Here is a 48,442-nt window from a genome sequence, read left to right on the forward strand (position 1 = left end):
CTGCACCCGGTGTCGGTGGCCCGCAAAGTGATGGAGAACAGCCCGCACGTGTTGCTGGTGGGTGAAGGGGCGCAGCAGTTCGCCGTGCAGCAGGGCTTCGAGCGCAGGCGTCTGCTGACGCCGCAGGCCGAAGCGGCCTGGCGCGAGTGGTTGAAGACCGAGAAGTACCAGCCCCAGATCAACGCCGAGCGACGTGGCCTTCCCGGCAACAGCGACAACCACGACACCATCGGCATGCTGGCACTGGATGCCCGGGGCCATCTTGCCGGTGCGTGTACCACCAGCGGCATGGCCTGGAAACTGCACGGCCGGGTCGGCGACAGTCCGATCATCGGCGCCGGCCTGTACGTCGACAACGAGGTCGGTGCCGCCACCGCATCGGGCGTGGGCGAAGAGATGATCCGCAATGCGGCCTCGTTCCTGGTGGTCGAGCTGATGCGCCAGGGTCGAACGCCCGCCCAGGCCTGCCGTGAGGCGATCGACCGCGTGGTACGCAAGCGTCCCGAGGCAAGCAGGACCCTGCAGGTGTGCTTCCTGGCCATGAACAAGCAGGGCGAGGTGGGCGCCTATGCGCTGCATCGCGGTTTCGTCTATGCCGTCTGCGATGCGCAGCGCCAGGACGACCTGCGCGATTCACCGTCGATCTACACGAGCACGCAGGCGTGAGCACGCGGCTCACCCTGGAGATCGCCAGCAACTCGCTGGCTTCGGCGTTGGCCGCGCAGGCCGGTGGTGCCGACCGCATCGAACTGTTCGACAACCTTGCCGAGGGCGGCACCACACCGTCGTTCGCCAGCATCGCCATGGCCCGCGAACGCCTGTCGATTCCGCTGTTCGTGCTGGTGCGGCCGCGGCCGGGTGATTTCCACTACGACGCCCTGGAGGCCGAGCTGATGCTGCGCGATATCGCACAGTGCCGTGCGCTGGGCTGCGATGGCGTGGTGATCGGTGCGTTGGACCGGCAGGGCGATATCGATCTGCCCCTGTGCCGCGCGCTCATCCAGGCGGCGGGTCCGCTGCAGGTGACGTTCCACCGTGCCTTCGACGCCGCGCGTGACCTTCCGGCGGCGTTGGAGCAGGTGATCGCTCTGGGGTGCAGCCGTGTATTGACGTCCGGGGGACAGGCCAGCGCGGCTGCCGGTGTCGACGTGCTGGAAGGCCTGGTCGCCCGGGCGGCGGGGCGCATCAGCGTGATGGCGGGTGCTGGCCTGGACCCGGCCAACATCGCTGCGGTGGCGCGGCACAGCGGCTGTGTTGAGCTGCACGCGTCGGCCAAGAGCCGCCGGCACTCGGCCATGCAGTTCCACAACCCGGCACTGCGCGGGCTGGACCCGCACTGGGATCAGACCGATGCCGCAATCGTGGCGGGGCTGCGGCGGGCGCTGGACGGCGATCTGTCCTGATACCGGGCGAAGTCGGTTCCGCGCGGGTCTGCCGCTCGCGTGTCCTCAGTTCATCTCCGGCCTGCGGCGGCCAACCTGCGCAAGCCACTGATTCATCTACTTTTCAAGCGGGGACGGCAGCGGATCCGCAGCGGCGTGTTGCGCCGCGGAATGCTCTCTCCGGTTCAGCCGTGCTTTAGTTTGGATCGATCCACAGGGGGGCGCCGGAACCGGCTTGAACCGACCCGGCACCTGGATCTTCCGTAGTGCCGCGCCACCACCCATCCGTGCGACCACACCCTCCGAGAGCGACCACATGGCTCAGTTCGTCCGCAATCGTCGTCACCTGCTGTCCCAGGCCCTGGTCCTGGCCCTGCTTCCGCTGGCTGCCAATGCACAGGAAGTCTCAGGTTCGTCCACCAAGGATCTCGACACGGTCACCGTCACTGGCTCGCGCATCAAGCGCGCCAGCGTCGAAGGCCCAGCTCCCGTCAACGTGATCACCGCGCAGCAGATCCAGAAGGAAGGCTTTGTCAGCGTGTACGATGCGCTGAAGACATTGACCGAAGCCACCGGCACCGTGGAGGCGGCTTCGCAGTGGGGCTCGCACACGCCCAACGCCAGCGGCCTGAATCTGCGCGGGATGGGCCCCAACCGCTCACTGCTGCTGGTCAATGGCCGTCGCGTGGCCGACTACCCGTTGCCCTATGGCGGGGAGACCAATTTCTCCAACTACGGCAACATTCCCGCCGCTGCGGTGGAGCGCATCGAGGTCCTGACCGGCGGCGCCTCTGCGATCTACGGCTCGGATGCCATTGCAGGCGTGGTCAACGTCATCCTGAAGACCCACTACGACGGCGACGAAGTGCGCGTGCGCGGCGGCACCTCCACTGAAGGTGGTCGCGATACCTGGGATCTGTCGTGGGCGGGTGGCAGGACCGGAGACAACTGGAGCGTGACCTACGCGCTGCAGTACACCAAGCGCGATCCGCTGTTCGGCCGTGACCGGCCGCAGATGGATGATGCCGATGATGCGCCGCGCCCCTCCTGGAACATGGAACAGCGCAAGGTCGGTTTCCGTCCTACCGCCGGCCTGGCCCTGATCGACCCGGGTACCGGCCAGCGACTGGCGCCGCCGACCGGCACCTGCGAGAAGTTCGACGGCGAGTACTACACCGCCGATCGACTGGTCTACAACTACAACACCGATACGATCACCAATACCGGGCAGTTGTGTGGCATGACGGCCGACTATGCCAACTGGCTGCTGACCGGTGGTGCCGAGAATGTGTCCGGCAATCTGTATGCCACGTTCGATTTCGACAGCGACCTGCAGGGCTGGACCAACCTGGCGGTGTACCGGTCGGAGGCGATCTGGGGGACCAATCCGCCCAGCGTGACGCTCATCGATGATGACAACGGCTACTACTGGGATGCCAACCGCAACCGCGCGATCCTGGGCGTGCGCCAGTTCACGCCCAACGAAGTGGGCGGCCTGGACACCCTTCGCAACACCAACCGGGAGCTGTCCTGGGACTGGAGTGCAGGCCTGCGCGGGCGCCTGGCGGACCGCTTCGACTGGAGTGCCACCATCGGCCGTTCCTACTACCGCGTGGAAGAGCGGCAGAATGTAGTGGACGAGCAGAAGTCCTATGACTTCTTCCTCGGCCCGCGCCTGGGTACGACGGCGGATGGTGAAGCGATCTACGCACTGGACGAAGCACGCTGGTGGAACCCGCTCACGCCGGACCAGTACTGGCAGATGGGTACGGTGGCGAAGAACCGTGCGTCTTCCTGGGTCAACCAGGCGTCGGCGGACATCACCGGTGAGTTGTTCCAGGGCTGGGCGGGGCCTGTTTCGTTCGCGGCGGTGGCCGAGGTGGCGCAACAGGGATATCACCTCGCTCCCGACCCTCGCGCCGGCATCGATTTCGACCTGCAGAACGTTGATCGCGGTGGCGGCGAGCGCACGCGCTACTCGGCGGGCGTGGAGTTCAAGATTCCACTGCTGGACAGCGTGATCGCCACCGCGGCGGCACGCTATGACCGTTACGGCAGTTACAAGGCCGACGCCAATGTAGAGGCGCTGGACATCGGCAGCCAGAAGGAGACCACCTGGAATGTCGGTCTGGAATGGCGGCCGGTGGAGTCGCTGCTGGTACGCGGTTCCTACGCCACCAGCTTCCACGCGCCTGACATGCACTACCTGCTGGGGCAGCCCAGCAGTTCCGAGGTGCAGACCTATGACCGCCTGCGTTGCATCGAAAGCGGTGCCTATCTGGTCAACAACTGTGGAGTGGGCAATACCGATGTCTGGTACACGTTCGACGTGAATCGTCGCGGTACTCCGCTGCTGCGCTCGGAAACGGGGGATTCATGGACGGTCGGATTCGTCTGGGATGTGATGTCCAATCTTTCGATCAGTGCCGACTACTGGGCGATCAAGCTGGAGGACATGATCGTCGATGTCGGCGCCGACGAGGTGCTGGCCAGCGAAGCGGGCTGCCGCACGGGACTGAACATCGACGGCACGCCGTGGGCCAATCCGGCCGGTGCCGACTACTGCGCCGGCATCCTCGCGCGCGTGAACCGCGACAGCAATGGCCGCCTGGTGTCGATCGAGCGGGGGCCGTTCAACCTGGCCAGCCGGGAGGTCCGCGGTATCGACCTGACCGCGCGTTACCGGTGGGACAGCGCAGCATGGGGAAGCTTCCAGTTCGGCGTGAACTACACCAACCAGCTGTCGACCAAGGAGCAGCGCTATGCCGCGGATCCGAATCCGCAGCGCCGTGACCGCGACCTGCGCAGCAAGCTGCGAGCGAGCCTGGCCTGGCAGCGTGGTCACTGGAACGCGAATGTGTACGCCGACCGCATCGGCTCGGTGCCGGGCGTGCGTTACCACTGGGGCACCGACCGCCTGGACAATCCCGGCGGCTGCCTGCCGTTCGCCGATGGCTACGTACCCAGCGACAGTCCTTCGCTGGACTGCCTGGAACCTGCCACGCGTCCCGATGGTTCGCCGAATCCGAATCCGAACGCCGGCCAGCGCACGGCGCGCTACTACGGCCGGGTCGGACCGTTCATCACCTGGAACGTCAATGTGGGCTATCAGGTGACTGAACGTGCCAAGGTCAATGTGTACGTCAACAACGTCTTCAACTCGGCCAGCTGGAACCACAAGGATCCCTACAAGCTGGACTACGATTTCGCGCCGACCCGGTTGCTCGGTGCGGTCGGCCGCGAGTTCGCGCTGGAATACGTGTTCACGTTCTGAGCCCGCGCCATGGATCCACCCTCGACCGGTGGATCCATGCCCCGCGGATGAAGTGACCGCTGGGCCGCCGGACAGGACAGGCTGGATTTGACCTTCCCACGATGGCAAGGTTTAGCCTGTTCCGGTCCAGAAGGAACCCGGGAATCCAGTCATGAGCCTGTCGCACGCCACCACCGCCGCTTCCGTGCCTGATCCGATCAGCCTGCCCATCGAAGGCATGACCTGCGCGAGCTGCGTAGGCCGGGTCGAGGCCGCGCTGGCCAAGGTGGAGGGGGTCGGCAGCGTCTCGGTGAACCTGGCCACGGAACGTGCCGATATCCGTCCGTCGGGGCCGGTGGACCGCGCCGCCTTGATCCAGGCGGTGCACAAGGTCGGCTATGAGGTTGCGGCCACGACCGTGGAGCTGGCCGTGGAGGGCATGACCTGCGCGTCCTGCGTGGGCCGGGTCGAACGCGCACTGCTGGCCGTGCCGGGCGTGAGCGCGGCGAGCGTCAACCTGGCCACCGAGCGTGCCACCGTTCGCGGCGCAGCAGACGTGGAGGCGCTGCTGGCGGCGATCGACAGGGCGGGCTACGGCGCTCGTCTTCTTGATGGCAGCGCGCAGGCCGATGACGGCGGGGAGAAGAAGGACGCCGAGCGTGCTGAACTCAAACACGCGCTGATACTGGCCAGCGTGCTGGCCCTGCCGGTGTTCGTACTGGAAATGGGATCGCATCTGATCCCGGGCATGCACCACTGGGTGATGTCGACCATCGGGTTGCAGGCCAGCTGGTATGTGCAGTTCGTGCTGACCACGCTGGTTCTGGTGATTCCCGGCCGGCGCTTCTACCAGAAGGGCATTCCGGCACTGCTGCGTTTGGCACCGGACATGAACTCGCTGGTCGCGGTGGGCACCGCGGCGGCGTTCGGCTACTCGGTGATCGCGACCTTCGCACCGCGGCTGCTGCCGCCCGGCACGGTGAACGTCTATTACGAAGCTGCGGCGGTGATCGTCGCGCTGATCCTGCTGGGCCGCTTTCTCGAGGCGCGTGCCAAGGGCCGTACGTCGGAAGCCATCAAGCGGCTGGTCAAGCTCCAGGCCAAGGTCGCCCACGTAGTACGCGACGGTCGGGTGGTCGACGTCCCGGTGGGCGAGGTGGTCAGTGGCGACCTCGTGGAAATACGTCCTGGCGAACGCGTCCCGGTGGATGGCGAGGTGGTCGAGGGGCGCAGCTTCGTCGATGAGTCGATGATCAGCGGTGAGCCGGTTCCGGTTGAAAAGGCATCGGGCGCGGCCGTGGTCGGTGGTACGGTCAACCAGCAGGGAGCACTGACCGTGCGTGCCACGGCGGTAGGTGCGCAGACCGTGCTTGCGCAGATCATCCGCTTGGTTGAACAGGCACAGGGGTCGAAACTGCCGATCCAGGCCGTGGTCGACAGGGTCACGCTGTGGTTCGTGCCTGCGGTGATGCTGGCCGCGTTGGCCACCTTCGTGGCGTGGCTGCTGCTCGGGCCGTCCCCGGCGCTTACCTTCGCCCTGGTCAATGCCGTGGCCGTGCTGATCATTGCGTGCCCCTGTGCGATGGGGCTGGCAACGCCGACCTCGATCATGGTCGGCACCGGGCGGGGCGCGGAGATGGGCGTGCTGTTCCGCAAGGGCGAGGCACTGCAGCTGCTGAAGGATGCGCGGGTGGTGGCGGTGGACAAGACGGGAACCCTGACCGAGGGCCGCCCGCGATTGACCGATCTGGAACTGAGCCACGGTTTTGCGCGAGCGGCGGTGCTGGGCGCGGTCGCGGCCGTTGAATCGCGCTCGGAGCATCCGATCGCGCGCGCGATCGTGATGGCCGCCGAGGAGGAGGGCATCTCCGTGCCGGCCCTGCAGGCGTTCGAATCGGTCACCGGCATGGGGGTGCGTGCGATCGTGCAGGGAAGCCGCATTGAAGTCGGGGCCGACCGGTTCATGCGAACGCAGGGCGTTGATATCGATGGCGTTGCCGCGCTGGTGCAGCGTCTGGGAGGTGAAGGAAAGTCGCCGCTGTACGCCGCCTTCGATGGCCGGCTGGCAGCGGTGATCGCAGTGTCCGACCCGATCAGGACGAGCACGCCGGCCGCCGTCACCGCACTGCATGCGCTGGGACTGAAGGTGGCGATGATCACCGGCGACAATGCCCGCACCGCACAGGCGATCGCGCGCCAGCTGGGCATCGACGAGGTCGTGGCCGAAGTGCTGCCCGAAGGCAAGGTGGAGGCGGTGCGACGCCTCAAGGCTGCGCATGGTCACGTCGCCTTCGTCGGCGACGGCATCAACGATGCGCCGGCGCTGGCGGAGGCGGATGTGGGCTTGGCCATCGGCACCGGTACCGATGTGGCGGTGGAATCGGCCGATGTAGTGCTGATGTCCGGCAGTCTGCTGGGCGTGCCCAATGCCATCGCGCTGTCCAGGGCCACCCTTGGCAACATCCGGCAGAATCTGTTCTGGGCCTTCGCCTACAACACCGCTCTGATTCCGGTGGCCGCCGGCGTGCTGTATCCGGCTTTCGGCATCCTGCTGTCGCCGGTATTCGCCGCCGGTGCGATGGCACTGTCCAGCGTGTTCGTGCTGGGCAATGCACTGCGCCTGCGTCGCTTCCGGGCGCCGATGGCCGACGCCGCCAGCCACTGAAAAGGAGACTGTCTTGAACATCGGTGAGGCCGCGAAGGCATCGAGCGTTTCGGCGAAGATGATCCGCTACTACGAGCAGATCGGGCTGATTCCTGCTGCCGACCGTACGGCATCCGGCTACCGGGCCTATTCGCACGCCGACGTGCATCGACTGCGGTTCATACGCCGCGCGCGGGACCTGGGATTCTCGGTCGCGGAGATCACGGATCTGCTGGGCCTGTGGAACGATACCTCGCGCCACAGCGCCGACGTCAAGCGCCTGGCCGAGCAGCACATCGATGATCTCGAGCAGCGCATCGACCACATGCGGCAGATGGCCGATACGCTGAAGTCGCTGATCAGCTGCTGTGCGGGCGACGAGCGGCCGGAGTGCCCGATCCTGCAGCGGCTGGAGGAGGGCGAGGAAGGCGCGGAGCCAGTCGCGGCGCGGCGGCGGCAGGCGCGCCGGAGCTGAGCCGCGGGGCGCAGGGGCCTTCGCACCTGCGCGGCGGGAGTGCTGTGGCTCCTTCAGAAGGACGTGAGCATCGCCCGGAGCCGGGCGATCAGGCGGTGCGCGGCGGGAAGCCTGCGTCCTTCACAGCGGCGAAGATCTCCGCTTCGCTGGCCGTGGTCTGCACCTGCACGCGGCCTGTCGGCGGATCGGCGACCACGCGGGCCTGCGGATCAACGCTCTGGATCGCGCGGGTCACGCTGCGCGCGCATCCGCCGCAGGTCATGCCGTCAACATGGAAGTCCATCTGTAGCTCCTTCGGTTCCGGGGAATGCAGCCAGTGTGCACCTTCCAGCGATGGCAGGGTCAAGTGATGCCTCCGCGATGCCCATGAAAAACGGCAGCCACCTGTACCAGCGTGGCTGCCGTGGAGGAATGTCCCCGCGCCGGGCGGGGCGACTGCCTTAGAACTTCCAGGTCGCGCCGAAGTACAGCTGGCGGCCCGCGTAGGTATTGGAGATCAGGCGGGCCTTGGTGTCATTGCCCAGATGCACGCGCTGCTCGGACTTGGTTGCGTTGATCACCGACGCGGTCAGGGTCCACTCCGGGGTGAGGTTGTAGGCCACGTTGAGATCAAGCTGGTCGTACGGCTCGGTGTAGACCGTCATGCCGTTGTTCAGTCCGCCGACCACCTGGCCGCGACGGTTGTACGAGGCGCGGGCAAGGAACTTGTCGTTCTCGTAGAACACCGTCACGTTGGCCTGGTTCTTGGCGCTGCCGACCAGCGGCGACGAGCCGATGTTCTGCCCATCCAGCACGATCGAGGCCAGGTTGGTGTCGTTGTAGGTGTAGTTCGCCTGCACGCCGACGCCGAAATCGAAGGTGTACTGGCCGTACAGCTCCACGCCCTGCGACACACCGTCCTGGCCGTTGGCACGGGTCTCGTAGTCCTGCACGGTCACGGTTTCGCCACCGACCTGCATCTGCATGTCGCGCACGACAGGCACGGTGAAGTTGTCCACGTTCTTGCGGAACAGGCCCACGCCGGCCACCGCGCCCGGCTGGAAGTACCACTCCAGGCCGAGGTCGAACTGGGTGGCCTCGAAGGGTTCAAGCTGCTTGTTGCTGCCGTCGCCGGTCCAGCCCGGGGTCGGTGCACCGCCGGCCACGCGGCGGTCGTTGACGTACTCCTCGCTGTAGTAGCGCAGGCTGCCCGGAGCGCCGATCTCGGTGTAGCCGGGGCGTGCGATGACCTTCGAGGCGGCGCCGCGCAGCAGCAGGGTATCGGTGATGTCCCAGGCGATGTTGAAGCTCGGCAGGACGTCGGTGTAGGTGCGGTCCACGCCCAGCAGCTCGAAACTCTTGCTCTGTGCCAGGTTGTAGGGCAGGCGCACGAAACCGCTCTCGCAGCTGTAGTTCGGGTAGGCCGCCGCGGCCGGGTCGGAGCACGCCATCGGTGCGCCTGCGGCGTTGTCGAGGAAGTAGTCGTCGAAACGCTCGATCGAATCGGTGGACTGCGCCAGCTGCTTGGTGCGCACCACGCGCACGCCCACGTTGCCGCGCACCCGCTCGGTGCGGAAGTTGGCCTGGAAGTAGCCCGAGTAGATCTTCTCGTTGACGTTGTAGATGAAGTCGTCCTCGACACGGTTGTGCGAACCGCCGTAGGTCTTGTTCAGGTAATCGATGTAGGCCGGATAGTTGATGCCCGGGAACACGTTGGTATTGAAGCCGCCGGGGATGTTGCTGATCGGGTTGGACAGGAAGAAGCCGGGCTGGGCGATATTGGCCGTAGGGTCGCAGCCGCTCTGGTAGCGGTTGTTGTCGTAGTCCGACGGGTCTCGGCCCTGGCACACCCAGTAGGTATTGCCGGTGTTGCGGTGCACCGTGCCGTCACGATACTTGGCACCGAACTGGATCGAGTCCAGCCAGCCGGATTCGAACAGCTTGGTGACATCGGCCTGGAAATAGTTCTGCTTGATCTCGGTCTGCTTCCAGGACGAGTCGGTCGAACCGGTGTCGATCTCGGCGATGCCGGCCATGAGCTGCTGCTGCAGGTCGGGTGCGAAGGTGCCCGACGGCGTGCCGGTCAGGTCCCAGGAGGTGCTGCTGGACGATTCCCACACGCCATTGGTCTGCCGACGCGGTTTGGCTGACATGCGGAAGTTCATCGAGGGGCCGCCTTCGGACCAGGTACGGCCGCCGGTGAACGACGCCTTCCACAGCGGGCTGATATCCCAGTCGATGCTGAGGTCGGCGGTCTGCGAGAGCGCCTTTTCGCGGCTGTAGCCGCCGGTGAGCTGCGGGGTCGGAATGGTGCAGTCATCGGGGCCCCAGCCCCCCGGCTCGAGCCCGGCCGCTTCGGCCTCGGCTTCATTGCAGTAATAGGTCTTGCCGGCCAGCTTCTCGAACTGCGCGCCGGTGACGACGGTGCCGCTGGGATCGAAGTCCAGCCCGTTGAGCATGCGGCCGCCGGCCCAGTTGCCGTCACCATTGAAGCGGGCCATGCTCCACTCCGGCACCTTCAGCATGTGCTGGGCGTAGTTGCCCTCCAGCTCGAAGCGGAAGTAGTTGGCCGTCATGGTCACGTTGTCGACCGGCTTGAACTGGAAGGTCAGCTGCCCGCCCTTGCGCTCGCGCGTTTCCTCCTTCACCGCGAAATTGACCGATGTCGGCATGAAGAAGTCGGTGTAGTTGCGACCGTTCTGGTTGTTGAAGCCGGAGTTGCCCCACCAGTACTCGATGCCGTCCTGCAGCATGGGGTTGCCATGCACGTCGCGCGCATCGGTATCGGTGCCGTACCACTGATAGTTCTCGGTGGTGACTTCCATGGTGCGGCTGGTGCGTTTCTGCTGGGTCACGCCGACCAGCACGCCGAAACGCTCGTCCTTGCTGTGCCACGAGTACAGTGCGGAGGCCTGCGGATCGATGTCGTGACTGGTGTCTGACGAGGTGCCTTCGAGGGTGACGAAGCCCGAGTTGGACTCCATGTCCAGAGGGCGCCGGGTGTGCAGGATGACCGTGCCGCCGATGCCGCCTTCATCGATGCGCGCTTCCGGCGATTTGAACAGCTCGGCGCTGGACAGCATGTTGGACGGCAGAAGGGTGTAGTTGAAAGAGCGGGTCGCCTCGTCGTTGGTCTCGGAGGTGGCGACGTAGTTGCCGTTCAACTGGGTCAGCGTCAGGTCTGCAGCGAGGCCGCGCACGCTGACCGTCTTGCCTTCGCCGCCGTCGCGGGTGATGACCACGCCCGGTACGCGCTGCAGCGCGTCGGCCACGTTCTTGTCGGGGAACTTGCCGACGTCTTCGGCCGTGATTACTTCGACCACGGCGTTGGCGTCGCGCTTCTGCTCAAGGCTCTTTTCGATGGCGTAGCGGTAGCCGGTGACCTGGACGCTGTCCAGCGTGGTGGCATCGGGCGTGCCGGTGGTGGCCTGCTGCGCCGCGGCGCCCGCCGGCAGGACGGCAGCGGCCAATGCCAGCGCGATGGCCAGCGACAGTGCGTCCTGGCCATGCATGCGTTTTGAGTGACTCATTCCCATCTCTCCCTCTCTCCTGGATTGATCCGCTGACGTGTGACGTGGTGCGGATGACTTGAATCGATCTAATCTGTGGTGATGCCGGTGCGGTCGCTACGCAGTTGCAACTGCATCCTGTGTCTGTGCCGGCCCGTCCTGTCGCTGCTTCCCCAAACTCCCGGCCACCGCAACGTCGTCTTGGATCGATCTAAGCGATGGGCGGGCGTTTTTTAGCATGGGTTGCCCGTCGGCGCATGCTGCTGCGCAATATGGTATTGCCGTGGCGGGGGCATGACGTTTTTCTGAATCGGCTGGAAACGTTTTCTCGCGCGATTCCCCGGCAGGCCGGCCAGGAGGCCGCGCGGCGGGACGTATGCTGCGGCGCAGAATGCATTGGCGCGAATCGCCATGCTCTACTTGAATCGATCTAAATTCACGGTTGCGCGGGTCTCGCGCCATTCCACGGGGAGCAGGCTGCCGGCAGGCAGCGCTCAGCGGAAGGCGTTGCAGGCTCCAGCCGTCTGCCACCGCACCATCGACCACAGGAACCCGACATGCGCCCAGTGCCGTCCGCTCCCGCTGTCCCCTCGACGCCGCGCCCGTTGACGCGATTGGCCTGGCTGCTCGCACTGGCGATGTCGCCGGTGATGCTGCAGGCCGCCCCGGCCGCACTCGAGCGCGAGGTGAACACCTTCATCGGCAGCAAGGACGATGGCAACACGTTCCCGGGCGCCTCGGCACCCTTCGGCCTGATCCAGGTCAGCCCCATCGGCAGCCACTATTCGGGGTGGCGCTACGACGACGAGAAGATCCGTGGCTTCGGCCACTCCTTCCTGTCCGGTGCCGGGTGCTGGGAGCAGGGCGGCCAGGTCTCGGTCCTGCCCGTGACCGGCAGCATCGGTCCCGGTGGCGATTTCGACACCGCCGACGCCAAGAGCTTCAACCACAAGACCTACGCCGCGTCGTACACGCATGACGGCGAAATCGGCCAGGCCGGCTACTACAAGGTGCGCCTGACCAGCTACGGTGGCATCGATGCCGAGGCGACCGCGCGCACCCGTGCCGCCGCCGAGCGCTACACCTTCAGCCAGCGAAGCGGCGATGGCCACGTGCTGGTGAATGTCGGCCAGGCGAATGAACGCCATTCGGTGATCGGCAGCGTGATCGACGTGGTCGGCGACCGCGTGGTCGAGGGCAAGCTGGTCACCAAGAGTTTCTGCGGTGGCCACCAGTACACGACGTGGTTCCGCATCGAGTTCGATCGCCCGTTCAAGGCGCATGGTACCTGGGGCGAGGCCGGTGGCCTGCCGGGGGCGCGCCACAGCATGGAAGGCGAGCAGAAGCCGAACGGTGCCTGGTTGAGCTTCGACCTGGACAAGGGGCAGTCGGTCACGGCGGTGAGCGCGATTTCGCACGTCGATGCCGAAGGCGCGCGCACCAACCTGCGCACCGAGGGCATGCAGGGCGGAGCGCTGATGGGGTTCGACCGCATGCGCGCGCTGTCGCAGCAGGCGTGGCGCGAGGAGCTGGGCCGGGTGCGCGTGCAGGGCGGCAGTGCTGATGACCGCACGGTGTTCTACAGCGCCGCCTACCACGCGCTGCTGCAGCCGCTGACCGGCAGCGATGCCGACGGCCGCTACCGCGGCTACGACGATGGCATCCATCGCGCGGATGGCTGGACCTACTACGAGTACTTCTCGCTGTGGGATACCTACCGTGCACAGAACCAATGGCTGGCGCTGACCCGCCCCGATGTGGCGCGTGACATCGGCCGCACGCTGCTGGCGATCGACGAGCAGGGGGGCTGGCTGCCACGCTGGGGTTACGCCAACTTTGAGACGAACATCATGACCGGCGATCCGGTGACCCCGTTCATGGTCGACCTGTGGCGTTTCGGTGCGTTCAAGGGCCGTGAATCGCAGGCGTGGGATGCGCTGCGCCGCAATGCGTTCGGCACCCCGCCGTTGAATTCCCGTCATGCGGGCCGGTCGGGCAATCCGACCTATCTGGACAAGGGCTACGTGGTCTACGACCGTGCGTTCCCGTCCAAGGGCATGGACGTCGATCCGCATCACGGCGGCTCGGCCACTCTGGAATATGCACTGGCCGACTGCGCGCTTTCGCAGATGGCCGATGGCCTGGGTCACGCCCGGGATGCGGCGACGCTGCGAGAGCGCGGCCGCAACTGGCGCAAGGTGTGGGACCCGCAGGTCCGCGACGCCGAGACCGGCTTCAGCGGCTTCCCGCGGCCTCGCACCGAGGATGGGCAGTGGTACACCCCGGCCGACGGGCACTACAGCCCCCGTTCCCACCACGGCTTCCATGAAGGCACCGCGTGGCAGTACCAGTGGCTGGCGCAGCAGGACATGCCGGGGCTGGTCGAGGCGATGGACGGTCGTGAGCAGGCCGGGCGCCGGCTCGATGCCTTCTTCGCGATGGATGTACTGCAGGCCGACCCGCTCAATGCCGCGCGGCGCGAATGGGTGGTCGGGCCCTACAGCTACTACAACCAGTTCCGCTACAACCCGAACAACGAACCCGATCTGCACGCGCCGTGGCTCTACACCCTGATCGGCCAGCCGTGGAAGACCGCCGCGGTGGTGCGGGCCGCGCAGCAGCTGTTCACCAATGCGCCCAATGGCGTGACCGGCAACGACGATCTTGGAACGATGTCGGCGTGGTACCTGTTCAGTGCGATCGGCATGTACCCGGCAGTACCGGGCAGTGGCCAGTTCCTGCTGCATACGCCGCGCTTTGCCCGGGTCGAGGTCGACATGGGCAATGGCCGCACCCTGCGCATCGATGCCCCGGGGGCGGACGGCCGCCGCCTGCAGTACGTGCAGGGCGTGCAGGTCGATGGCCAGGCGCATGCCCCGGTCTGGCTGGACTGGGAGCGCCTGCAGCAGGGCCCGCGCCTGCACTTCGCCCTCGACGCGCAGGCGCCGACCCAGGGGTGGGGCACGGCGGTGAAGGATCTGCCGGTGTCCTGGTGCGCGGCACCTGGCAGCCAGCTGCGTTGATCGGGGCTGTGCCGTTCGCGGCGACCCAGCGAACGGCACGGCACGAGACGGCCGCGATCCATTAGGCTTGAGCCCTCAGCGGAGCCCGGGAATACGATGAACGACAACGGCAGCACTTCCAGCAAACGCGCCGGCAAGGCAGTGACGGTGACCGACATCGCGCGCGCCATCGGCGTATCGCGGGCGACCGTGTCGCTGGTGCTGCGCGGCAGCCCGCTGGTCAACGTCGATACCCGGGCCAAGGTCGAGGCCGAGCTGCGGCGCCAGCGCTATGTCTACAACCGCGCAGCAGCCAACCTGCGGCGGCGCACGTCCTCCAGCATCGCACTGGTGATCAACGACCTGTCCAATCCATTCTTCGCCGAATTCGCCTCCGGCGTCGACGAGGCGCTGGGTGGGCGTGGCTACGTGACCCTGCTGGGCAGCACCGGCGAATCGCCGGAACGCCAGCAGGCGGTGCTGTCCACGCTGATGGAACACACCCCGGCGGGGCTGATCCTGTCGCCGGCCGAAGGCAGCGATGCCATGCAGCTGCGCCAGGCACTGGGAGCCAATGCCAACGTCCTGCTGTTCAACCGTGAGCTGGACGGGGCCGATTGGGACTTCCTGACGCTGGACAACCAGCATGGGGCCTATCTGGCCACCCGCCACCTGATCGAGCGCGGCCATCGCCATATCGCCTTCTTCGGCGGCCACGCGGCGTCCAGTTCCTGCCACCAGCGCCGTGCCGGCTTCCAGCAGGCGCTGGCTGAGGCTGGACTGTCGCTGCCACCCGGCTGGATGATCGAATCGGCGCCGAACCGGCTGGAGGCGGCTGCACGCACCGACGAACTGTTCGCCGATGGCCATCGGCCGAGCGCAGCGGTCTGCTACAACGACACCGTCGCGCTGGGGCTGATGCTGGGCTTGAACTCGCGCGGCATCCGGCCGGGCGGCGATTTCGCTGTCACCGGCTTCGACGATATTTCCGAGGCTTCGGTGGCGGTGCCACCGTTGACGACGCTGACCGCCGACCCGCGCGAGCGTGGCCGGCAGGCGGCGGCACTGCTGCTGCAGCGCCTGGACGAACCGGATGCGCCGCCACGGCGCACGGTGGCTCCGGTGCAGCTGCGGATCCGCGAAAGCAGTGCCGCCCGGCCGACCTGATTTCACTGCCGTTACTCCTTCCACGCAACAACGATTCCGCGCAACGAGGCGCGTTCCGCATGCCGATCTCAGCAACGCCCCGTCCGTCGGGTTCCCCGGGCAACGCACCGGCCGTCACCAACGGCAAGGCCCTGGCCGTGGTGACCACCATCTTCTTCATGTGGGGCTTCCTGACCTGCCTCAACGACATCCTGATTCCACACCTGAAGGCGGTGTTCGAGCTGAACTACGCGCGGGCGATGCTGGTGCAGTTCACCTTCTTCGGTACGTACTTCCTGATGTCGCTGCCCGCTGGCCGCCTGGTCGCGGCTCTCGGCTACAAGAAGGGCATCGTGGCCGGCCTGCTGATTGCAGGTGTGGGTGCGCTGGGCTTCTGGCCGGCGGCCGAACTGCGGATCTACGGCGCCTTCCTGGGTGCATTGTTCGTGCTCGCTACCGGCATCACCGTGCTGCAGGTGGCGGCCAATCCCTATGTGGCGCTGCTGGGCCCGGAGCAGACCAGCTCCAGCCGGCTGACCCTGGCGCAGGCGTTGAACTCGCTGGGTACGGCAATCGCGCCGATCTTCGGCGGCATGCTGATTCTCTCCAATACGGTCAAGAGCGCCGATGAAATGGCGGCGATGCCGGCCGCCGAACAGCTGGCCTATCGTGCTGCCGAGGCGCAGGCCGTGCAGGGCCCGTATGTGGGCCTCGCGGTGGCGCTGGTGCTGCTGGCGTTGTTCGTGTTCCTGTTCCGCCTGCCGGCGCTGAGCGATGCGACCGAACAGGCCGACCAGGGGCATCACCACAGCTATCTGGATGCGCTGCGCCAGCGTCATCTGCTGCTGGGCGTGCTTGGCATCTTCTTCTATGTCGGTGCGGAAGTGTCGATCGGCAGCTTCCTGGTGAACTACCTGTCGATGCCCGACATCGGCGGATTCAGCGAGCAGGAGGCCACACACTACGTTTCCGCCTACTGGACGATGGCGATGGTCGGCCGCTTTGCCGGCTCGGCGCTGCTGGCTCGCTTCTCGCCGAGCCGCCTGCTGGCGATCTTCGCACTGGTCAACGTCGGACTGCTGGCGCTGACCATGGCCAGCGCCGGCAGTGTCGCGCTGTACTCGGTGGTGGCGATCGGCCTGTTCAACTCGATCATGTTCCCCACCATCTTCGCGCTCAGCATCGAGCGCCTGGGGCCGCTGACCAACAAGGGCTCGAGCCTGCTGATCATGGCCATCGTCGGCGGCGCCGTGGTGCCGTACCTGCAGGGCGTGCTGGCCGACCACATCGGGGTGCAGGCCAGCTTCATCCTGCCGCTGCTGTGCTACGTCTACATCATTTTCTACGGACTGGTCGGCGCACGTACGCCGGCCTCCGCAACGCAGGGAGGCTGAGTCCGGAATGGGTGCGATTGTCTGCTTCGGCGAAATTTTGATCGATCTACTGGCGCAGCCGCCGGCCAATGCGGACACGCCGCGCGCGTTCCTGCAATACGCCGGCGGGGCACCGGCCAACGTCGCGGTGGCTGCCGCGCGGCTGGGCGCGAAGACCCAGTTCGTCGGCATGCTGGGCCGCGACATGTTCGGCGACTTCCTGGCCGAAAGCCTGGCCGAGCACGGTGTCGGTACCGACTACATCGTCCGCACCGATGCCGCCAAGACCGCGCTGGCGTTCGTCGCTCTCGATGCAGAGGGAGAGCGCAGCTTCAGCTTCTACCGTCCGCCGGCGGCCGATCTGCTGTTCCGCGACAGTGATTTCCAGGCCGCCTGCTTCGACAGTGCGCAGTGCTTCCACGTCTGCTCCAACAGCCTGACCGAGGCGGCCATCGCGGACGCAACCTTCGCGGGCATGGAGCGCGCGCGCGCTGCCGGGGCTGTGGTCAGTCTCGACCTCAACCTGCGGCCGGCGCTGTGGCCGGCCGATGTCGATCCGTCGCCGCGCCTGTGGCAGGCGCTCGAACGCGCGGACCTGGTCAAGCTGTCGCGCGAAGAACTGGACTACCTGGCGGCGCCCCTGGGCGACGGCGGCGAGGACGCGGTGCTGCAGCGGCTGCTGGCGGCGCAGGCTCGCTGGGTGATCGTGACCGATGGTGCGGCCACGCTGCGCTGGTACACCCGCCAGGCGCAGGGCACAGTGACCAGCTTCCAGGTCGCCGCTGTCGATACCACCGCAGCCGGTGATGCCTTCGTGGGAGGCGTGCTGGTGGGACTGCTGGAGCGGGGTGGCGCAGGCGGGGGATTCAGCGCGTTCTGCCGGGACCCGCAGGCCATCGACGCCACGCTGCGCTTCGGTGCCGCGGTCGGCGCGCTGGCCGTTACCCGCAAGGGCGCGTTCGCCGCGATGCCCTCGCTCGACGAAGTGCAGCAGCTGCTGCAGGCACAGGACATTACCGCATGAGCACCTCGCCCGACTTCCGTTCGCCCGCGTTCCTGCGCGCGCATATTGCCGATACCCTGGCGTTCTATCATCCGCGCTGCATCGATCCGGCCGGTGGTTTCTTCCATTATTTCCGTGACGACGGCAGCGTCTACGATGCCAGCCATCGCCATCTGGTAAGCAGCACCCGTTTCGTCTTCAACTACGCGATGGCCTATCGCGAGTTCGGCAAGGCCGAGTACCGCGAGGCCGTCGAGCATGGCGTGCGCTACCTGCGTGAGGTGCACCGCAATCCGGCCACCGGTGGCTATGCCTGGACCCTGCGCGATGGCCAGGTCGAGGACGACATGAATCACTGCTATGGCGTGGCGTTCGTCCTGCTGGCCTACAGCTGCGCGTTGAAGGCCGGCATCGAGCAGGCCCGCGCGTGGATGGATGAGACCTGGCAGCTGCTGGAGGCGCGCTTCTGGGAGCCGCAGCACGGTCTGTACCGGGACGAGGCGGACGGCCAGTGGAACTTCACCGGTTACCGTGGACAGAACGCCAACATGCACATGTGCGAGGCCATGCTGGCTGCGTTCGAGGCCAGTGGCGAACAGCGCTATGTGGAACGTGCCCTGCAGCTGGCCGACACCATGACCCGTCGCCAGGCAGCCAAGGCCGGTGGCCTGGTATGGGAGCACTACGATTGCAACTGGGAGATCGACTGGAACTACAACCTGGACGATCCCAAGCATCTGTTCCGTCCCTGGGGTTTCCAGCCGGGCCACCAGACGGAGTGGGCCAAACTGCTGCTGATCCTGGATCGGCACGTGCAGGCCGACTGGCTGGTGCCGACGGCGCGTCATCTGTTCGACGTGGCCGTGGAGCGCAGCTGGGACGAGGCCCGTGGTGGCCTGTACTACGGTTTCGCGCCGGAGTCACGACGGCAGCCGGGCATGGACGGCGCGCCGATCGGCGGCGACAGCTTCGTCTGCGACGACGACAAGTACTTCTGGGTACAGGCCGAAACCCTGGCAACCGCTGCGCTGATGGCTGCGCGCACCGGTGATGACCGCTACTGGCAGTGGTACGACCGCATCTGGGCCTATTCCTGGGAGCACTTCGTCGATCACCGCTACGGCGCCTGGTTCCGCATTCTCGATGCAGACAACCGCAAATACAGCGATGAAAAGAGCCCTGCAGGCAAGGTGGATTACCACACCATGGGTGCCTGCTACGAAGTGCTGAACGTCGTGCGTTGAGCATGACCGGCAGCGCCGGGCCATGCCCGGCGAAGCATGATCGGTAGCGCCGGGCCATGCCCGGCGGAAGCATGATCGGTAGCGCCGGGCCATGCCCGGCGGACACAACAGGAGTCCCGCCCGTGCATCGCCCTTTCCGTGCCGTTTGCCCATTCGCCTCTCTGGCCCTGTTGTGGATTGCCACTCTCGTATTCCCGGCAGCGGCCGCTCCGTTACAGGCAAGCTGGGAGTTCCGCATGCTGCCGGGCGACGCGCAGGGCGCGGCGCATCCCGGCCTGCAGCAATGGCGCAGCGCGCAGGTGCCGGGCAGCATCCACACCGACCTGTTGGCGCATGAACTGATCCGTGATCCTTACGTCGGCGCCGCCGAGGCCGAGCTGCAGTGGATCGGCCTGGCGGCATGGGAATACCGTGCACGCTTTGATGTGGACGCCGCGACCCTGGCCAGGCCGAACGCGGAACTGCGCTTTGACGGTCTGGATACGTACGCGGAAGTCACCCTCAACGGCAGGCCGCTGCTGCGCGCCGACAACGCTCACCGCAGCTGGCGCGTGCGCGTGGACGGCCGCCTGAAGGCGACGGGCAACACGCTGCAGATCGTGTTCCGTTCGCCGATCCGCACGCTGCTGCCCGCTGTCCAGGCGATGCCGCACAGGATTGCTGGCAATTATCCTTCGCCCTACGGTGACGAGCCGAAGGATGCGATGGTCGGTAATTTCGCGCGCAAGCCGGCCTACCATTTCGGCTGGGACTGGGGTCCGCGCTATGTCACCGCCGGGGTCTGGCGTGGCATCGACCTGGAGTCCTGGGGGGGGCGCCGCCTCGGCGATGTGGCCGTACGCACCGAGATGCTGGATGCGCAGCAGGCGAAGCTTGCGGTCGTGCTGCAGGTGGAACAGGACGCTGCCGCGGGTACCGCGGCCGTCGATGTGGAGGTGTTCGATCCGGAGATGCGCAGTGTCGCGCGGGTGCAGCGGCAGGTTGCAGTGGCCCCGGGAGCGAATACGGTGGAGCTGCCGGTGGCGCTTGCCCAGCCGCGCCGCTGGTGGCCGGTCGGCTACGGGGCACAGGATCGCTACGTGGTGGCGGTCCGCCTGGACGGCGGCGATAGCGAGTCGCTCGCGCGCGAGCAGCGCATCGGCCTGCGCACGGTCGAACTGCGCCGCGACAAGGACGCTGATGGCGGCCAGGGCTTCGCATTCGTGATCAACGGCGTGCCGGTCTTCGCCAAGGGTGCGAACGTGATTCCCTTCGACGCGTTCCCGGCCCATGTGGATCCCGCGCGCGTGCGCCAGGTGCTGACCGCCGCGCGCGACGCCAACATGAACATGCTGCGCAACTGGGGCGGCGGCTACTACGAAAACGATGTGTTCTTCGATATTGCCGATGAACTGGGCCTGCTGGTCTGGCAGGACTTCATGTTCGGCGGCGGCATGCAGCCCGGCTACGACCCGGCATTCCGCGCCAGCGTGGTTGCCGAAGCGCGCGACAACGTGCGCCGCCTGCGCCATCACCCCAGCATCGTGTTGTGGTGTGGCAACAACGAAGAGGAAACCGCGTGGAAGGACTGGGGCCATGGCCGCGACCTGAAGGCCGCAGATCCGGTCTTCGCCGCAAAGGTCTGGCAGGGCTATGTGGACCTGTTCGGCAATGACCTGCGTGCGGTGGTCCGTGAAGAAGGGCTGGGGGTGCCGTACTGGTCCAGTTCGCCCAGCAACGACCTCGACGAGAAGGCCAACGACTCCACCCGTGGCGACAAGCACTACTGGCAGGTGTGGGGCAATCCGGCGTTGCCGGTGCAGGCCTATCTGCGCGAGACGCCGCGCTTCATGTCCGAGTACGGCCTGCAGGCGTGGCCGGCCGTGGCTACGGTGGACCAGATCGCAACCCGCGCCGAGCAGCGGATCGACAGCCCGGTGATCCGCGCGCACCAGAAATTCATGGCGGGCGAAGGCAACAGCCGTCTGCTGCACTATATCGAGCGGGGTTACGGTACGCCGAAGGATTTCGGGGACTTCGTGTATCTCAGCCAGGTGATGCAGGCCGATGGCATCGCTCTGGCAGCGCTGCACCATCGCGCCTCACGCCCCTACACGATGGGCTCGCTCTACTGGCAGCTCAATGACGTATGGCCGGGTGCGTCCTGGTCGAGTGTGGACTACTTCGGGCGCTGGAAGGCGCTGCACTACCAGGCGCGGCGCTTCTTCGCTCCCGTTGCCGTGGCGGCGCTGCGTGACGAGGGCACGACACGCGTGCGTCTGCTCAACGATGGCGACGCCGGCGAGGCGCGCTGGCGGCTGCGGGTGATGGATGTCGACGGCAAAGTGCTACGTCGTCGCGAGCAGGCGGTGACCCTGGCGGCCGCGGGCGTGACGGCGGTCGGCGATTTCAGTGATGCCGAACTGCTGGCGGGTGCCGATCCGAAGCGCACGATTGCCGTGTTCGAGGTGCTGCAGGGAGGGAAGACGACTGCACGTCAGGTCGTGGGATTCGTCGAGGCCAAGGATCAGGTGCTGCCCCGCCAGGCGCTCAGGGCCACGCTGGACATCGAGGGGGACCACTACCGGCTGCGGCTGCAGAGCAGGGCATTCGTGCGCGCGGCATGGGTGGACTTCGGTGCCCTGGAGGTGCAACTGGAGGACAACCTGCTCGATCTGCTGCCGGGCGAGAGCCGCGACATCAGCGTGCGCGGCCCGGTGGATCTGGCCACGCTGCGCGAGGCGCTGGAGGTGCGCAGCCTCAACGATCGTTGAGGGGCGCCGTCGGCGGTACCTGGCCTGGGCCGGTGCCAACCCGGGTTGGCTGCGACCAGAAAGGGATCGTGTTACAGCTGGATCTGCTGGAAGTTCTCGACCCGCTGGTGACCGTGGGCGGCGTCGCCGACGCGCGGCATCGGGTAGTCGTCCAGACGGTCCAGCAGGCGGGTCTGCAGACCCGCCTCGCGCGCGGCATCAAGCTCTTCCACCACGTCGGACAGGAACAGGATCTCGCCTGCCGGCACGCCGATGGACTGGACGATGCGGCGGTAACTGTCGGCCTCACGCTTGCCGCCGATCTCGGTGTCGAACCAGCCTGACACCAGCGGGCTGAGATCGCCCGCGTCGCTGAAACCGAAAAACAGCTTCTGCGCCGGCACCGAACCGGAGGAGTAGACGTACAGCGGCAGGCCCGAGGCATGCCATCCCTTCAGCACCGGCGCCACTTCCGGATAGAAGTGCGCGGTGTAGTCGCCACGGCGATAGCCGGCGTCCCAGATCAGGCCCTGCAGCGCCTTCAGCGCCGTGTGCTTGCGGTCCTGGTCGATCCAGCCCTGCAGGGTCTCGGCGACCACGCTGTCCTGGCAGGCGCCGCCGATTTCGCTGGCCACCGTATCCAGCCAGCGGCGCACGTCCGGTCGCTGGCCATGCTCGGCCACGAAGCCGGGCAGGGCCTGGCGCGCATAGGGGAACAGCACGTTCTTGACGAACGAGATGCTGCTGGTGGTGCCTTCGATGTCGGTCAGGATGACGCGGGGCTGCATGGATCAGGATGCCTGGGTCGGAACGTAACGGGGGAATTTCTGCGCGATGTCGGTGCCGGTGAAGTGGCCGACCCAGCCATCCGGCTCGGTGAAGAAGCGGATGGCCACGAAACTCGGCTCCTCGCCCATGTCGAACCAGTGCGTGGTGCCATCGGGCACGGCGATCAGGTCGTCCTTCACGCATTCGATCTCGTAGACCTTGTCACCCACGTGCAGGGTGAACAGCCCCGAGCCGGCAACGAAGAAGCGCACTTCGTCTTCCTTGTGGAAGTGCTCGTCGAGGAACTTCCTGCGCAGCTCGGCGCGGTTGGGATTGTCCGGCGCGATCGACGCAACATCCACGCTCTTGAAGCCGCGTTCGGCGACCAGGCGATCGATGTCGGCGCGGTAAGCGGCGAACACCTCGTCCTGGCTGGCGCCCGGCGCGACCGGTGCGGTGGCCTGCCAGCGCTCGAAGGTCACGCCGATCTTCTGCAGCTCGGCAGCGATGATGGCGCCGTCCTGGCTGTCCAGCAGCGGGGATTCGGGGCGGGTGTCGTCGTAGATGCGCAGTCGGCTCATGGCGGCAGCTTGAACGTCTCGGGGGGAGGACAGGGTAGCAGGGTGGCGGGCGGGCGCAGATTGCGGTTTGGAATCTGCTCAGCCACGCAGCCTGCGCAGTTCCAGTTCGCAGTGCAGCAGGAACTCGAATGCCTCAAGGTGGCGGCGCGCTTCGGCCATGTCGCGGCCCCAGGCGTACAGGCCGTGGCCATCGATCAGGTAGCCCCACAGCGTCTGGCGGTCCAGCAGATCCTCGACCTGGGCCGACAGCACGTTCATGTCCTGGGTGTTGGCGAACACCGGAACGTCGATGGCCATCTCGTGCGTGCTGTTGCCGGCAAAGGCTTTCAGCAGCTCATAGCCTTCCAGGCGGATGTGCCCCTGCGGTGCATACAGGCGCGAGGCGACGGTCTGCACCGGCGAATGCGTGTGCAGGACGCAGCCGACTTCCGGGAAACGCCGGTACAGCTGCGTGTGCAGCAGCGTCTCGGCGGACGGGCGCAGCGGACGGCCGACGGCCTGGCCATCGAAGTCCACGACCATGATGTCGTCCTCGATCAGCCGCCCCTTGTCCTTGCCGGAGACGGTGATTGCCGCATGGCGGTCGTCGAGGCGATGGGAGAAGTTGCTGCTGGTGGCCGGGGTCCAGCCGGCCTGGGCCAGTTCGCGGACGTTGTCGATCAGCAGCTGGGCGAGCTCGCTCAGGCGCGCGGTGTCGTAGGGGAGGGGGGCGGCGTTCATGCGGGCGATTTTACTGGATTCGGCCAACGGCTGAGCCCCTCTTGGCTGTCTCGCCGGGCGGGATTTCTTGCTTTGGCCGGGCGGGTGGGCTGTGCAGGGGACGCCGTAAACCCATCCTTGGGGGCTTGGCCGCGGCATCCCTGCCGCGGACACCCCTGCACAGCCCACCCGCCCGGCCACGGACAGGTTCCGTGCGCGTCAGCCACGGAGTGAAGAAGGAAAAGCGAAAAGCGGGTCGCTTCGCTGCACTTGCTCGGAGCGGAGCATGGCTCCGCTCTACAGAGGATTCATCGACCTACGAAAATTCATCTCCTGGACGAATTCATCCACGCATGACGTGGACCAACCAGACGCGCCGGGAGACTGTCGGAGGTGGGGCGGGTTGGGTTCGCGGGGGTGTCCGCGGCATGGATGCCGCGGCCAAGCCTCCAGGGATGGATTCACGGCGTCCCCCGCGAACCCAACCCGTCCCGCCAAACCCTCGGCCCCGCTGTTGCTGTTGCCGTTGCCGTTGCTCCGGCTTCAACGGCGGGTGCAGGGCCGCAGGCCCTGCAATGCAGAACCCCTTACTTCACCCGCAGGCGGCTGTGCCGGAAGCCGTAGCAGAAATAGATCACGAACCCGAAGAACGTCCACACGCCCATCAGCATCCAGTTGTGCATGGTCATCGCCGACAGCAGCGCCAGGCAGCTGAGCACGCCCAGGCTGCAGATCAGCCACGCCATCGGCATGCGGAACGGGCGCGGCAGGTCCGGTTGGGTGCGGCGCAGGATCAGCACGCCCGCACACACCGCCGCGAAGGCGATCAGCGTGCCCATCGAGGTCAGTTCGCCGAGCACGTCCAGCGGGAACAGCGCAGCCAGCAGGGCGATGCCGATTCCGGTGATGACCGTATTGATATGCGGAGTGCGGTACTTCGGATGGATTCGGGTGAACACGGGCGGCAGCAGGCCATCGCGACCCATGATCATGAAGATGCGCGGCTGCGCGATCACCATCACCAGTACGACCGAAGAAAGGCCGACCAGCGCCCCGATTTCCACCACCACCCGCAGCCAGCCCAGCTGGGGATGCGCCGCGACGGCGGTGACCACCGGCTCATCGGTGCCGAGCAGGGTGTACGGCACCAGGCCGGTCATGACGGCCGCCATGGCGATGTACAGCACCGTGCAGACCACCAGCGAGAGCATCATGCCGATCGGCATGTCGCGCTGCGGACGGTGTGACTCCTGTGCCGCCACCGAGACCGCCTCGAAACCGATATAGGCGAAGAACACCATGGCAGCGCCGCGCAGCACGCCCTCCATGCCGTACTTGCCGGGCCCCTGGTTCTCCGGAATGAACGGGGTCCAGTTGGCCGGATCGACGTACTTCCAGCCAACCACGATCACCAGCACGATCAGGCCGGTCTTGAGCACCACCATGGCCATGTTCATGGCCGAGGACTTGCTGATGCCCACGTAGCACAGCCAGGTCAGCAGCAGCACCAGGATGGCCGCGGGCAGGTTGGCGATCGCGCCGGTCGGGCGCAGCTGCCCGTCCAGCGGTGCGCTCACCAGCGCGGCCGGCAGGTGGATGTCGAAGTGACTGAGCAGGCTGAGGAAGTAGCCGGTCCAGCTGACCGCCACTGCCGAGGCGGACACGCCGTACTCCAGCACCAGCATCCAGCCGATGAACCAGGCCGAGAGCTCGCCGAAGGTGGCATAGGTGTAGGTATAGGCGCTGCCCGAGACCGGCACCATCGAGGCGAACTCGGCGTAGGCCATGGCGCAGAACGCGCAGCAGATGGCGGCCAGCACGAAGGACAGCATGATGGCCGGGCCGGCATGGTTGGCTGCGGCCTGCCCGGTGATGACGAAGATGCCGCCGCCGATCACTGCGCCGATGCCCAGGGCGGTCAACCCCCAGGGTCCGAGGTGGCGGCGCAGGCTCAGGCCATTGGCGTCTTCATGGGCGGCATGCGGGTGCTTGGTGGCCCAGAGTTGCTTGAACATGTGTGGGGATCTTGTCGATGCGCGCCGGGTGGGCGCGCGGGCGGAAACACTGGCAGGAGCAGACGGGCCGGCGCAGGGCCGGCCCGCAGGTTCAGGCGGACTTGGCCAGCTTGCTGTTGCGCATGCCGTAGCCGAAGTAGATCAGCAGGCCCAGCACGGTCCAGCCGACGAACAGATGCCAGTGCACCACGAAGGCCTGCCAGAACAGGAACAGGCAGGCCGCCGCGCCCAGCGGGCAGATGATCCACACCACCGGTACGCGGAACGGACGATGCAGCTCCGGACGGGTATAGCGCAGAACCAGCACGCCGATGCATACGGTCGCGAACGCCAGCAGGGTACCCATCGAGACCAGTTCGCCCAGCACGTTCAGCGGCATCAGGCCGGCCAGTGCCGCAGCGATCACACCGACCACGATCGTGGCCCAGTATGGGGTGCGGAAGCGGGCATGGACCTTGCCGAAGAACTTCGGCAGCAGGCCGTCGCGGGAGATCGTGTAGGCGATGCGGGTCTGGCCCATCATCATCACCAGCACCACCGAGGACAGGCCGGCGATGGCGCCGATCTCGACTGCGGTCTTCAGCCAGGACAGGCTGGCATAGGGCTCCAGCGCGGTGGCCACGGGCTTGTCGGTGCCCAGCAGGTGATACGGCATCATGCCGGTCAGCACGGCGCAGACGATGATGTAGACGAGGGTGCACACGGCCAGCGACCCGAGCAGGCCGATCGGCATGTTGCGCTGCGGGTCCTTGGTTTCGCCGGCTGCGGTGGAAACCGCGTCGAAGCCGATATAGGCGAAGAACACGATGGTGGCGGCACGGAACACGCCGCTCCAGCCGAACTCGCCGGATACGCCGGTGTTTTCCGGAATGAAGGGCTGCCAGTTGGCCGGATCGATGTGGGCGGCGCCGAAGCCGATGAACAGGCAGATCACGGTGACCTTGATGGCCACGATGATGGCGTTGACGAAGGCCGACTGGGTCACGCCGACATACAGCAGGCCCGAGACCGCAGCGACGATCAGGACCGCCGGCAGGTTGAACAGCTTGCCGGAAGAGATGAACTCGCTGCCGGTCCATGCGATCGGTGCCGCACTGAGTGCGTCAGGGAACGGCATGTGCAGCGTGGTGGTGATGAAACTGATCAGGTAGGCCGACCAGCCCACCGCGACCGAGGCCGAGGCGAACAGGTACTCCAGTACCAGACACCAGCCGATGAACCAGGCCATGCCCTCGCCGAGCGTGGCGTAGGAGTAGGAGTAGGCGCTGCCCGATACCGGCATCATCGCGGCGAACTCGGCGTAGCACAGGCCGGCGAGTGCACATGCGATGCCGGCGAAGACGAACGAGAGCATCACTGCCGGGCCGGCGTGGTTGGCCGCGGCCTGACCGGTCAGTACGAAGATGCCTGCACCGATCACCGCCCCTACGCCAAGCAGGATCAGGTGTTTCGCCGTGAGGGTCCGTTTCAGCGTGGCTTCGCCGTCCAGGCTGCCTTCGATGGGTTCGCCGGCATCGACGTGCCCGGCCGGTTGCACCGGCTTGACCCTCAACAGAGCTTTCAGCATGCAGTACTTCCCTAATGATCGGTTTGGGGGCCGTCGATACGTTGCCGGCAGCCCTGAATGGTGAAGGCCGCGCGAACGGCCCGCTGTACCTTAGCCAAAGCTGAAGCCAACGCACAAGCGCAATCGCAACAATGAGCGGCGATAATGAACAGTATTTTTCCGAACCACCCCCATTCATGAGCCACACCGCCGAAACCCTTGCCGCGCTTGATGATCGCCTGCGCAGTCTGCTGCGGGACCATGCGCGCCTCGAGCCCGCCCACGACGCCCTGGCTGCCGAATTCGGCACATTGCTGGACGATCCGGAAGATCCGTTCCGGCGCGAGCGGTTGGCCGGCCACTTCACCGCCAGCTGCTGGCTGGTCAGCGCCGATGGCCAGCGCCTGCTGCTGACCCACCACCGCAAGCTGCAGCGCTGGCTGCAGCTGGGCGGCCACGCCGACGGCGACCGCGACCTGGCCCGGGTGGCGCTGAAGGAGGCAGAGGAGGAGTCGGGGCTGTCCGGGCTGGTGCTGGACGATCCGGCGATCTTCGACCTGGACAAGCATTGGATCCCTGAACGCGGGGACGTGCCGGGGCATTGGCACTACGACGTGCGCTTCGTGATCCGGGCGCTGGGGGGCGAGGACTTCGTGCTCAGCGAGGAATCGCTGGACCTGGCCTGGCGGCCGGTGACCGAAGTCGCGGCCGATCCGGAATCGGACGAATCGATGCAGCGCATGGCGCGCCGGTGGTTGGCGCGCTGACGGGGACGTCCACCTCATGCGCGGGCCGCCGGGCATCGCCCGGCGCTACCGTGATCGCGTGGGTAGCGCCGGGCCGTGCCCGGCGAACCTTCAATCAATACAGGATGCGGGTGCGCAACGTGCCCGGAATGGCCGCCAGTTCTTCGCGCACCGCGGCGGCCTGCTCCTCGCTGGCGGTGATGTCGATCACCACGTAACCCACCTTCGGGTCCGTGCGCAGGAACTGGCCGTCGATGTTGACGTTGTGGCGCGAGAAGATCTCGTTGACCTTGGACAGCACGCCCGGCACGTTCTGGTGGATGTGCAGCAGGCGCAGGCTGTCTTCGTGTTCGGGCAGGGTCACTTCCGGGAAATTGACCGCCGACAGGGTGCTGCCGTTGTCGCTGTAGCGCACCAGCTTGGCGGCGACTTCCACGCCGATGTTGTCCTGCGCTTCCAGCGTGCTGCCGCCGACATGCGGGGTCAGGATCACGTTGTCGTGGCGGGTCAGCGGTGATTCGAAGATGTCGCCGTTGCCCTTCGGCTCCACCGGGAACACATCCAGTGCAGCCCCACCGACATGGCCGCTGGCCAGCGCTGCGTCCAGCGCATCGATGTCGACCACGGTGCCGCGCGCCGCATTGATCAGGTGCGCGCCCTTGCGCATCTTCGCCAGCTCGGTGCTGCCGATCATCCACTGCGTGGCCGGGGTCTCCGGCACGTGCAGGGTAACGATGTCGGCACGTGCCAGCAGGTCGTCCAGGCTGGCCGCGGCACGCGCATTGCCCAGCGCCAGCTTGGTTTCCACGTCGTGGAAGATCACCTGCATGCCCAGCGATTCGGCCAGCACGCCGACCTGGGTGCCGATGTGGCCGTAGCCGATGATGCCCAGCGTCTTGCCCCGTACCTCATGGCTGCCGCTGGCGGACTTCGACCAGCCGCCGCGGTGGCATTCAGCGTTCTTCTGCGGGATGCCACGGGTCAGCATGATCGCCTCGGCGATCACCAGTTCGGCCACGCTGCGGGTGTTGGAATAGGGCGCGTTGAACACCGGGATGCCGGCCAGCTCGGCCGCGTCCAGATCGACCTGGTTGGTGCCGATGCAGAAGCAGCCCACCGCGATCAGGCGCTTGGCCTCGGCCAGCACCTCGGCGCTGAGCTGGGTGCGCGAACGGATGCCGACGATATGCGCCTCGGCGATGCGCGCCTTCAGTTCGTCCTCGGGCAGCGCCTTGGTGTGCGCCTCGATCTGGCTGTAGCCGGCGGCGCTGAATACCTCCACGGCGGTCTGGCTGACCCCCTCCAGCAACAGCACGCGGATATCCTGCTTCGGGAACGAGGTCTTCTTCGGCGACATGGGGCAACACGGCCAGTGGGACAGGGGCTGACCACTATGCCAGATCGGACCGCCCATGGTGCAGTGCGCAATTGGTTGCATCCGTAGCTATCTGTGCGGCACTGCGGGGCTGGACGCTGGCGCGTGCCACTGGCACGCTTGCCCGTTCGTCACGCACCGCGCTGGACCGACATGACCGATTCCCGCATTGCCTCGCTGCTGCAGGCCTGTCCCGGCCTGAAGCTGAAGACCGACCCATCCGACCTGGAGCATTACGGTCGCGACTGGACCCGGCGCTGGACGCCGGCGCCGCTGGCGATCGCGCTGCCGGCCACGGTCGAGGAGGTGCAGGCGGTGATGCGCTGGAGCGCGGCCGAAGCGGTTGCGGTCGTGCCCTCCGGCGGCCGTACCGGGCTGTCCGGCGGCGCGGTAGCCGCCCACGGCGAACTGGTGCTGAGCCTGGAACGGATGAACAAGGCCCTGGCCTACGACGCGGTCGACCGGACCCTGGTGGTACAGGCCGGCATGCCGCTCGAAGCGCTGCACAACGCCGCGCTGGAGCATGGATTGATCTATCCGGTCGACTTCGCCGCGCGCGGATCGTGTTCGATCGGCGGCAACATCGCCACCAATGCCGGCGGCATCCGCGTGATCCGGTACGGCAACACCCGTGAATGGATCGCCGGGTTGAAGGTGGTCACTGCCAGCGGCGAGCTGCTGGAATTGAACAAGGGCCTGATCAAGAACTCCAGCGGCTACGACTTCCGCCAGCTGCTGATCGGTTCAGAAGGCACGCTGGGCGTGATCGTCGAGGCGACGGTGAAGCTGACCGATCCCCCGCCGGCCAGCAACGTGATGCTGCTGGCGTTGCCCAGCTTCGAGGTGCTGATGCAGGTATTCGCCGCCTTCCGTGCGCGCCTGCAGCTGCAGGCGTTCGAGTTCTTCACCGACCGGGCGCTGGAACACGTGCTGGCACATGGTGCGCAGGCGCCGTTCGACGAAGTGCATCCGTACTATGTCGTGACCGAGTTCGCTGCCAATGACGAGGCACAGGAAGCCGCGGCCATGGCGGCCTTCGAGGACTGCATGGGCAACGGCTGGGTCAGCGACGGCGTGATCAGCGCCAGCGACGCACAGGCGGCCCAGCTGTGGCGCCTGCGGGAGGGCATCACCGAATCACTGGCGCGCTACAAGCCCTACAAGAATGACGTCTCGGTGCGTATCTCGGCGATGCCGGCATTCCTGGCCGAGACCCAGGCGCTGATCGGCCAAGCTTATCCACACTTCGATGTGGTCTGGTTCGGCCATATCGGCGACGGCAACCTGCACATCAACGTGCTGAAGCCGGACGACACCAGCGACGCCGAGTTCCTTGCCCAGTGCGAGCAGGTGACCAAGCTGCTGGCGCAGGTGCTGGCGCGTTTCGATGGCAGCATTTCGGCCGAACACGGGATCGGCCTGGTCAAGAAGGGTTACCTGGACAGCACGCGCGGGCCGGCGGAAATCGCGTTGATGAAGGCGGTCAAGCGTGCGTTCGATCCCGAAGGGCGGCTGAACCCGGGCAAGCTGTTCGACGCCTGATCTGGGCAAACCCTTCACGCACCCGTTACGCTCCACCCATTCCTTCAACCGGCCTGCGACCGATGATCCGACCGTTCCTGCTGATTGCCCTGCTGTCCCTGCCGCTGGCCGGCTTCGCTTCCAGCTTCGCCGGCACCTCGGCCGGTTCGGCAACCGGTGCATCGTCCGGCTCGTCGGGCAGCAGCTCGGGTGACGACAAGGTCGTGCGCGCAGCGCGCGATGATGCCGCGGCCTTTGTCGCCAGCGACGGCCAGATCCGTGGCGCGCGCCTGCAGGCCGCGCTGGTCCATCTGCGCGAGCAGGACGCTGCCGCGCAGCAGCAGAGCGATCTGGAACTGGCGCGCGCCCTGCTGGCGCGTTGATCCGGGCCGCATGCCGCCCGCGGTTTCGCTTGCCGTGGCGCCGGCCGATGCACGGCTGAACGTCTTGCGTACGCGGGCAGCAGCAGATGCCGGCCGCGACCCGGCGCTGTCCAAGCGTGCCCTGCATGCAGGATGGGGTATCGCATTGGCGTGGCTGGCGATACCGGTGGCGCATGCGACCGACCGCCTGCAGCTGGACCCCGCAGGCCTGGACCCAACACAACAACGGCTGGCCCGGCAGACCCTGGCCGACGTGCAGTCGCTGCTGCCCGAGGGGCTGCTGCGCGCGTTGCCGCCGCAGGTGCAGGTGCGCTGGAGTGAGGCCCTGCCGGCCGATGTGCACGGTCGGGCCTTTGGCGGACGCGTGTCGCTGCGTCGCGACCTGCTGGATGAGGAGGTGCCCGGCGCCCGCCGCGCGCGACGCAGCGCGCTGGTGCACGAACTGGCCCACGTTGCCGACCGCAACGGTGCAGGCTGGTCGCGCAGCGCGCGCTGGCGCGATCTGTCCGGCTGGCAGCGCAGGCCGTGGCATCTGGGTCGCGGTGACAATGATTTCCGTGACCGCAGCCCGGATCCCTACGAGCTGACGGATGCGGCCGAGTACCTGGCAGTGAATGCCGAGCATTTCCTGCTCGATGGTGCGTTCGCCTGCCGCCGTCCAGCCCTGGCGCAGTGGTACCGGGCGCATTTCGGCACGCCGCCATCGCTGCCACGCCCGCACTGTCACGCGACCCTCCCATTGCTGCAGGCCGAAGCGGAGGAGGGGGCAGCCTCGTTGCTGCAGCTGGATCCCGCGCGCGTCTATGCGGTGGACTACCTGTTCGCTGAAGGCAGCCGGCAGCCGATGAGCCGCTGGGGCCACAGCATGCTGCGGCTGGTCATCTGCCGGCCGGGCCGGACGCCGGGACCAGCGTGCCGACTGGATCTCGAACATCACCGCGTACTGTCCTTCCGCGCGTTCGTGGGCGATGTGCAGATTTCCAACTGGCGTGGCCTGACCGGCGACTATCCGTCGCGCCTGTTCGTGCTGCCGCTGCAGCAGGTGGTGGATGAATACACCAAGGTCGAGCTGCGTGGCCTGCAGTCACTGCCCCTGCGCCTGCAGCGCGAAGAAATCGCCAGCCTGCTGGAACGCACCGCGCAGGTGCATTGGACCTACGACGGACGCTACTACTTCGTCAGCAACAACTGCGCGGTGGAGACTGCGAAACTGCTGCAGGCCGGCGTGCCTCGGCTCGGCCAGGCCGGGCTCGCCCAGCTCACCCCGCGGGGACTGCGGCGTCGGCTGGCACGGCTGCATGTTCTGGACGACCAGGTCCTGGCGGATCGGGCGGGTGCGCAGGCCCAGGGGTATTACTTCGCCTCCGCGCGTGATCATTACCAGCAGCTTTTTTCGGTGGCTGCCACCCAGCTCGCCTTGCCCGCGCGCGACGTGCGCGCATGGCTGAAGCTGCCCGCGCGCGAACGCGGCCCCTGGCTGCTGCAGGGTGATCTGCGCGCGAGTGCTGGCCTGCTGCTGCTGGAACAGGCCGCGCAGCGACGCGCGGAGCTGCGCGCGCGTGACGTGCTGAAGCGCGGTCTGCTGGCGGCGCCGGAGAGCGCTGAGGCACGCAGTCTGCGTGAACTGCTGGACCTGAGCGGGCAGTGGCTGCGTCCCGGGGAGCTGCTGGCGGACGGCGGCTACGGCTTGCCGCTGCCCGAGGAACAGGTACTGCTGGCCGACCGCGTTGCGCTGGCCAGCGCCCAGGCGGTGCCGGCATGGCAGACCCTGCGCATGCAGCTGCGGCAGCAGCTGCCGCCGTCGCAGCGGGGTGAGCTCGATGACATCGATGCGAACCTGGCGGCGCTGGGTGAGCGCCTGCGACGGCAGGCGACGCCTACTGACGCGGCAGTTCGATGACGAAGCGGCTGCCGCCACTGTCACCGGGCGCGCAGTAGACCTTTCCGCCATGTGCATCGGCGATGGCCTTGACCACGGCCAGGCCCAGGCCGCTGCCACCGCCCTGGCGCGAACGTGAACCGTCGGCGCGCATGAAGGGGCTGAAGATGTCCGCGTGCAGTGCCGGATCGATGCCGGGGCCCTCATCCTCGATGGCAACCTGCACGTGTCCCGGGGTGTCATGCACGGCAATCCGCACCCGGCCCGGGCTGGCGTAGCGCCGTGCGTTCTCCAGCAACGCAAGAAGCGCCTGCCGCAGGCGGGTCGGATCGCAGTGGGCGTTGTGCTCCTCGCGGCTGGTCTCCAGTTCCAGCACGAAGCCGGCCGCGCGGAACTGGGGATCGACCAGGGTCATCACCGAGTGCACTTCGGCCACCACATCGGTACGGGCGCGGCGCACGTCCAGCCGGGCGTTGTCCGCCAGGCTCAGCACGCGCAGATCCTCGATCAGCCGCGACAGCCCTTCCACCTGCGCCAGCAGGCTGCGGAACTGCGATTCGTCGGGGTGGAACACGCCTTCGGCCAGGCCCTGCAGGCGACCGCGCAGGATGGTGACCGGCGTGCGCAGTTCGTGGGCGATGGCGGCGTGCCACATCATCCGTTCGCTTTCCATGTGCTGCAGGCGGCGCGCCATCGCGTTGAAGTCGTCGACCAGCGCGGCGACCTCGCCGGGAGAGTTGCCGTCGGCGCTGGCGCGTGCGCCCAGGTCGCCGCTGGCCAGCGCGCGCACGCTGTCGACGAGCGAATTCAACGGGGACAGGATACGGTGGGCGAGGCGGAACGATGCGGCGATCGCAAGGGCCAGCCCGGTCAGGATGACACCGACCATCCAGGCCAGTTCGGGACCGGTGGGCAGCCAGCTCTCCGGCTCGACCGTACTGGCCGGCGAAAACTCGACCAGCACCGCATACAGCAGCCAGGACGAGAGGATCATCATCACGATGACGCCGATCACCATCAGCGACATCGAGACGACGATGTGCCGGCTGAGCCCGGACCGGCGCATCAGCGGTCGGCCATCAGGCGGTAACCGACGCCGCGCACGCTGCCCGGGATGTTGACCATGCCCACGTCGTCCAGCTTGCGGCGCAGCTTGCTGACATGGCTGTCGACCGTGCGCTCCAGCGCTTCACTCTCAGGCAGGCATTCATGCATCAGTTCGCTGCGGCTGAAGATGCGGGTCGGTGCCAGGGCCATGCAGTGCAGCAGCTTGAACTCGGTCAGCGTCAGCAGGACTTCATGGCTGTAGCCATCGCCCTCCACATGCACGGCATGGGTTGCCGGATCGATCAGCAGCTGCCCGATGCGCAGTGCCGCCGGTGCATCCACGCGTGAGGATCTGAGCGTCCGCCGCAGCACCGCGCGCACGCGCGCAGCCACCTCGGCCGGGTTGAACGGTTTGACCACGTAGTCGTCGGCACCCATGCGCAGCGCGGTCAGCTTGTCCAGGTCCTGGTCGAGCGCGGTCAGCATGATCACCGGCGTTTCCCCGCGCTGGCGCAGCTGGCTCAGCACGCTCCATCCGTCCAGCCGCGGCAGTTGTACATCCAGCAGGACCAGGTCCGGACGCATGTTGCGGTGCAGGTCCAGTGCACTGTGGCCGTCGCCGGCGCGCAGGGTGCGCAGGCCCTCACGTTCAAGATAGGCAGTGAGGATGTCGGCGATCTCGGCCTCGTCCTCCACGATCAGGACCAGGGCGGCGAGGGCAGTGGAGGCGTGCATGCGTGGATCAGGCCATAAGGTGCTTGCCTCCATCGTATCTCCACACTTCCTCCATCGAAACCCCATCATCGCCGCGCAGACTGCGCGCTTCATGACCTATCCGCCGCGCCTGCGGCATTGTGCACAGCAATGAGAACCTTCAGGACCCCGGCCGCGTTGATCGCGGTCCTCGCCTTGGCCATGACGGCCTGTTCCTCGCCCGAAGCCAGCCCCGAACCCGCACCGCGCGTGAGTGTGGTCACCGTCGGCCCACAGGTCGTGCAGCGCGACGATGAGCTGCCGGGCCGCGTGACGGCCGTGCGTACCGCACAGATCCGTGCGCAGGTCGGCGGCATCGTGCAGCGTCGCCTGTTCGAGCAGGGGGCCGAAGTCACCGCCGGGCAGGCGTTGTTCCAGATCGATCCGGCGGCCTTCCGTGCGGACGTCGATTCGGCGCTGGCGGCCCTGCAGCGCAGCGAGGCGGCGCTTGCCCGCAGCCGTGTGCAGTCGCAGCGGCTGCACGCCCTGGCGGCGGCGCAGGCCGTCAGCCAGCAGCATCGCGACGACGCCAGCGCCGAGTACGAGCAGGCGCGCGCCGCGGTGAATGAAGCCCGGGCGATTCTTGCCCGCCGCCAGCTGGACCTGCGCTATGCGACGGTCAGCGCGCCGATCAGCGGACGCATCGATCAGGCATGGGTGACCGAGGGAGCGCTGGTCGGCGTGGCCGATGCCGAGCCGATGGCGGTGGTGCAGCAGATCGACCAGGTCTACGTGGATGTTCGCCAGCCTGCGTCCCAGCTGGAGTCGCTGCAGCGCAGCGCCGCGAGCGGTGGACAGTCGTCGGTGGCGATCATCGGCCCGGCGGGCCGGCCGTTGTCGGAACGTGGCGAGCTGCTGTTCTCCGGCATCAACGTCGATGCACGTACGGGCGATGTGATGCTGCGCATCCTGGTGAACAACCCGCAGCGCCAGCTGCTGCCCGGAATGTACGTACGGGCAAGAGTGCCGCGCGGTGCTCCGTCCAGTGCGCTGGTTCTGCCGCAGCAGGCCGTACTGCGCAGTGCCGGTGGTCAGGCCTACGCCTGGGTGGTCGGCAGTGACGGCAAGGCGGTGATCCGCACGCTGGAGATCGATGGCAGCGTGGATCGGCAGTGGCTGGTCCGGAATGGCCTGAAGGCGGGCGAGAAGGTGGTCGTCGAAGGCCAGGAGCGCCTGCAGGAGGGCGTGGTGGTCCAGATGCACGACTGGTCACGGCCCGTCGCCATTGCCGGGGCTGCACCGTCAGGTCGTCAGGGCTGAGTCCGCCAGGACCCGGCCGATCCAGGAAAATCCAACATGGCACGTTTCTTCATCGATCGCCCGGTGTTCGCCTGGGTGCTGGCGATCTTCATCATCCTTGCCGGTGTCCTGGCGATTCCGCGGTTGGCTGTGGAGCGCTACCCGGCAGTCGCTCCGCCCAGTGTCAGCATCTATGCGAGCTATCCAGGCGCAAGCCCGCAGACATTGAACGATGCGGTGGTCGCGCTGATCGAGCGCGAACTGTCCAGCGTCAAGCACCTGCTGTACTTCGAATCGTCGGTGGATACCTCCGGGGAGGCGTCGATCACGGCGACCTTCCAGCCGGGAACCATCCCCGAACTGGCCCAGGTCGATGTGCAGAACCGGATCAAGGCGATCGAGCCGCGGTTGCCGCGCAGCGTGCGCCAGAACGGGCTGTACGTGGAGGCGGCCGATTCCGGTTTCCTGATGCTGGTCGGCCTGCGTTCGCCGGATGCCAGCGTCAGCGAGGCCGCGCTGGGTGACTTCATGGCGCGCAACATCATCGAGGAACTGCGCCGCATCGACGGTGTCGGTCGCGTGCAGCTGTTCGGCGCGGAGCAGGCGATGCGCGTCTGGCTCGATCCCACGCGGCTGACCGGGTACGGCCTGACCATCGGTGACGTTGCCAGCGCCATCGAGCAGCAGAACCTGGAGATCGCACCGGGTCGCATCGGCGACTCCCCCGGTCTGCCCGGCCAGCGCCTGACCGTGCCGCTGACCGCCGATGGCCAGCTGTCCACGCCCGCGCAGTTCGCTTCGATCGTGCTGCGTGCGCGGGCGGATGGCTCGCGGGTACTGCTGGGTGACGTCGCCCGGGTCGAACTGGGGGCGCAGAGCTACGCCTGGGGTACCCGAGAGGATGGTCAGCCTGCGACGGCGGCGGGCGTCCAGCTGCGGCCCGGAGCGAACGCCGTACGCACTGCGGCAGCGGTGCGCGAAAGGATGGCCGAGCTGGCGCCGCTGCTGCCGCGTGGTGTCGAGGCGAGCATTCCGTTTGATACCGCACCCTTCGTCAGCATCTCGATCCGCAAAGTAGTGCAGACACTGCTGGAGGCCATGCTGCTGGTGTTCGCGGTGATGTACCTGTTCCTGCAGAACTGGCGCTATACGCTGATACCTGCCATGGTCGCGCCGATTGCGCTGCTGGGTACGTTCGCGGCGATGCTGGCGCTGGGGTTCTCGATCAACGTCCTCACCATGTTCGGCATGGTGCTGGCGATCGGCATCATCGTCGATGATGCGATCGTGGTGGTCGAAGGCGTGGAACGGATCATGGCCGAGGAGGGGTTGCCACCCCGCGAGGCGACGATCAAGGCAATGCGCGAACTGACCGGCGCGGTAATCGGCATCACCCTGGTACTGACCGCGGTGTTCATTCCGATGGCGTTCGCCAGTGGTTCGGTAGGCGCGATCTACCGTCAGTTCACCGTCGCGATGTCGGTATCGATCCTGTTCTCCGCACTGCTGGCGCTCAGCCTCACGCCTGCACTGTGCGCCACGCTGCTGCGCGGAAGTACACGCGGGCATCATGGCCGCAGTGGCCTGTTCGGCGCCTTCAACCGCGGCTTCGAGCGGATGACCGGCCGCTACCAGCGTGGCGTGGCCGCTGTGCTGCAGCGAAGCGGGCGCGTGATGGGGGTGTTCGTCGCACTGGTGGCAGCGCTTCTGCTGGGCCTGAACGGGTTGCCCGGGGCATTCCTGCCGGAGGAGGACCAGGGGTACTTCATGACCTCGATCCAGCTGCCGGCCGAGGCGACCACCGAGCGCACGCTTGCCGTCGTTGAAGCGTACGAACGTCACGTGGCCTCGCGCCCCGGCGTTGCATCCAACCAGTCGATCCTCGGGTACAGCTTCTCCGGCTCGGGGCCGAGTGCTGCACTGGCCTACACGATGCTGAAGGATTGGGGGGAGCGTGCCGGTGCGACGGCTGCCGGCGAGGTGGAGGCGGTACGGAAGGCGATGTCGACGCTGGTCGAGGGCGAAGTCATGAGCGTGATGCCGCCGGCCATCGACAGCCTCGGCCGCTCGTCAGGCTTCTCGCTGGCGCTGCAGGCGCGGACCGGGCAGACCCAGGCCGAGCTGCGCGCTGCCCTCCAGCAGCTGCTGCAGCTGGCCCAGGCCAGCACACTGCTGTCCGATGTGCATGCCGATGGAATGCCCGCAGGTACCAGCGTCCGGCTTGACATCGATCGCGCCAAGGCCGAGGCGATGGGCGTGGCGTTCAGCGAGATCAGCGGAACGCTGTCGGCGGCAATGGGCTCGCAATACGTCAACGACTTTCCGAACAAGGGACGGCTGCAGCAGGTCATCGTCCAGGCGGATGCGCCGTACCGGATGGAGCTGGGCGACGTGCTCAAGCTGTATGTCCGCAACAGCGAAGGGGGCATGGTGGCGCTGTCGGAGCTGGTCGATCCGCAGTGGACGGAAGCGCCCCTGCAGCTGCAGCGCTATCTCGGCTTCCCGGCATTGAATCTGTCCGGCGCGCCCGCGTCGGGCGTTTCCACCGGGCAGGCGATGGACGAGATGGAGCGCCTGGCCCGGCAGCTGCCGGCGGGCTTCGCACTGCAGTGGACCAGTCAGTCGCTGCAGGAGCGCGAGTCCGGCGCGCAGGCCCCGTGGTTGCTGCTGCTGTCGATGCTGGTGGTGTTCCTGGTCCTGGCGGCGCTGTACGAGAGCTGGTCCATACCAATGGCGGTGATGCTGGTGGTGCCGCTGGGCCTGCTGGGAGCCGTAGCGGCGGTGCTGCTGCGGGGCATGCCCAACGACGTTTTCTTCAAGGTCGGCATGATCACGGTGATCGGCCTGTCGGCGAAGAACGCGATCCTGATCGTCGAGTTCGCGCGACAGCTGCAGCAGCAGGGACGCGGGCTGGTGGAAGCGGCCGTGGAGGCAGCGCGCCTGCGCCTGCGGCCCATCGTGATGACGTCGCTGGCGTTCGCGCTCGGCGTGGTGCCTTTGATGGTGGCGCAGGGTGCCTCGAAGGAAACACAGCAGGCAATCGGTACCGGTGTGTTCGGTGGCATGGTCAGCGCGACCGTGCTCGCGGTGTTCTTCGTGCCGGTGTTCTATGTGGTGGTGCAGGGGGTGCGGCAACGGATCGCGCGGCGCCTGCGCAGGCGCCGGCCACTGCCGGAAGGATCTGTGGATGGGAACGGATAACGGTCAAAGGCTGCACGACGTGCAGCTGAAGGCGCTGGAACGGCGCCTGTGCAAGGCCCTGATCGAGGGTGATCGGCAGGCACTGTCGCTGCTGTTGTCGCCGGCGATGTTCATGATGGATGGCGATGGCGGGCGTCTGTTTGATCTGCCCTGGCTGGATGACTGGTTGGGCGGGCACCTGCAGGTGCGGGCGCTGCATCTGCAGGCGGTGGACACCCTGCTGTGCGGTCGGCTGGCGCTGCTGTCCAGCCCGGTGCAGATGGTGGTCGTCCGGCACGGGCAGGAGCAGGCATTGCGGATGCGTCTGTTGCGGGTCTGGGCCTGTAGTTCCGGCGGGGAGGGCGCGCAGCTGCTGTCGATGACGGTGCTCGCGGCGTGAACGCGATCACATCGGTTTCAGCGCCGGCTCATCGCCGGATGATAGGGTGGTTATCTTAAGTACGGTCGACAAGGAGTCGAGTCATGCGTGTAGTTTCCAGTCTGTCGACGGCTTCGCTGGCCCTGGTGCTGGCGGCCTGCCAGCCATCGACGCCGCCTGCCGCAGCAGGTGGCACGGCTGACCCGGCGCCGCCGGAGCCGCAGCCGCTGTCCACGAACTCGACCGCCAGCCAGACGGCCTATCAGTGTGGCGATCTGGCCGTGCGTGCGACGTTCAACGGCGAGGACGCAGCCACCGTGGTGATCGGGGATCGCACGTTCGCCATGACCTCCGAGCGTGCTGCTTCGGGGGCGAAGTACGGCGACGGGCAGGGCAACAGTTTCTGGACGAAGGGCCACGACGACGGGCTGCTCAGCCTGAAGGGCGAAGTGGACCGCGAGTGCCGCGCTGTGGAGACCACGGAAGGCGACGGCCGTGCCGGTGCTGCCGCGTTCAGGGCGACCGGCAACGAACCGGGCTGGCTCGCGGTGGTCGACGGTGACACGCCCGGCCTGCAGGTGCAGGTCGATTATGGCCAGCGGCACTTCGACGTGGGCGCGCCCAACCAGGGGGCGGACGGGTGGAGTGGCAAGGCTGCGGACGGTACCGACATCAAGCTCACCTTCCAGCGCACGACGTGCACGGACGACATGAGCGGCGAGCCATTCGAGGCGAAGGCGATGCTGACCGTCGGCACGCGCCAGTACCATGGGTGTGGCAATTTCGGCGCCAGGCAGCCGTAAGTTGGTCGGCAGAGCCGAGCGGGGCTCGGCTCTGCCAGGCGCGTGCGGTCAGCTCAGTCCGCGCGGCCTGCGAACTCGCCGGTGGCAGTGTTCACCAGCACGCGTTCGCCATTGACGATGTACTCCGGCACCATGATCTCGATACCGGTATTGAGCTTGGCCGGCTTGGGACGCTTGGTGGCGGTGCCGCCCTTCAGTTCCGGCGGGGTCTCGATCACTTCCAGCACCACCGAGGCCGGCAACTGGATGGCCACCGGCTGCTCGTCGATCACCTGCACGTAGATGCCGGTCAGGCCATCGGTGATGTAGCCGGCGTCGTCGCCGATGACGTCCGCATCCAGGGTGTAGGGGGTGTAGTCCTCGTCATCGAGGAAGACGAATGCATCGCCATCCTTGTACGAATAGGTGGACTGGCGGCGCAGCAGTTCGACCTCGACCAGATTGTCGTCGGCATCGAAGCTGGCATCGAGCTTGTTGCCGCCCGGCACGCTGTACATGATGAAGCGGAAGCGGACGTTGCCACCCCGGCCCTGCGGGGAGCTGCGCTCGATGTCGCGGATCTGGTAGACGCCGTTGTTGTACTCGACGACGTTGCCCTTCTTGATGTCGTTGGCTTTCATGGTGATCTGGGTCGTTGGGGGTGGACGCCGTCCCGGCGCCCGGGGGAATCACTTCGGAGCGAGGCGGGTAGCGCCGTCCAGGCGGATGGTCTCGCCATTGAGGTAGGTGTTGCCGAGGATGAAGCCGACCAGGCTGGCGAAATCCTCCGGCTTGCCCAGCCGCGACGGGAACGGGATCGAGGCGGCAAGCGACTGCTGTACGGCTTCGGGCATGCCATCGACCATCGGTGTCCAGAACACGCCCGGGGCGATGGTGTTGACGCGGATGCCGAAGCGCGAGAGCTCGCGGGCCATCGGCAGCGTCATCGACACCACACCGCCCTTGCTGGCGGCGTACGCGGCCTGGCCGATCTGGCCCTCATAGGCGGCGATGCTGGCGGTGTTGATGATGACACCCCGTTCGCCATCGGCGCCGGCCTCGTTGTGCTGCATGCGGTTGGCGGCGGCCTTGGCCACGTTGAAGCTGCCGACCAGGTTGACCATCACCGTGCCCTGGAAGCCGGCCAGCGGCATCGGTCCTTCCTTGCCGAGCACACGGCCCGCGCCGAGGATGCCGGCGCAGTTCATCGCCACGTTGAGGCTGCCGAGGAAATCGTGGGCCTGGTCGATGGCCGCCGCCACGGCAGCTTCATCACTGACGTTGACGTTGAAATAGCGGGCGTTGTCGGCACCCAGCGCGGCGACGGCGGCGCTGCCTTTGTCGTCGTTGAGGTCGAACAGGGCCACCTTGCCGCCTTGGACGACGAGGTGCTCGGCCACGGCCAGGCCAAGGCCGGAAACGCCGCCGGTGATCACGGCACGTACGGAAGACAGCTGCATTGCACGGTCCTGCAGGTTCGAGAACCGCCGATTCTAACGGAAGCCACGACCGCTGCCGTTGTGCACCGCGCCGCCCGGAGCCCGGGCGACGCGCCCTGATGGATCAGACGGCCGCGAGGGCCTGGCCGGTGCGGCTGGCGGTCGCACGCCCGAGCAGGCCGGCCAGCCAACGACCGGTTTCCGCCAGCGCCGGCAGGTCCACCCCGCTGTCCAGGCCAAGGCCCTGCAGCAGATAGACCACGTCCTCGCTGGCGACGTTGCCGCTGGCGCCTTTCGCGTAAGGGCAGCCGCCCGCGCCGGAGACGGCGCTGTCGACCACGCGCACGCCTTCTTCCAGGCAGGTGGCGATGTTGGCAATGGCCTGCCCGTAGGTGTCATGGAAGTGCACGGCCAGCGCGCTCATCGGGATCTCCGTGGCGACTGCCTGCAGCATCGCCCGCGCCTTGCGCGGCGTGCCGACGCCGATCGTGTCGCCCAGCGAGATCTCATAGCAGCCCATCTGGTGCAGGGCGCGCGCCACCCGCACCACATCGGCTAGGGGGACCTCGCCCTGGTAGGGACACCCCAGCACGGTGGAGACATAGCCGCGTACCCGTACGCCATCGGCGGCGGCGCGGCGCAGGATCGGCTCGAAGCGGGCCAGCGACTCGTCGATGCCGGCGTTGGTGTTGGTGCGGTTGAACGCCTCGGAGGCGGCCGTGAACACCGCCACTTCCTCCACGCCGACCGCGAGCGCCCGCTCGTAGCCCTGTTCATTCGGTACCAGCACTGGATAGTGGATGCCGGGCCGGCGCTGGATGCCGGCATAGACCTCAGCGGCATCCGCCAGCTGCGGCACCCACTTCGGGCTGACGAAACTGGTCGCTTCGATGCTGCGCAGGCCGGTGGCCGACAGGCGGTTGATCAGCTCGATCTTGTCGGCCGTAGAGACCGGTTGCTTTTCGTTCTGCAGGCCGTCCCGCGGGCCGACCTCGACGATGCGGACGTAGTCGCTCATGCCTCCGTCTCCGCAGCGGGGCGCTGGCAGACCGCCTCGATGTTGTTGCCGTCCGGGTCGAGCACGAAGGCGGCGTAGTAGTTCGGGTGATACCAGGGACGTACGCCGGGACCACCATTGTCGCGTCCTCCGGCGGCCAGGGCGGCGGCATGGAACGCGTCCACCTGCGCGCGGCCGGTACAGGCGAAGGCGACGTGCACGCCATGGCTGACGCTGCCGCCATTGCCGATCCAGAAGAACGGCTTGCCATCGCGGCCGAAGCCGACCTGGTCATGGGTGCCGGTCTGCTCCGCGGTGACCTCCATCACCACGCCGATCTGCAGTGGGGCCAGTGCCTGGCTGAAGAACGCCCTGCTGCGCGCCAGGTCGGCGCTGGTCAAACCAAGATGATCGAGCATGTTCAGGCCTCCGTGACCCAATGGGGGGCGCGCTTGTCGAGGAAGGCGCCCAGGCCTTCCTGACCCTCGGCCGAGACCCGCAGGCGCGCGATCAGGGCGGCATTGTCGCGGTCGAGCGCATCGCGGTCATGGCTGTCACGGACCTGCCGGACCAGGCGCTTGGCCGACGCTGAGGCGATCGGGCCGGCCTTGTCGAGCAGGGCCAGCTGGCGCTGCACCGCCTCGTCCAGCCGCTCCGGTTCCACCAGCTGGTGCACCAGGCCGATGCGCAGCGCGGTGTCGGCGTCGAAGTGCTCGCCGGTCGCGAACCAGCGGCGGGCCTGACGCGGCCCGATCGCCTCGATCACGTACGGTGAGATCACGGCCGGCAGCAGGCCAAGGCGGCTTTCGGTCAGGCCGAACCGGGCGCTGGTGCTGGCGATGGCGATGTCGCAGCAGGCGACCAGGCCGACACCCCCGCCGAAGGCGGCACCGTGGACCCGGGCCAGGGTCGGCTTGGGCAGTTCGTCCAGGGTGCGCATCAGGCGCGCCAGGGCCAGAGAATCCTCGCGGTTGTCAGCCTCGCTGGCGGCGGCCATGCCCCGCATCCACTGCAGGTCGGCACCGGCCGAGAAGGATGCGCCGTGGCCGGCCACCACCACCGCGCGCACCGCGTCTTCCCGCCCGGCCGCCTCCAGCGCGGCGGTCAGCCGGGCGATCAGGCCGGCATCGAAGGCGTTGTGCAGCTCCGGCCGGTTCAGCCAGAGGGTGAGGACGGCGCCACTGCGCTCGATCTGCAAAGCATCGTTCATGGGATTCCAGGGTCACTCCATACCTGTATGGATCATAGCGGGCCATTGGTCATGGGCCATGACGCGACGCGGGAATGTTAGAATCGAGAACCATTTACATCCAGCAGAGAACAGGCTAGATGACGCTGTCCGAACTGCCCCTGCATACCTCGGCCGTGGTCGACTCCGTGCAGGACCTGCATGCCAACGATGCCATTGCCCGCCGCCTGCGCGAGCTGGGCTTCGTCAAGGGCGAGGAGGTCCGCCTGGTGGCCAAGGGCCCACTGGGGGGAGAGCCGTTGCTGGTGCAGGTCGGGTTCACCCGTTTCGCACTGCGTATCAGTGAAGCCAAGCGCGTCGTGATCGACGCTGCCAGCCAGGAAAGACGTGCATGACCGCATCCGCCACTGCCGCCCCCCTGCGCATCGCGCTGGTCGGTAACCCGAACAGCGGCAAGACCGCCCTGTTCAACCAGCTGACCGGCAGCCGGCAGAAGGTCGCCAATTACACCGGCGTGACCGTCGAGCGCAAGGAAGGACGCCTGCGCGCACCCTCCGGCCGCGAGTTCGCCGTGCTTGACCTGCCGGGTGCGTACAGCCTGCACCCGGCGAGCCTGGACGAGGCGATCACCCGCGACCTGTGCCGGGGCTTCTATCCGGGCGAGGCCGCGCCGGACGTGCTGCTGTGCGTGATCGATGCCACCAACCTGCGCCTGCACCTGCGCTTCGCACTGGAACTGCGCGAGTTGGGCAAACCGATGGTGGTGGCGCTGAACATGGTGGATGCGGCCGAGCGCCGTGGCATCCAACTGGACGTGGCAGCGCTGGAGCGCGAGCTGGGCGTGCCGGTGGTCGAGACCGTGGCGGTACGCAAGCAGGGCGCGCGTGCGCTGGTCGAGCGCCTGGACCGCATGGTGCCGCACCTGGATGCGCCGATGCCGCCGGCCGAGGACGGCATCGACTACCACGCCCGGGTACGTGACATCCTGGCGGTGGCCGTGCGCATGCCGGCACGCACCGCGAAGATCGACGACACGCTTGACCGCTGGCTGCTGCATCCGGTGTTCGGACTGGTGACGCTGGTCGTGGTGATGTTCCTGATCTTCCAGGCGGTGTTCGCCTGGGCGACACCGCTGATGGATGGCATCGAGGCCGGCTTCGGCTGGCTGGGCGAGGTGGTCGGTGGCGCGCTGCCGGAGGGGCCGCTGACCAGCCTGCTGACCGACGGCATCATCGCCGGCCTGGGAGGCGTGGTGGTGTTCCTGCCGCAGATCCTGATCCTGTTCGCGTTCATCCTCGCGCTGGAAGAGTCCGGCTACCTGCCACGTGCAGCGTTCCTGCTCGATCGGCTGATGGCCGCGGCCGGCCTGTCGGGGCGTTCGTTCATCCCGCTGCTGTCCAGCTTCGCCTGCGCGGTGCCGGGCATCATGGCCACCCGCAGCATCCAGGATCCACGCGACCGGCTGGCGACGATCCTGGTGGCGCCGCTGATGACCTGTTCGGCCCGCCTGCCGGTGTATGCCCTGCTGATCGCCGCCTTCATTCCCGATGGCAAGGTCGGCATCTTCAACCAGCAGGGCCTGGTGCTGTTCGGACTGTACGTGGCCGGCATCCTCAGCGCGCTGGCGATGTCGTGGGTCATGAAGAAGTGGCGCCGCGACAAGAGCGAGCATCCGTTGATGCTGGAGCTGCCCTCGTACCGTATTCCGCATCCGCGTGATCTGGCAGTCGGCCTGTATGAGCGTGGCATGATCTTCCTGCGGCGCGTGGGCGGCATCATCCTGGCGTTGACCGTGCTGCTGTGGTTCCTGCTGTCGTTCCCCGGTGCGCCCGCCGACGCCACGCTGCCGGCCATCGATTACAGCTACGCCGGCCGCATCGGTCATGCGATGACCGCGGTTTTCGCCCCGCTGGGTTTCAACTGGCAGATCTGCATCGCACTGATTCCGGGCCTGGCCGCGCGTGAAGTGGCGGTTTCCTCGCTGGCGACGGTGTACGCGCTGTCCGCGGCCGACGACGATGCGGCGATCTCGGCGCTCACGCCGGTGGTGGCCGATGGCTGGTCGCTGGCCACGGGCCTGTCGCTGCTGGTGTGGTTCATCTATGCGCCGATGTGCATCTCCACGCTGGCCACCATCAAGCGTGAGACCAACTCGTGGAAGAAGATGGGTTTCGCGGCGTTCTACCTGTTCGCAGCGGCCTACGTTGCAGCGCTGATCACCTACCAGGTGACCGTGGCGCTGGGAGGCGGCTGATGGACGCAGGACTGCTGCTCCAGTACCTGCTCGTTGCGCTGGCCGTGCTGGTCAGCGCGTGGGTCGTACTGAAAAAGCAGTTCCCCGGCACCGTGCGCAGGATGCGCGGTGCCTTGGCACTGGCGCTGCTCAAGCCCGGCCGCGCCGGCTGGCTGCAGGCGCTGGGCCGCAGGATCGCGCCGCCTGTCAGTGGCGGCGGCGGTGCCTGTGGTGGCTGCGACAGCTGCGGGCCGACGCCGCCGAAGCAGCACTGACGATGCCGGGAGAGAGCGGGGGCTGCTGCGCTCGCCGAAGCCTCAATCCCGCACCAGCCCACCGTCCACCACCAGATTCTGGCCGGTCACCGCGCGCGCCCAGGGGCTGGCGAAGAACAGCGCGGCGTCGGCGAACTCGGCCGGCGTGGTCACGCTGCGCAGTGGCGTGTTGGCGGCGATGTAATCGAACACCGCCTGCGGTGTCGCGGCGCTGGCGTCGGTGCTGCGCAGCAGGCCACCGGACAGCATGTTGACGGTGATGCCCTGCGGCCCCAGGTCGCCGGCCAGGGTGCGGGTCAGCGAAAGCAGGGCGGCTTTGGCGGCCGTGTAGTCGTGATAGGGCACCACCGGGTTCTGGAACAGATTGGTGCCGATGTTGATGATGCGGCCGAAACCGCGCGCCTGCATGCCGGGCAGGGCGGCCTGCACGGTGTTGAGCGCGCCGCGCACGCTGCCTTCGAACTGCGCCTGGAACGCCGGCCAGCCAATGTCGGCGGCGCCGTCGCGCGCATCACCATTGAAGGAGAAATCGGCCAATGCATTGTTGACCACAGTGGTCACGCCCTGGCCGAAATGCGCCAGCGCCTGCTGCAGGAGTGCCTCGATCTGGCTCCGGTCGGTGACGTCGGCGCGGAGCGCGAGTGCCTGCCCGCCCAGCTCCACCGCCAATGCACGTGCGGCCGCCTCGCTGCGGTGGTAGTTGATGATGACCCGGGCACCCTGCGCGGCGAATGCGCGGGCGATATGCTGGCCAAGGCCGCGGCCAGCGCCGGTGACCAGTACCAGCTGTTCGCTGATCTGCATGGGAAATGCGGTCCATTGCATGAAGAGTCCTGCAGCGTAGCAGCGATGATGCTTGCCGGACCGGGCATGCTGCCGCTAGCCTGCGGGGCATGAACCAGACTCCCCTGCGATTGCTCATTCACGGCGCTTCCGGGCGCATGGGCCAGGCCCTGCTGCGGCTGGCCGCCGATCATCCCGAAACCCTGCAGATCGTGGCGGCGGTGACCGGCCGCGCGCCGGCCCAGCGGGTGGTCGACGGAGTGCCGTTCTTTGCCGCCAGCGAGCTGGCAGGGGCGCCGGCATTCGATGTGGCCATCGACTTCAGCCTGCCGGAAGGCTTCGATGCGATGCTGGCCCTGTGCGTTGAACGCGGCGCAGGCCTGGTATCGGGTACCACCGGCATCTCCAGTGCGCAGCGCCAGGCGCTGGACGCCGCCGCGGCGCGCATTCCGCTGGTGTGGGCTTCGAACTTCAGCCTCGGTGTCGCGGTGCTGGACGAGCTGGTCGAGCGTGCTGCGCAGGCCCTGTCGGGCTGGGACTGCGACATCGTGGAATCGCACCATACGCAGAAGAAGGATGCGCCCTCGGGAACGGCACTGACCCTGGGCGCAGCCGCGCAGCGGGGTGGGGCGGATCCGCAGTACGCCAGCCTGCGGGCCGGCGATATCGTGGGTGAGCATCTGGTGCAGTTCACCGGCCTGGGCGAGCGCATCGAACTGGTCCACCGGGCGACCAACCGCGACATCTTCGCCCGCGGTGCGCTGTTCGCCGCACGCCAGCTGCAGGGGCGGGCGCCCGGGAGCTACCGGGTGCGCGACCTGCTGGACGGACCCCGTTAACCGGTAGCGCCGGGCCATGCCCGGCGGCTCGTTAGTTCCGCCGGGCATGGCC

General features: G+C 67.2%; 39 protein-coding genes (1 of these 39 running past the window's edge). 23 read left to right on the top strand and 16 right to left on the bottom strand.

What is annotated here, in order from left to right; translation table 11 throughout:
• From ACVOJ1_RS06330 to cueR, 5 genes are all read left to right on the top strand, one after another.
• Window positions 1–666: the 3' portion of a glycosylasparaginase gene (locus tag ACVOJ1_RS06330; protein ID WP_346480155.1), read on the top strand. The gene continues 333 nt to the left of window position 1, outside the view; only the last 666 of its 999 coding nucleotides appear in the window; its start codon lies off the left edge, out of view; its stop codon occupies window positions 664–666.
• On the top strand, window positions 663–1,403 hold the full coding sequence (locus ACVOJ1_RS06335; protein ID WP_197600509.1) for a copper homeostasis protein CutC: 741 nt from the start codon (window positions 663–665) through the stop codon (window positions 1,401–1,403). Before ACVOJ1_RS06330 ends, ACVOJ1_RS06335 begins: the two co-directional genes overlap by 4 nt.
• Window positions 1,404–1,698: 295 nt before the next feature.
• A complete protein-coding gene (locus ACVOJ1_RS06340; protein WP_346480156.1) occupies window positions 1,699–4,656 on the top strand; it encodes a TonB-dependent receptor plug domain-containing protein in 2,958 nt (985 codons plus the stop codon).
• 151 nt (window positions 4,657–4,807) lie between these two features.
• Complete coding sequence (locus ACVOJ1_RS06345; RefSeq protein WP_346480157.1) at window positions 4,808–7,300, top strand: heavy metal translocating P-type ATPase; 2,493 nt, start codon at window positions 4,808–4,810, stop codon at window positions 7,298–7,300.
• 13 nt (window positions 7,301–7,313) lie between these two features.
• Window positions 7,314–7,754, top strand: a complete 441-nt coding sequence (gene cueR, locus ACVOJ1_RS06350; protein WP_053516714.1) for a Cu(I)-responsive transcriptional regulator — start codon at window positions 7,314–7,316, stop codon at window positions 7,752–7,754.
• 88 nt (window positions 7,755–7,842) lie between these two features.
• On the opposite strand, the gene ACVOJ1_RS06355 is transcribed toward cueR, so the two are convergent.
• Window positions 7,843–8,037: a heavy-metal-associated domain-containing protein gene (locus ACVOJ1_RS06355; protein ID WP_053516712.1), complete on the bottom strand. Its 195-nt coding sequence runs from the start codon at window positions 8,035–8,037 to the stop codon at window positions 7,843–7,845.
• 157 nt (window positions 8,038–8,194) lie between these two features.
• Window positions 8,195–11,269 (bottom strand): TonB-dependent receptor, encoded by a 3,075-nt coding sequence (locus ACVOJ1_RS06360; protein WP_193396325.1) that lies wholly within the window; start codon window positions 11,267–11,269, stop codon window positions 8,195–8,197.
• A gap of 530 nt (window positions 11,270–11,799) precedes the next feature.
• On the opposite strand from ACVOJ1_RS06360, the gene ACVOJ1_RS06365 reads away from it, so the two are divergent.
• From ACVOJ1_RS06365 to ACVOJ1_RS06390, 6 genes are all read left to right on the top strand, one after another.
• A complete protein-coding gene (locus ACVOJ1_RS06365; protein ID WP_481558699.1) occupies window positions 11,800–14,265 on the top strand; it encodes a GH92 family glycosyl hydrolase in 2,466 nt (821 codons plus the stop codon).
• A 96-nt stretch (window positions 14,266–14,361) separates the two neighbouring features.
• Window positions 14,362–15,411, top strand: coding sequence for a LacI family DNA-binding transcriptional regulator (locus ACVOJ1_RS06370; RefSeq protein WP_346480158.1), 1,050 nt, complete (start codon window positions 14,362–14,364; stop codon window positions 15,409–15,411).
• 59 nt (window positions 15,412–15,470) lie between these two features.
• Entirely contained in the window at window positions 15,471–16,784 is a 1,314-nt protein-coding gene (gene fucP / locus ACVOJ1_RS06375) for an L-fucose:H+ symporter permease (RefSeq protein WP_053516708.1), read from the top strand.
• Between the two features lie 7 nt (window positions 16,785–16,791).
• A complete protein-coding gene (locus ACVOJ1_RS06380) occupies window positions 16,792–17,787 on the top strand; it encodes a carbohydrate kinase family protein (RefSeq protein WP_346480159.1) in 996 nt (331 codons plus the stop codon).
• Window positions 17,784–19,010, top strand: coding sequence for an AGE family epimerase/isomerase (locus ACVOJ1_RS06385; protein WP_262218461.1), 1,227 nt, complete (start codon window positions 17,784–17,786; stop codon window positions 19,008–19,010). Before ACVOJ1_RS06380 ends, ACVOJ1_RS06385 begins: the two co-directional genes overlap by 4 nt.
• A gap of 56 nt (window positions 19,011–19,066) precedes the next feature.
• On the top strand, window positions 19,067–21,763 hold the full coding sequence (locus ACVOJ1_RS06390) for a beta-mannosidase (RefSeq protein ID WP_481558700.1): 2,697 nt from the start codon (window positions 19,067–19,069) through the stop codon (window positions 21,761–21,763).
• 71 nt (window positions 21,764–21,834) lie between these two features.
• Here the strand turns inward: ACVOJ1_RS06390 and mtnC are convergent, their stop codons facing one another.
• The 5 genes from mtnC to ACVOJ1_RS06415 form a co-directional block, all read right to left on the bottom strand.
• The gene (mtnC, locus tag ACVOJ1_RS06395; RefSeq protein ID WP_279943014.1) at window positions 21,835–22,530 is read right to left on the bottom strand and encodes an acireductone synthase; all 696 of its coding nucleotides are present in this window, start codon (window positions 22,528–22,530) and stop codon (window positions 21,835–21,837) included.
• Between the two features lie 3 nt (window positions 22,531–22,533).
• Complete coding sequence (locus ACVOJ1_RS06400; protein WP_053516703.1) at window positions 22,534–23,091, bottom strand: 1,2-dihydroxy-3-keto-5-methylthiopentene dioxygenase; 558 nt, start codon at window positions 23,089–23,091, stop codon at window positions 22,534–22,536.
• Between the two features lie 78 nt (window positions 23,092–23,169).
• Window positions 23,170–23,811 carry a methylthioribulose 1-phosphate dehydratase gene (locus ACVOJ1_RS06405; RefSeq protein ID WP_053516701.1) on the bottom strand — a complete coding sequence of 214 codons (642 nt, stop codon included), beginning with the start codon at window positions 23,809–23,811 and terminating at the stop codon, window positions 23,170–23,172.
• Window positions 23,812–24,377: 566 nt separating this feature from the next.
• On the bottom strand, window positions 24,378–25,805 hold the full coding sequence (locus tag ACVOJ1_RS06410) for an amino acid permease (RefSeq protein ID WP_053519498.1): 1,428 nt from the start codon (window positions 25,803–25,805) through the stop codon (window positions 24,378–24,380).
• Between the two features lie 91 nt (window positions 25,806–25,896).
• Window positions 25,897–27,372, bottom strand: coding sequence for an amino acid permease (locus tag ACVOJ1_RS06415; protein WP_053519499.1), 1,476 nt, complete (start codon window positions 27,370–27,372; stop codon window positions 25,897–25,899).
• Between the two features lie 131 nt (window positions 27,373–27,503).
• On the opposite strand from ACVOJ1_RS06415, the gene ACVOJ1_RS06420 reads away from it, so the two are divergent.
• Window positions 27,504–28,118, top strand: a complete 615-nt coding sequence (locus ACVOJ1_RS06420; protein ID WP_081279755.1) for an NUDIX hydrolase — start codon at window positions 27,504–27,506, stop codon at window positions 28,116–28,118.
• A 94-nt stretch (window positions 28,119–28,212) separates the two neighbouring features.
• On the opposite strand, the gene serA is transcribed toward ACVOJ1_RS06420, so the two are convergent.
• The gene (gene serA, locus ACVOJ1_RS06425) at window positions 28,213–29,454 is read right to left on the bottom strand and encodes a phosphoglycerate dehydrogenase (protein WP_053519501.1); all 1,242 of its coding nucleotides are present in this window, start codon (window positions 29,452–29,454) and stop codon (window positions 28,213–28,215) included.
• Between the two features lie 171 nt (window positions 29,455–29,625).
• Here serA and ACVOJ1_RS06430 point away from each other — a divergent pair, with 171 nt between their 5' ends.
• From ACVOJ1_RS06430 to ACVOJ1_RS06440, 3 genes are all read left to right on the top strand, one after another.
• A complete protein-coding gene (locus ACVOJ1_RS06430) occupies window positions 29,626–31,014 on the top strand; it encodes an FAD-binding oxidoreductase (RefSeq protein WP_053519502.1) in 1,389 nt (462 codons plus the stop codon).
• 62 nt (window positions 31,015–31,076) lie between these two features.
• Entirely contained in the window at window positions 31,077–31,376 is a 300-nt protein-coding gene (locus ACVOJ1_RS06435) for a DUF2388 domain-containing protein (protein ID WP_053519503.1), read from the top strand.
• Window positions 31,377–31,386: 10 nt separating this feature from the next.
• Window positions 31,387–33,276, top strand: a complete 1,890-nt coding sequence (locus ACVOJ1_RS06440; protein WP_445394524.1) for a DUF7844 domain-containing protein — start codon at window positions 31,387–31,389, stop codon at window positions 33,274–33,276.
• Here ACVOJ1_RS06440 and ACVOJ1_RS06445 read toward each other — a convergent pair.
• On the bottom strand, window positions 33,254–34,321 hold the full coding sequence (locus ACVOJ1_RS06445; protein ID WP_197571285.1) for an ATP-binding protein: 1,068 nt from the start codon (window positions 34,319–34,321) through the stop codon (window positions 33,254–33,256). The genes ACVOJ1_RS06440 and ACVOJ1_RS06445 overlap by 23 nt on opposite strands.
• The gene (locus ACVOJ1_RS06450; RefSeq protein ID WP_196769946.1) at window positions 34,321–35,037 is read right to left on the bottom strand and encodes a response regulator; all 717 of its coding nucleotides are present in this window, start codon (window positions 35,035–35,037) and stop codon (window positions 34,321–34,323) included. The genes ACVOJ1_RS06445 and ACVOJ1_RS06450 overlap by 1 nt, the downstream gene beginning before the upstream one ends.
• A 129-nt stretch (window positions 35,038–35,166) precedes the next feature.
• Between ACVOJ1_RS06450 and ACVOJ1_RS06455 the strand changes: the two genes are divergently transcribed.
• The 4 genes from ACVOJ1_RS06455 (at window position 35,167) to ACVOJ1_RS06470 (ending at window position 40,656) form a co-directional block, all read left to right on the top strand.
• Window positions 35,167–36,315, top strand: coding sequence for an efflux RND transporter periplasmic adaptor subunit (locus ACVOJ1_RS06455; RefSeq protein WP_346480161.1), 1,149 nt, complete (start codon window positions 35,167–35,169; stop codon window positions 36,313–36,315).
• Window positions 36,316–36,351: 36 nt separating this feature from the next.
• Entirely contained in the window at window positions 36,352–39,495 is a 3,144-nt protein-coding gene (locus ACVOJ1_RS06460; RefSeq protein ID WP_111186468.1) for a multidrug efflux RND transporter permease subunit, read from the top strand.
• Entirely contained in the window at window positions 39,482–39,874 is a 393-nt protein-coding gene (locus tag ACVOJ1_RS06465) for a nuclear transport factor 2 family protein (protein WP_065175600.1), read from the top strand. Before ACVOJ1_RS06460 ends, ACVOJ1_RS06465 begins: the two co-directional genes overlap by 14 nt.
• 83 nt (window positions 39,875–39,957) lie before the next feature.
• Window positions 39,958–40,656, top strand: coding sequence for an MliC family protein (locus tag ACVOJ1_RS06470; protein WP_053519509.1), 699 nt, complete (start codon window positions 39,958–39,960; stop codon window positions 40,654–40,656).
• A 53-nt stretch (window positions 40,657–40,709) separates the two neighbouring features.
• On the opposite strand, the gene yeiP is transcribed toward ACVOJ1_RS06470, so the two are convergent.
• The 5 genes from yeiP to ACVOJ1_RS06495 all read right to left on the bottom strand — a co-directional run bounded on the left by yeiP (window position 40,710) and on the right by ACVOJ1_RS06495 (window position 44,281).
• Window positions 40,710–41,276 carry an elongation factor P-like protein YeiP gene (gene yeiP, locus ACVOJ1_RS06475; protein ID WP_005409468.1) on the bottom strand — a complete coding sequence of 189 codons (567 nt, stop codon included), beginning with the start codon at window positions 41,274–41,276 and terminating at the stop codon, window positions 40,710–40,712.
• A 48-nt stretch (window positions 41,277–41,324) separates the two neighbouring features.
• Window positions 41,325–42,095: an SDR family oxidoreductase gene (locus tag ACVOJ1_RS06480; protein WP_346480162.1), complete on the bottom strand. Its 771-nt coding sequence runs from the start codon at window positions 42,093–42,095 to the stop codon at window positions 41,325–41,327.
• A gap of 103 nt (window positions 42,096–42,198) precedes the next feature.
• Window positions 42,199–43,092, bottom strand: a complete 894-nt coding sequence (locus tag ACVOJ1_RS06485; protein ID WP_065175602.1) for a hydroxymethylglutaryl-CoA lyase — start codon at window positions 43,090–43,092, stop codon at window positions 42,199–42,201.
• Window positions 43,089–43,490: a VOC family protein gene (locus ACVOJ1_RS06490; RefSeq protein WP_065175603.1), complete on the bottom strand. Its 402-nt coding sequence runs from the start codon at window positions 43,488–43,490 to the stop codon at window positions 43,089–43,091. The genes ACVOJ1_RS06485 and ACVOJ1_RS06490 overlap by 4 nt, the downstream gene beginning before the upstream one ends.
• 2 nt (window positions 43,491–43,492) lie before the next feature.
• Complete coding sequence (locus ACVOJ1_RS06495) at window positions 43,493–44,281, bottom strand: enoyl-CoA hydratase/isomerase family protein (RefSeq protein WP_053519513.1); 789 nt, start codon at window positions 44,279–44,281, stop codon at window positions 43,493–43,495.
• Window positions 44,282–44,400: 119 nt separating this feature from the next.
• Here ACVOJ1_RS06495 and ACVOJ1_RS06500 point away from each other — a divergent pair, with 119 nt between their 5' ends.
• The 3 genes from ACVOJ1_RS06500 to ACVOJ1_RS06510 are packed head-to-tail and all read left to right on the top strand — an operon-like array spanning window position 44,401 to window position 46,768.
• Window positions 44,401–44,655: a FeoA family protein gene (locus ACVOJ1_RS06500; RefSeq protein WP_053519514.1), complete on the top strand. Its 255-nt coding sequence runs from the start codon at window positions 44,401–44,403 to the stop codon at window positions 44,653–44,655.
• Window positions 44,652–46,514, top strand: coding sequence for a ferrous iron transport protein B (gene feoB / locus ACVOJ1_RS06505; RefSeq protein ID WP_065175604.1), 1,863 nt, complete (start codon window positions 44,652–44,654; stop codon window positions 46,512–46,514). The genes ACVOJ1_RS06500 and feoB overlap by 4 nt, the downstream gene beginning before the upstream one ends.
• The gene (locus tag ACVOJ1_RS06510) at window positions 46,514–46,768 is read left to right on the top strand and encodes a DUF6587 family protein (protein ID WP_065175605.1); all 255 of its coding nucleotides are present in this window, start codon (window positions 46,514–46,516) and stop codon (window positions 46,766–46,768) included. The genes feoB and ACVOJ1_RS06510 overlap by 1 nt, the downstream gene beginning before the upstream one ends.
• A gap of 42 nt (window positions 46,769–46,810) precedes the next feature.
• Here the strand turns inward: ACVOJ1_RS06510 and ACVOJ1_RS06515 are convergent, their stop codons facing one another.
• Complete coding sequence (locus ACVOJ1_RS06515) at window positions 46,811–47,572, bottom strand: 3-oxoacyl-ACP reductase (RefSeq protein WP_346480163.1); 762 nt, start codon at window positions 47,570–47,572, stop codon at window positions 46,811–46,813.
• A gap of 89 nt (window positions 47,573–47,661) precedes the next feature.
• Here ACVOJ1_RS06515 and dapB point away from each other — a divergent pair, with 89 nt between their 5' ends.
• Window positions 47,662–48,390: a 4-hydroxy-tetrahydrodipicolinate reductase gene (dapB, locus tag ACVOJ1_RS06520; protein ID WP_080375328.1), complete on the top strand. Its 729-nt coding sequence runs from the start codon at window positions 47,662–47,664 to the stop codon at window positions 48,388–48,390.
• Window positions 48,391–48,442 lie beyond the last annotated feature (52 nt).

The sequence above is a fragment of the Stenotrophomonas sp. STEN225 genome (assembly GCF_056756445.1).

What these genes read in the sequence shown, in the direction of transcription:
- ACVOJ1_RS06510 (WP_065175605.1), top strand. Translation starts at nt 46,514, where the DNA reads ATGGACGCAGGACTGCTGCTCCAGTACCTGCTCGTTGCGCTGGCCGTG.
- ACVOJ1_RS06400 (WP_053516703.1), bottom strand. Translation starts at nt 23,091, where the DNA reads ATGAGCCGACTGCGCATCTACGACGACACCCGCCCCGAATCCCCGCTG.
- ACVOJ1_RS06420 (WP_081279755.1), top strand. Translation starts at nt 27,504, where the DNA reads ATGAGCGGCGATAATGAACAGTATTTTTCCGAACCACCCCCATTCATG.
- ACVOJ1_RS06405 (WP_053516701.1), bottom strand. Translation starts at nt 23,811, where the DNA reads ATGAACGCCGCCCCCCTCCCCTACGACACCGCGCGCCTGAGCGAGCTC.
- ACVOJ1_RS06340 (WP_346480156.1), top strand. Translation starts at nt 1,699, where the DNA reads ATGGCTCAGTTCGTCCGCAATCGTCGTCACCTGCTGTCCCAGGCCCTG.
- ACVOJ1_RS06460 (WP_111186468.1), top strand. Translation starts at nt 36,352, where the DNA reads ATGGCACGTTTCTTCATCGATCGCCCGGTGTTCGCCTGGGTGCTGGCG.
- ACVOJ1_RS06515 (WP_346480163.1), bottom strand. Translation starts at nt 47,572, where the DNA reads ATGCAGATCAGCGAACAGCTGGTACTGGTCACCGGCGCTGGCCGCGGC.
- ACVOJ1_RS06480 (WP_346480162.1), bottom strand. Translation starts at nt 42,095, where the DNA reads ATGCAGCTGTCTTCCGTACGTGCCGTGATCACCGGCGGCGTTTCCGGC.
- ACVOJ1_RS06445 (WP_197571285.1), bottom strand. Translation starts at nt 34,321, where the DNA reads ATGCGCCGGTCCGGGCTCAGCCGGCACATCGTCGTCTCGATGTCGCTG.
- ACVOJ1_RS06360 (WP_193396325.1), bottom strand. Translation starts at nt 11,269, where the DNA reads ATGGGAATGAGTCACTCAAAACGCATGCATGGCCAGGACGCACTGTCG.
- mtnC (WP_279943014.1), bottom strand. Translation starts at nt 22,530, where the DNA reads ATGCAGCCCCGCGTCATCCTGACCGACATCGAAGGCACCACCAGCAGC.
- ACVOJ1_RS06380 (WP_346480159.1), top strand. Translation starts at nt 16,792, where the DNA reads ATGGGTGCGATTGTCTGCTTCGGCGAAATTTTGATCGATCTACTGGCG.
- ACVOJ1_RS06410 (WP_053519498.1), bottom strand. Translation starts at nt 25,805, where the DNA reads ATGTTCAAGCAACTCTGGGCCACCAAGCACCCGCATGCCGCCCATGAA.
- ACVOJ1_RS06365 (WP_481558699.1), top strand. Translation starts at nt 11,800, where the DNA reads ATGCGCCCAGTGCCGTCCGCTCCCGCTGTCCCCTCGACGCCGCGCCCG.
- ACVOJ1_RS06465 (WP_065175600.1), top strand. Translation starts at nt 39,482, where the DNA reads ATGGGAACGGATAACGGTCAAAGGCTGCACGACGTGCAGCTGAAGGCG.
- ACVOJ1_RS06415 (WP_053519499.1), bottom strand. Translation starts at nt 27,372, where the DNA reads ATGCTGAAAGCTCTGTTGAGGGTCAAGCCGGTGCAACCGGCCGGGCAC.
- ACVOJ1_RS06500 (WP_053519514.1), top strand. Translation starts at nt 44,401, where the DNA reads ATGACGCTGTCCGAACTGCCCCTGCATACCTCGGCCGTGGTCGACTCC.
- ACVOJ1_RS06440 (WP_445394524.1), top strand. Translation starts at nt 31,387, where the DNA reads ATGCCGCCCGCGGTTTCGCTTGCCGTGGCGCCGGCCGATGCACGGCTG.
- ACVOJ1_RS06495 (WP_053519513.1), bottom strand. Translation starts at nt 44,281, where the DNA reads ATGAACGATGCTTTGCAGATCGAGCGCAGTGGCGCCGTCCTCACCCTC.
- serA (WP_053519501.1), bottom strand. Translation starts at nt 29,454, where the DNA reads ATGTCGCCGAAGAAGACCTCGTTCCCGAAGCAGGATATCCGCGTGCTG.
- ACVOJ1_RS06470 (WP_053519509.1), top strand. Translation starts at nt 39,958, where the DNA reads ATGCGTGTAGTTTCCAGTCTGTCGACGGCTTCGCTGGCCCTGGTGCTG.
- ACVOJ1_RS06455 (WP_346480161.1), top strand. Translation starts at nt 35,167, where the DNA reads ATGAGAACCTTCAGGACCCCGGCCGCGTTGATCGCGGTCCTCGCCTTG.
- ACVOJ1_RS06450 (WP_196769946.1), bottom strand. Translation starts at nt 35,037, where the DNA reads ATGCACGCCTCCACTGCCCTCGCCGCCCTGGTCCTGATCGTGGAGGAC.
- ACVOJ1_RS06355 (WP_053516712.1), bottom strand. Translation starts at nt 8,037, where the DNA reads ATGGACTTCCATGTTGACGGCATGACCTGCGGCGGATGCGCGCGCAGC.
- ACVOJ1_RS06370 (WP_346480158.1), top strand. Translation starts at nt 14,362, where the DNA reads ATGAACGACAACGGCAGCACTTCCAGCAAACGCGCCGGCAAGGCAGTG.
- dapB (WP_080375328.1), top strand. Translation starts at nt 47,662, where the DNA reads ATGAACCAGACTCCCCTGCGATTGCTCATTCACGGCGCTTCCGGGCGC.
- ACVOJ1_RS06430 (WP_053519502.1), top strand. Translation starts at nt 29,626, where the DNA reads ATGACCGATTCCCGCATTGCCTCGCTGCTGCAGGCCTGTCCCGGCCTG.
- fucP (WP_053516708.1), top strand. Translation starts at nt 15,471, where the DNA reads ATGCCGATCTCAGCAACGCCCCGTCCGTCGGGTTCCCCGGGCAACGCA.
- ACVOJ1_RS06490 (WP_065175603.1), bottom strand. Translation starts at nt 43,490, where the DNA reads ATGCTCGATCATCTTGGTTTGACCAGCGCCGACCTGGCGCGCAGCAGG.
- ACVOJ1_RS06435 (WP_053519503.1), top strand. Translation starts at nt 31,077, where the DNA reads ATGATCCGACCGTTCCTGCTGATTGCCCTGCTGTCCCTGCCGCTGGCC.
- ACVOJ1_RS06485 (WP_065175602.1), bottom strand. Translation starts at nt 43,092, where the DNA reads ATGAGCGACTACGTCCGCATCGTCGAGGTCGGCCCGCGGGACGGCCTG.
- ACVOJ1_RS06345 (WP_346480157.1), top strand. Translation starts at nt 4,808, where the DNA reads ATGAGCCTGTCGCACGCCACCACCGCCGCTTCCGTGCCTGATCCGATC.
- ACVOJ1_RS06385 (WP_262218461.1), top strand. Translation starts at nt 17,784, where the DNA reads ATGAGCACCTCGCCCGACTTCCGTTCGCCCGCGTTCCTGCGCGCGCAT.
- feoB (WP_065175604.1), top strand. Translation starts at nt 44,652, where the DNA reads ATGACCGCATCCGCCACTGCCGCCCCCCTGCGCATCGCGCTGGTCGGT.
- ACVOJ1_RS06390 (WP_481558700.1), top strand. Translation starts at nt 19,067, where the DNA reads ATGCCCGGCGGAAGCATGATCGGTAGCGCCGGGCCATGCCCGGCGGAC.
- yeiP (WP_005409468.1), bottom strand. Translation starts at nt 41,276, where the DNA reads ATGAAAGCCAACGACATCAAGAAGGGCAACGTCGTCGAGTACAACAAC.